Annotated in this window: 55 protein-coding genes and 5 tRNA genes (1 of these 60 cut by a window edge); 28 read left to right on the top strand and 32 right to left on the bottom strand. The window is 61.8% G+C overall.

The window, feature by feature from the left end:
• On the bottom strand, positions 1–368 hold the 5' end (the start) of the coding sequence (locus BN1121_RS07385; protein WP_043597525.1) for a CheR family methyltransferase. The gene continues 457 nt to the left of window position 1, outside the view; the window shows 368 of its 825 coding nt (coding positions 1–368); it begins with the start codon at positions 366–368; the stop codon falls past the left edge of the window.
• Between the two features lie 18 nt (positions 369–386).
• Entirely contained in the window at positions 387–1,298 is a 912-nt protein-coding gene (locus tag BN1121_RS07380) for a chemotaxis protein CheV (protein WP_005353084.1), read from the bottom strand.
• A gap of 193 nt (positions 1,299–1,491) precedes the next feature.
• Between BN1121_RS07380 and flgA the strand changes: the two genes are divergently transcribed.
• The 3 genes from flgA to BN1121_RS07365 all read left to right on the top strand — a co-directional run bounded on the left by flgA (position 1,492) and on the right by BN1121_RS07365 (position 2,941).
• On the top strand, positions 1,492–2,133 hold the full coding sequence (flgA, locus tag BN1121_RS07375) for a flagellar basal body P-ring formation chaperone FlgA (RefSeq protein WP_231553016.1): 642 nt from the start codon (positions 1,492–1,494) through the stop codon (positions 2,131–2,133).
• Positions 2,134–2,204: 71 nt separating this feature from the next.
• The gene (gene flgM / locus BN1121_RS07370; protein WP_005353079.1) at positions 2,205–2,528 is read left to right on the top strand and encodes a flagellar biosynthesis anti-sigma factor FlgM; all 324 of its coding nucleotides are present in this window, start codon (positions 2,205–2,207) and stop codon (positions 2,526–2,528) included.
• Positions 2,525–2,941: a flagella synthesis protein FlgN gene (locus BN1121_RS07365; RefSeq protein WP_005353077.1), complete on the top strand. Its 417-nt coding sequence runs from the start codon at positions 2,525–2,527 to the stop codon at positions 2,939–2,941. Before flgM ends, BN1121_RS07365 begins: the two co-directional genes overlap by 4 nt.
• On the opposite strand, the gene yfcE is transcribed toward BN1121_RS07365, so the two are convergent.
• Together yfcE and BN1121_RS07355 are read right to left on the bottom strand one after the other, a co-directional pair.
• A complete protein-coding gene (gene yfcE / locus BN1121_RS07360) occupies positions 2,942–3,487 on the bottom strand; it encodes a phosphodiesterase (RefSeq protein ID WP_005353076.1) in 546 nt (181 codons plus the stop codon).
• 10 nt (positions 3,488–3,497) lie between these two features.
• Complete coding sequence (locus BN1121_RS07355) at positions 3,498–5,108, bottom strand: peptide ABC transporter substrate-binding protein (RefSeq protein WP_407921502.1); 1,611 nt, start codon at positions 5,106–5,108, stop codon at positions 3,498–3,500.
• A gap of 132 nt (positions 5,109–5,240) precedes the next feature.
• Between BN1121_RS07355 and BN1121_RS07350 the strand changes: the two genes are divergently transcribed.
• Positions 5,241–6,131, top strand: coding sequence for a DMT family transporter (locus tag BN1121_RS07350; protein ID WP_005353072.1), 891 nt, complete (start codon positions 5,241–5,243; stop codon positions 6,129–6,131).
• 34 nt (positions 6,132–6,165) lie between these two features.
• On the opposite strand, the gene rsuA is transcribed toward BN1121_RS07350, so the two are convergent.
• Positions 6,166–6,858 carry a 16S rRNA pseudouridine(516) synthase RsuA gene (gene rsuA, locus BN1121_RS07345; RefSeq protein ID WP_005353070.1) on the bottom strand — a complete coding sequence of 231 codons (693 nt, stop codon included), beginning with the start codon at positions 6,856–6,858 and terminating at the stop codon, positions 6,166–6,168.
• A 156-nt stretch (positions 6,859–7,014) separates the two neighbouring features.
• Here rsuA and BN1121_RS07340 point away from each other — a divergent pair, with 156 nt between their 5' ends.
• Positions 7,015–8,202 (top strand): HD-GYP domain-containing protein, encoded by a 1,188-nt coding sequence (locus BN1121_RS07340; RefSeq protein ID WP_043157542.1) that lies wholly within the window; start codon positions 7,015–7,017, stop codon positions 8,200–8,202.
• A 2-nt stretch (positions 8,203–8,204) separates the two neighbouring features.
• On the opposite strand, the gene BN1121_RS07335 is transcribed toward BN1121_RS07340, so the two are convergent.
• Positions 8,205–8,390 carry a hypothetical protein gene (locus tag BN1121_RS07335; protein WP_005353066.1) on the bottom strand — a complete coding sequence of 62 codons (186 nt, stop codon included), beginning with the start codon at positions 8,388–8,390 and terminating at the stop codon, positions 8,205–8,207.
• Between the two features lie 278 nt (positions 8,391–8,668).
• Here BN1121_RS07335 and BN1121_RS07330 point away from each other — a divergent pair, with 278 nt between their 5' ends.
• From BN1121_RS07330 to BN1121_RS07320, 3 genes are all read left to right on the top strand, one after another.
• Positions 8,669–9,412 carry a DeoR/GlpR family DNA-binding transcription regulator gene (locus BN1121_RS07330; RefSeq protein ID WP_005353064.1) on the top strand — a complete coding sequence of 248 codons (744 nt, stop codon included), beginning with the start codon at positions 8,669–8,671 and terminating at the stop codon, positions 9,410–9,412.
• A 63-nt stretch (positions 9,413–9,475) separates the two neighbouring features.
• On the top strand, positions 9,476–10,378 hold the full coding sequence (locus BN1121_RS07325; protein WP_005353062.1) for an EamA family transporter: 903 nt from the start codon (positions 9,476–9,478) through the stop codon (positions 10,376–10,378).
• A gap of 41 nt (positions 10,379–10,419) precedes the next feature.
• Positions 10,420–12,234, top strand: a complete 1,815-nt coding sequence (locus BN1121_RS07320; RefSeq protein ID WP_005353051.1) for an extracellular solute-binding protein — start codon at positions 10,420–10,422, stop codon at positions 12,232–12,234.
• A 49-nt stretch (positions 12,235–12,283) separates the two neighbouring features.
• On the opposite strand, the gene BN1121_RS07315 is transcribed toward BN1121_RS07320, so the two are convergent.
• Both BN1121_RS07315 and BN1121_RS07310 read right to left on the bottom strand, forming a co-directional pair.
• Positions 12,284–12,679: a DUF2750 domain-containing protein gene (locus BN1121_RS07315; RefSeq protein ID WP_005353049.1), complete on the bottom strand. Its 396-nt coding sequence runs from the start codon at positions 12,677–12,679 to the stop codon at positions 12,284–12,286.
• 67 nt (positions 12,680–12,746) lie between these two features.
• Complete coding sequence (locus BN1121_RS07310; RefSeq protein ID WP_005353045.1) at positions 12,747–13,304, bottom strand: hypothetical protein; 558 nt, start codon at positions 13,302–13,304, stop codon at positions 12,747–12,749.
• A 179-nt stretch (positions 13,305–13,483) separates the two neighbouring features.
• On the opposite strand from BN1121_RS07310, the gene BN1121_RS07305 reads away from it, so the two are divergent.
• Positions 13,484–13,732, top strand: coding sequence for a TIGR02647 family protein (locus BN1121_RS07305; protein ID WP_005353043.1), 249 nt, complete (start codon positions 13,484–13,486; stop codon positions 13,730–13,732).
• 105 nt (positions 13,733–13,837) lie between these two features.
• Here BN1121_RS07305 and BN1121_RS07300 read toward each other — a convergent pair whose 3' ends face one another.
• The 4 genes from BN1121_RS07300 to pdhA all read right to left on the bottom strand — a co-directional run bounded on the left by BN1121_RS07300 (position 13,838) and on the right by pdhA (position 17,409).
• Positions 13,838–14,047: a cold-shock protein gene (locus tag BN1121_RS07300; protein WP_005302803.1), complete on the bottom strand. Its 210-nt coding sequence runs from the start codon at positions 14,045–14,047 to the stop codon at positions 13,838–13,840.
• Positions 14,048–14,247: 200 nt separating this feature from the next.
• Positions 14,248–15,348, bottom strand: coding sequence for a dihydrolipoamide acetyltransferase family protein (locus BN1121_RS07295; protein WP_005353038.1), 1,101 nt, complete (start codon positions 15,346–15,348; stop codon positions 14,248–14,250).
• Positions 15,345–16,328, bottom strand: a complete 984-nt coding sequence (locus tag BN1121_RS07290) for an alpha-ketoacid dehydrogenase subunit beta (protein WP_005353036.1) — start codon at positions 16,326–16,328, stop codon at positions 15,345–15,347. The genes BN1121_RS07295 and BN1121_RS07290 overlap by 4 nt, the downstream gene beginning before the upstream one ends.
• Complete coding sequence (pdhA, locus tag BN1121_RS07285) at positions 16,321–17,409, bottom strand: pyruvate dehydrogenase (acetyl-transferring) E1 component subunit alpha (RefSeq protein WP_005353034.1); 1,089 nt, start codon at positions 17,407–17,409, stop codon at positions 16,321–16,323. Before pdhA ends, BN1121_RS07290 begins: the two co-directional genes overlap by 8 nt.
• A gap of 302 nt (positions 17,410–17,711) precedes the next feature.
• Between pdhA and BN1121_RS07280 the strand changes: the two genes are divergently transcribed.
• Positions 17,712–19,625 (top strand): TonB-dependent receptor domain-containing protein, encoded by a 1,914-nt coding sequence (locus tag BN1121_RS07280; protein ID WP_043157552.1) that lies wholly within the window; start codon positions 17,712–17,714, stop codon positions 19,623–19,625.
• 106 nt (positions 19,626–19,731) lie between these two features.
• Here BN1121_RS07280 and astE read toward each other — a convergent pair whose 3' ends face one another.
• Positions 19,732–20,742 carry a succinylglutamate desuccinylase gene (gene astE / locus BN1121_RS07275; RefSeq protein WP_005353031.1) on the bottom strand — a complete coding sequence of 337 codons (1,011 nt, stop codon included), beginning with the start codon at positions 20,740–20,742 and terminating at the stop codon, positions 19,732–19,734.
• A 118-nt stretch (positions 20,743–20,860) separates the two neighbouring features.
• Positions 20,861–21,070 (bottom strand): DUF1127 domain-containing protein, encoded by a 210-nt coding sequence (locus tag BN1121_RS07270; protein WP_005353027.1) that lies wholly within the window; start codon positions 21,068–21,070, stop codon positions 20,861–20,863.
• Between the two features lie 289 nt (positions 21,071–21,359).
• On the opposite strand from BN1121_RS07270, the gene BN1121_RS07265 reads away from it, so the two are divergent.
• Positions 21,360–22,322 (top strand): DNA replication terminus site-binding protein, encoded by a 963-nt coding sequence (locus BN1121_RS07265; protein WP_005353015.1) that lies wholly within the window; start codon positions 21,360–21,362, stop codon positions 22,320–22,322.
• A 6-nt stretch (positions 22,323–22,328) separates the two neighbouring features.
• Here the strand turns inward: BN1121_RS07265 and BN1121_RS07260 are convergent, their stop codons facing one another.
• Positions 22,329–26,006, bottom strand: coding sequence for a DEAD/DEAH box helicase (locus BN1121_RS07260; RefSeq protein ID WP_043597519.1), 3,678 nt, complete (start codon positions 26,004–26,006; stop codon positions 22,329–22,331).
• Between the two features lie 103 nt (positions 26,007–26,109).
• Positions 26,110–26,637, bottom strand: a complete 528-nt coding sequence (gene tadA, locus BN1121_RS07255) for a tRNA adenosine(34) deaminase TadA (RefSeq protein ID WP_005356050.1) — start codon at positions 26,635–26,637, stop codon at positions 26,110–26,112.
• A gap of 176 nt (positions 26,638–26,813) precedes the next feature.
• On the opposite strand from tadA, the gene BN1121_RS07250 reads away from it, so the two are divergent.
• Positions 26,814–26,890 (top strand) — tRNA-Pro (locus BN1121_RS07250).
• 425 nt (positions 26,891–27,315) lie between these two features.
• Here the strand turns inward: BN1121_RS07250 and BN1121_RS07245 are convergent.
• The 4 genes from BN1121_RS07245 to BN1121_RS07230 all read right to left on the bottom strand — a co-directional run bounded on the left by BN1121_RS07245 (position 27,316) and on the right by BN1121_RS07230 (position 27,726).
• Positions 27,316–27,399 (bottom strand) — tRNA-Leu (locus BN1121_RS07245).
• A gap of 43 nt (positions 27,400–27,442) precedes the next feature.
• Positions 27,443–27,518, bottom strand: a tRNA-His gene (locus tag BN1121_RS07240).
• 16 nt (positions 27,519–27,534) lie between these two features.
• Positions 27,535–27,611: transfer RNA gene (locus BN1121_RS07235), tRNA-Arg, on the bottom strand.
• A gap of 38 nt (positions 27,612–27,649) precedes the next feature.
• Positions 27,650–27,726: transfer RNA gene (locus tag BN1121_RS07230), tRNA-Pro, on the bottom strand.
• Positions 27,727–27,938: 212 nt separating this feature from the next.
• Between BN1121_RS07230 and folD the strand changes: the two genes are divergently transcribed.
• The 9 genes from folD to BN1121_RS07185 all read left to right on the top strand — a co-directional run bounded on the left by folD (position 27,939) and on the right by BN1121_RS07185 (position 38,401).
• On the top strand, positions 27,939–28,793 hold the full coding sequence (folD, locus tag BN1121_RS07225; protein ID WP_005356048.1) for a bifunctional methylenetetrahydrofolate dehydrogenase/methenyltetrahydrofolate cyclohydrolase FolD: 855 nt from the start codon (positions 27,939–27,941) through the stop codon (positions 28,791–28,793).
• An 11-nt stretch (positions 28,794–28,804) separates the two neighbouring features.
• Positions 28,805–29,725 (top strand): LysR family transcriptional regulator, encoded by a 921-nt coding sequence (locus tag BN1121_RS07220; RefSeq protein WP_005356047.1) that lies wholly within the window; start codon positions 28,805–28,807, stop codon positions 29,723–29,725.
• 140 nt (positions 29,726–29,865) lie between these two features.
• The gene (locus BN1121_RS07215; protein WP_005356046.1) at positions 29,866–31,893 is read left to right on the top strand and encodes an alkyl/aryl-sulfatase; all 2,028 of its coding nucleotides are present in this window, start codon (positions 29,866–29,868) and stop codon (positions 31,891–31,893) included.
• A gap of 50 nt (positions 31,894–31,943) precedes the next feature.
• Positions 31,944–33,125, top strand: a complete 1,182-nt coding sequence (locus BN1121_RS07210; protein ID WP_005356045.1) for an OmpP1/FadL family transporter — start codon at positions 31,944–31,946, stop codon at positions 33,123–33,125.
• A 215-nt stretch (positions 33,126–33,340) separates the two neighbouring features.
• On the top strand, positions 33,341–33,676 hold the full coding sequence (locus BN1121_RS07205; protein ID WP_005356044.1) for a DUF3302 domain-containing protein: 336 nt from the start codon (positions 33,341–33,343) through the stop codon (positions 33,674–33,676).
• 2 nt (positions 33,677–33,678) lie between these two features.
• Entirely contained in the window at positions 33,679–34,716 is a 1,038-nt protein-coding gene (locus tag BN1121_RS07200; protein ID WP_005356043.1) for an HlyD family secretion protein, read from the top strand.
• A gap of 133 nt (positions 34,717–34,849) precedes the next feature.
• Positions 34,850–36,616: a DNA repair helicase RadD gene (radD, locus tag BN1121_RS07195; protein WP_005356038.1), complete on the top strand. Its 1,767-nt coding sequence runs from the start codon at positions 34,850–34,852 to the stop codon at positions 36,614–36,616.
• A 9-nt stretch (positions 36,617–36,625) separates the two neighbouring features.
• Positions 36,626–38,056 carry a D-alanyl-D-alanine carboxypeptidase/D-alanyl-D-alanine endopeptidase gene (gene dacB, locus BN1121_RS07190; RefSeq protein WP_043597514.1) on the top strand — a complete coding sequence of 477 codons (1,431 nt, stop codon included), beginning with the start codon at positions 36,626–36,628 and terminating at the stop codon, positions 38,054–38,056.
• A 78-nt stretch (positions 38,057–38,134) separates the two neighbouring features.
• The gene (locus tag BN1121_RS07185) at positions 38,135–38,401 is read left to right on the top strand and encodes a GrxA family glutaredoxin (RefSeq protein WP_005356030.1); all 267 of its coding nucleotides are present in this window, start codon (positions 38,135–38,137) and stop codon (positions 38,399–38,401) included.
• Positions 38,402–38,470: 69 nt separating this feature from the next.
• Here BN1121_RS07185 and BN1121_RS07180 read toward each other — a convergent pair whose 3' ends face one another.
• The 10 genes from BN1121_RS07180 to ndk all read right to left on the bottom strand — a co-directional run bounded on the left by BN1121_RS07180 (position 38,471) and on the right by ndk (position 48,141).
• Positions 38,471–38,695, bottom strand: a complete 225-nt coding sequence (locus BN1121_RS07180) for a zinc ribbon domain-containing protein (RefSeq protein WP_005356028.1) — start codon at positions 38,693–38,695, stop codon at positions 38,471–38,473.
• 50 nt (positions 38,696–38,745) lie between these two features.
• Complete coding sequence (gene der / locus BN1121_RS07175; RefSeq protein WP_005356027.1) at positions 38,746–40,245, bottom strand: ribosome biogenesis GTPase Der; 1,500 nt, start codon at positions 40,243–40,245, stop codon at positions 38,746–38,748.
• 108 nt (positions 40,246–40,353) lie between these two features.
• Complete coding sequence (bamB, locus tag BN1121_RS07170) at positions 40,354–41,538, bottom strand: outer membrane protein assembly factor BamB (protein WP_005356025.1); 1,185 nt, start codon at positions 41,536–41,538, stop codon at positions 40,354–40,356.
• A complete protein-coding gene (locus BN1121_RS07165) occupies positions 41,531–42,181 on the bottom strand; it encodes a YfgM family protein (RefSeq protein ID WP_005356022.1) in 651 nt (216 codons plus the stop codon). The genes bamB and BN1121_RS07165 overlap by 8 nt, the downstream gene beginning before the upstream one ends.
• Before the next feature lies 1 nt (position 42,182).
• On the bottom strand, positions 42,183–43,460 hold the full coding sequence (gene hisS, locus BN1121_RS07160; RefSeq protein WP_005356019.1) for a histidine--tRNA ligase: 1,278 nt from the start codon (positions 43,458–43,460) through the stop codon (positions 42,183–42,185).
• Between the two features lie 134 nt (positions 43,461–43,594).
• On the bottom strand, positions 43,595–44,710 hold the full coding sequence (gene ispG, locus BN1121_RS07155) for a flavodoxin-dependent (E)-4-hydroxy-3-methylbut-2-enyl-diphosphate synthase (RefSeq protein ID WP_005356017.1): 1,116 nt from the start codon (positions 44,708–44,710) through the stop codon (positions 43,595–43,597).
• 7 nt (positions 44,711–44,717) lie between these two features.
• Positions 44,718–45,665, bottom strand: a complete 948-nt coding sequence (locus tag BN1121_RS07150) for a RodZ domain-containing protein (protein WP_043157800.1) — start codon at positions 45,663–45,665, stop codon at positions 44,718–44,720.
• The gene (gene pilW / locus BN1121_RS07145) at positions 45,655–46,434 is read right to left on the bottom strand and encodes a type IV pilus biogenesis/stability protein PilW (protein WP_043157799.1); all 780 of its coding nucleotides are present in this window, start codon (positions 46,432–46,434) and stop codon (positions 45,655–45,657) included. The genes BN1121_RS07150 and pilW overlap by 11 nt, the downstream gene beginning before the upstream one ends.
• 28 nt (positions 46,435–46,462) lie before the next feature.
• Entirely contained in the window at positions 46,463–47,566 is a 1,104-nt protein-coding gene (gene rlmN, locus BN1121_RS07140; protein ID WP_043157798.1) for a dual-specificity RNA methyltransferase RlmN, read from the bottom strand.
• A gap of 146 nt (positions 47,567–47,712) precedes the next feature.
• On the bottom strand, positions 47,713–48,141 hold the full coding sequence (gene ndk, locus BN1121_RS07135) for a nucleoside-diphosphate kinase (protein ID WP_005356004.1): 429 nt from the start codon (positions 48,139–48,141) through the stop codon (positions 47,713–47,715).
• 467 nt (positions 48,142–48,608) lie between these two features.
• Between ndk and BN1121_RS07130 the strand changes: the two genes are divergently transcribed.
• The 5 genes from BN1121_RS07130 to BN1121_RS19730 all read left to right on the top strand — a co-directional run bounded on the left by BN1121_RS07130 (position 48,609) and on the right by BN1121_RS19730 (position 51,899).
• Positions 48,609–49,529, top strand: a complete 921-nt coding sequence (locus tag BN1121_RS07130; RefSeq protein WP_043157797.1) for a LysR family transcriptional regulator — start codon at positions 48,609–48,611, stop codon at positions 49,527–49,529.
• A gap of 65 nt (positions 49,530–49,594) precedes the next feature.
• On the top strand, positions 49,595–49,951 hold the full coding sequence (locus BN1121_RS07125) for an ArsC family reductase (protein WP_005356001.1): 357 nt from the start codon (positions 49,595–49,597) through the stop codon (positions 49,949–49,951).
• A gap of 6 nt (positions 49,952–49,957) precedes the next feature.
• A complete protein-coding gene (dapE, locus tag BN1121_RS07120; protein ID WP_005355995.1) occupies positions 49,958–51,085 on the top strand; it encodes a succinyl-diaminopimelate desuccinylase in 1,128 nt (375 codons plus the stop codon).
• Positions 51,082–51,750: a M15 family metallopeptidase gene (locus tag BN1121_RS07115; protein WP_005355992.1), complete on the top strand. Its 669-nt coding sequence runs from the start codon at positions 51,082–51,084 to the stop codon at positions 51,748–51,750. The genes dapE and BN1121_RS07115 overlap by 4 nt, the downstream gene beginning before the upstream one ends.
• A 2-nt stretch (positions 51,751–51,752) precedes the next feature.
• Positions 51,753–51,899, top strand: a complete 147-nt coding sequence (locus tag BN1121_RS19730; RefSeq protein ID WP_005355989.1) for a hypothetical protein — start codon at positions 51,753–51,755, stop codon at positions 51,897–51,899.
• A gap of 55 nt (positions 51,900–51,954) precedes the next feature.
• Here BN1121_RS19730 and BN1121_RS07110 read toward each other — a convergent pair whose 3' ends face one another.
• The gene (locus BN1121_RS07110) at positions 51,955–52,557 is read right to left on the bottom strand and encodes a peroxiredoxin C (RefSeq protein ID WP_005355986.1); all 603 of its coding nucleotides are present in this window, start codon (positions 52,555–52,557) and stop codon (positions 51,955–51,957) included.
• 147 nt (positions 52,558–52,704) lie between these two features.
• On the opposite strand from BN1121_RS07110, the gene BN1121_RS07105 reads away from it, so the two are divergent.
• On the top strand, positions 52,705–53,631 hold the full coding sequence (locus BN1121_RS07105) for a hydrogen peroxide-inducible genes activator (protein WP_005355983.1): 927 nt from the start codon (positions 52,705–52,707) through the stop codon (positions 53,629–53,631).
• A gap of 68 nt (positions 53,632–53,699) precedes the next feature.
• Here the strand turns inward: BN1121_RS07105 and BN1121_RS07100 are convergent, their stop codons facing one another.
• Positions 53,700–54,938, bottom strand: coding sequence for a uracil-xanthine permease family protein (locus BN1121_RS07100; RefSeq protein ID WP_005355977.1), 1,239 nt, complete (start codon positions 54,936–54,938; stop codon positions 53,700–53,702).
• Positions 54,939–55,220: 282 nt separating this feature from the next.
• Here BN1121_RS07100 and BN1121_RS07095 point away from each other — a divergent pair.
• The coding region (locus BN1121_RS07095) for a Hint domain-containing protein (protein ID WP_043597510.1) at positions 55,221–55,867 on the top strand (647 nt) is incomplete at its 3' end.

Raw genomic sequence — 55,867 nt, 5'->3', positions numbered from 1 at the left:
GCCGTCATGGCAATCGAGTAAGGCTCTTGACCAGACGATGACGCCGCAGACCAGATTTTGACCACACGACCACTCTTACCAAGCTCGGGAAAGAGCTTTTCAGTCAACAACTGGAAGGGGTAAGTGTCACGAAACCACAGGGTTTCGTTGGTCGTCATGGCATCCACTACGGCCATCTTCAGGTCACGCTCACGAATATTCATCGATCGCGTGATCAATTCGTCCAGACTCGCAGCCCCATGTTGACTCAGCAGGGGGGAGAGGCGGCTCTTGACCAGATACTGCTTGTTATCACCCAGCACAATACCACTCTGGCTCTCCAGAAAGGCACTGAACTGTTTATATACATCATCTGACAGTGTCTTCATTCAGTTCTTTCTTCTTGTCTAGAGTGCATTCTGAACCGCTTTGGCCAACACGTCGGGCTGGAACTTGGCGATAAAATCGTTAGCCCCGACCTTCTGCACCATAGCCTGGTTGAATACACCACTGAGGGATGTGTGCAGGATAACATGTAAATCCTTGAGTGCAGGATTGTTACGGATCTCTGCCGTGAAGGTATACCCATCCATCTCGGGCATCTCGATATCCGAGATAACCAACGCAACCTGATCCCTGATGGGACCCTGTTTGGACATGTCGATCAGCATGTCGAGTGCCTCACGGCCATCTTTGGCCAGGATACACTTCATACCGATAGCCTCCAGGGCCCGCTGAACCTGCTTGCGCGCCACAGAAGAATCATCCGCCACCAGCACGGGACGATCGGCTGGCGGATTCGCCGCGCTCGCCTCACGGATCTCTTCGCTCACATCGGTGGAAATGGGCGAGATCTCGTTGAGGATCTTTTCAACATCGAGTATCTCGACCAACTCTCCATCGACCTCGGTCACGGCAGTCATGTAGTTGATACGTCCCGCCCCCTTGGGAGGAGGCAGGATCGACTCCCAGTTCATATTAATGATGCGTTCGACGGAGTTGACCAGGAAACCTTGTACCGAGCGGTTGTACTCGGCAATGATCATGAAGCACTTGGTCAGATCAGCAATCGGCCGACCACCGGTAGCCATGCTGAGATCGATGACCGAGATGGTCTGACCCCGAATGTGGGCAACGCCGCGAATGCAGTGATGGATTTTTGGCATCACGGTAAGCGGAGGACACTGCAACACTTCGCGAACCTTGAATACGTTAATTCCGAACCGTTGACGACCATTCAGCCGAAACAGCAGCAACTCCAGTCTGTTCTGACCCACCAACTGGGTTCTCTGGTTGACCGAGTCCAGAATACTGGCCATAGGAAGCTCCCCTAACAAAGCATTGGCACCATTCATGCATGGGCATTTGAGACTGCTTGGCGTCAAAGTTCAGTTACCCGTCTTTGAGCAAGCATAGTTAATTGATCTGATGTGGGTTAACAATTTCTTTATCGGCCAGCTGTTTCAAATGATTAGCAAGCTTTTGTTCTTACTCTTGATTCCGACCTGCGCCATGGCACAAGTAGAGGAATCCACCATCAGTAGGCTGCAGAGCGCAGCCGAGGGCTTTGTGCTGGGCAACCTCGAGAGTGCCCCCACTGCCCGGGTCGACGTCAAGGCCGGCCCCATCGACAATCGCCTGCCCCTGACCGAGTGCCCGGATCATCTCTCTGTCACGCTACCGGGTAATATGACGGTGCGCCGCAACACCACCGTCTATCTGAAATGCGACGAGCAACCGGGCTGGGATCTCTATCTCCCCGTCAGGGTCTCTGTCCAGAAACCCTTTGTCACTGTCACCGAGGTGATAGGGAAAGGGGAGTTGCTGACCGCCGACAAATTGACCATTGCCTATCAGGACGAACAGATGCTGCGCGGTGACTACGCCCTCGAACCAGCAAGGCTCTCTGGCACCCGCAGCAAACGCGAGTTGCGCCCGGGGCAACCTGTACGCAACAGCCAACTCTGCGTAATCTGTAAAGGCGACCAGATCACCCTGATTGCTCAAACGGGAAATTTACAAATAAAATCAATGGTCAGTGCCTTGCAAGATGGAAGCTTCGGAGACATGATCCGTGTCACCAACCTGCATTCTGGTCGCGAAGTGAAGGCCAAGGTGAAGGACGTTGGCCAGGTGGAGATAATGCTGCATTAATTTTGCTAAAGGTTGCGCTCCGAGCGCCGATACAGTGGGTAAGCAAGACTCAGCAGACGAAGGATTAGATTATGGCTATCAACAATATCAACAACTTGGCAAACAGTCGCCTGCAAGGCAGCGGCTCTAGCCAGTCTGCACCGAGCAAGGCAGGAAGCGGCGTTGCGAGCGATAGCCGTGCAACCGCAGCACGCCAAGACTCGGTCTCTCTGACCAGCGAAGCACAGCAGTTACAACAGATGCAAAAGAGTCTCTCTTCAGGGGCCAGTGGCAATGAGAGTCGCGTCGAGAGCCTCAAGAAGGCAATCGCCGCCGGCGAATATCAGGTCGATAGCCAACGAGTCGCCAAGAAGATGACCTCCTTTGAAGGTCAACTGGACAAGCTGCTCGGATGAACGATCTGCCTTCTCTGCTGAATATTCAAAGTACCCATCTTGCAGATATGCTGACGCTGCTCAAAGAGGAACAGGGCCTCCTTGAGCAGCGTCAGGCGCTTTCTCTTCCCGACCTGCTCAAGCGCAAGCAGGAACTAGCAAACCACATCCAGGCTATCGATCAGCAGATTGCGGCACAACCCGATATCAAGACGGCGCTGGCATGTTATCAGCCTGCGATCAGTCACCTGACCGATCAGTTACAAGCCTGTCAGGAACAAAACGATATCAACGGCAAGCTGCTCGAGCTTAACATCACAGCCAACCGCCGCCTCGCCGGTCTGCTCACCCAACTCAGGGATCGCAGCAGCCTCACTTATGATGCCAAGGGTAATACTCGCGCAGGAACTCGTTCTCGCGGTATCAAAGCCTGATCATACCAGCGCCAATTCGGCGAGGATCCCGTCCGAAGCGGCATTGCGGATCTGTATCTTGCCTTCCTCATACCAGCCGAAACTGGCAGGCCACGCTCCCCGCGGAAAAGTAATCGACCCCGGGTTTAGCAACACCTTGCTCTCCCCCGACTCCAGTACAGGTACATGAGTGTGACCGCTGACATAGACTGAGCCGGCCGGCATCGGCACCTCATCGGGGCGATAGAGATGACCATGGGTCACAAACCAGCGCCGCCCGTCCACCAGCATCTGGCTGTAAGGCGCGGTGCAGGGGAAGCTCAACAACATCTGGTCCACCTCCGAATCGCAGTTACCGCGCACCGCCATCATCAGTTCGGCATACTCGTTGAGGCGAGTCGCCACCGCAGCAGGCTGATACCCCTGGGGCACCGCATTTCGAGGCCCATGATTGAGTAGGTCTCCAAGCAACACGATATGATCCGGCTTTAGCCGCTCAAGCTGAGCCATCACCCCCTCGAGAGCCGGCAAACAACCATGAATGTCCGCTAACAATGCAATCTTCATCGGCATGACCTCACTGCGTGATGAAATAGAGACTCTTGGTGGCGATCTCTCCCTTGAGGTTTTGAGTCGGCAGCCCGCGCAAGGCCGGATCCACCAGTCGCATCTGGTTGTAGTGATAGAGCGGGATCACCGGCTGATCCGCTAACAATTTGCGCTCCGCCTCTTGGTAGAGTCGGGTGCGCTCCGTCAGGTCGAGCGTATTGACGGCCTGCTCCAACAGGGCGTCATAGGCCCGATTGCAGTACCCACTCTCATTTTGCTGCTCACCGCAGCGAAAGAGACTTAGCAAGGCAGAGGGCTCGACGTAGTCACCAAAGGCCAAGGTTCGGGCTATGGTGAAATCCCCGGCAGCCTTGGCCTCTTGATAGACGTTCCATTGCATGTCACGCAGCGCCACTTCGACCCCCAGTGGCTTCCACATGGCGGCAACCGCCACCGCCAGCTTCTTGTGATGCTCCGAGGTGTTATACGCGATGGAGAGACGCAGAGGGTGATCGGGCCCGAAGCCGGCCTGTTTGAGCAACTCAGCAGCCTGTTTGAGCCGCTCGGCACGGGGTAAGGCGGCATCCGCATCGGCCATCGATGCATAGCCCGGTTGCGCCGGTAAGACAGACCAGGCTATCTGCTCTCCCTGTCCCGCCACATACTGGGTCAAGACCTCCCTGTCGATGGCCAGAGAGAGCGCCCTGCGCACTTCCACACGGGCCAATTCGGGGCGCTTCAGGTTAAAACTGTATAGATAGGTACCAAAGAGTGGCAGCCCCCAGAGCCGGTCGGGAGCCTCTTCGCGGATCCGCGAGTAGTACTCAGATTGCACCCCATGAGTCATATGGATTTTTCCCGCCTCATATCCCAGTCGCTCGGCATTGAGGGAGGGCAACGGCAGATAGGTCACCTGTTCGATACGAGTATTGGCATGATCCCAATATTCCCCATTACGGGTTAACTCGATCCGCTCGTCCGGTATCCAGGCACTCAATCGATAGGCGCCATTGCTCACCATATGGCCCGGCTCGGTCCAAGCCCTGCCAAAACGCGCGACCGCCTCCTCATTGATGGGCACAAATGGGCGTTGGCTCAACAGCCGCAACAGGTAGGGCACCGGGCGCTCCAGGGTCACTCGCAGCACCAGCTCACTCTCAGCGTCGACGCCAAGATCCTTCGGCTCGAGGGCTCCGCCATAGATGGCCGCCGCATTGTTGATCCCCGTTGCCAGCATAAGAGAGGCCGATGCAGAGGCTGTCGCGGGATCGATGAGGCGACGCCAGGCATAAACAAAATCTGAGGCCGTCAGGCGCTCGCCATTAGACCACCGCAACTCGGGACGCAGGAAGAAGCGCCACACCAAGCCATCATCACTCTGTTCCCAACGCAGTGCCTGAGCCGGGACGATTTGCCCCTCGCCGTCCTCTGCCACTAACCCCTCGAACAGATCGGTGAGGATGGCCTCACCCGGGAAGCCATTGCGTACTTGCGCCGGATCGAGCGAGTCAGGCTCCCCGCCATTTCCCCTGACCAGAGTCTGCCGCTCTGGTTGGGGCGCCGGCACCGCCACCTGCTCGGCAGCCAGCAGCTGACTGGCCACCAATAACACCAGTCCATAGAGTCGGGAATTACGCACCTTACTACCTCTCACCACATCACTTGGTCGCGTCAATCACCACGATGGCGCTTGTTCTGTCAACGACGGAGCCGTATTGTAGCGGCCTCGCGCCGAAGAGGGAGTCTTTCGGACATATTTCGGGAGTTTTTTATGGGTTACGAGTGGTGTGCCCTCGTCGCAGCTACCCTATGGGCCATTGCGGCCCTCATCTCGGTCAAACCGGCGCGTCACTTGGGCGCCTTTGCTTACAGCCGCTGGCGCATGCTGATGGTGAGCCTGATGCTGTTGATCGGCAGCCTGCTGACCGGTGGCTGGCAAAATCTGCCGCTCTCTGCCTGGCCGACGCTGGCCCTCTCGGGACTTATTGGTATCTTCATCGGCGATACCGCCCAGTTCGCCTGTATGAACCGGTTAGGCCCTCGTCGCACGGGTCTTCTCTTCTCCTGCCACGCCCTCTTCTCGGCTCTGCTTGGCGTCTGGCTCTTTAGCGAAATGCTCTCCGGCCCACGACTATGGGGGGCCGCCCTGGTGCTGTGCGGTGTCTGGCTCGCCATCACCTTCGGTCGCCGTGGTCAGGGGCACGAGTGGGAGGCGGTGCGTGGCTCCCTGTGGGTGGGGGTCGGCCTCGGTCTGCTCGCCGCCCTGTGCCAGAGTACCAGTGCCGTTATCGCCAAGCCGGTGATGAGCGACCCGACCATAGATCCGGTGACGGCCTCTCTGGCCCGCATGCTGGCCGCGCTGCTGGCCCATTGCCTGCTGCGACTGACACGCTGGCCTATGTCCAGGGCGCTCCATCCGATCAATCGTGAGATATTGGGATTGGTGAGCCTCAACGGCTTTCTTGCCATGACCCTGGGCATGACCCTGATCCTGGTTGCCCTGCGCTATGGCGATGTGGGTATGGTCTCAATTCTGTCGGCCACGACACCTGTGGTGTTGCTGCCCTTGCTCTGGTGGCATACCGGCCAGCGTCCGGCGTTGCCGGCATGGCTCGGAGCCCTGCTCACCTCAGGCGGCATCGCCCTGGTACTCGGCACCTGATAACGAAACGGCCCCGCATGCGGGGCCGTGTTCATCAGAAGGCGGCTATCTCGTCGTCCGTCAACTCCCGGTATTCGCCCGGCGCCAGTGTCTCGTCAAGGCGCAGAGCCCCAATCTGCTCACGGTGCAGACCGACCACCTTGTTGCCAACTGCCGCGAACATGCGCTTGACCTGATGGTACTTGCCCTCGTGGATGGTCAGACGCGCCTCGCACTCACCCAGGATCTCGAGCCCGGCGGGACGGGTCTTCTCTTTCTCGGAGCGAAGCAAGATCCCTTCGGCAAACTGCTCGGCCGTGTCCGAAGCAATCGGGTCGGCCAACCAGACGTGGTAGGTTTTGGCACACTCGTGGCGCGGCGAGGTGATGCGATGGGACCACTGGCCATCATCGGTGATCAGCACCAGGCCTGTGGTGTCGAGATCGAGGCGCCCCACCACATGCAGCTTGCCCATGGAGGGTTCATCCATCAGGAAGAAGACGGTCGGATGATCCGGATCGTCGTTAGAGCAGACGTAGCCTTCCGGTTTGTGCAGCATGAAGTAGCGCTGGCGCTGGCACAGGCTCAGCTCGATGCCATCGAACTCGATGAGGCTCTGCTCATCGATGTGAAAGGCGGGTTGCTTGATCACCTCACCATCGACTTTGACCTCCCCCTGGCGGATGATCTTACCGGCCTGGGATCGCGTCAAATCTGAACAATCGCAGATAAATTTATCGAGCCGCATCAGCTTCCCCGTGAGTCTTGTCGCTATATTAGAGGGCCAACATTATACGGTGCGGCCACAACAACGCCAGCGATGGATAAATGCCGTCGGCCAATTGCATCATGTTAAACTTCTTCACAGTGATCTCATTGAACGGCGCGCCCTGCGACATCATCCATGACCCGTGCGAATTCACTCATTACGCTCCCCGTCTCCACCCTGCGCCCCGGCATGTATGTGGTCGACATAGTGAGACAGGTCGGCAACAAGACGATCTCCAGCAGAGGCTTTGTTCGCAACCCCGCCCAGATCGAAGCCCTGATCAATTCAGGGGTGCTCGAGGTGACGGTCGATCTCTCACGCAGCCGCCTCGAAGATGAGAGCCTCTCCCCGGAGGAGGCAAGCACGTCCCCCCACGCCACGCGCAGCGATCGCCATCAAGAGGCCGGTACACTGCGCATACGCCGTCTCTACAAAGAGGCGCGTTCACTGCAAGTGAAGCTGCTCAGCCAGCTCAAGCAGGGAGAGCCGATCGACATAGCGCCTCTGGCACAGGTCGCGGAGGAGATGGTCGATACCATGTTTACCCATGGTGATGCCATGCTCTGCCTGGCCCGCATTCGGGCCAAGGATGCCTATCTGATGGAGCACTCCATGAATGTGGCCATTCTGTTGGCCAACTTCGGTCGCTACCTCGGGCTTGAGCGCGCCACCTTGCAGGAGCTGACGCTGGGTGGCCTGCTGCACGATGTTGGCAAGATAATGACCCCGGACGCCATCCTCAATAAACCGGGGAAACTCACCGAGGAGGAGTTCGCCGTGATGCGCCACCACGTGGTGCATAGCCGCGAGATTCTGGGGGAAACGCCGGGGATCACCCCCATCATGCTCGAGGTCGCCGGTAATCATCATGAACGCCTGGACGGCAGTGGCTATCCGTTGAAGCTAAAAGGAGATGAGCTCTCCTTGTACAGTCGAATGAGCGGCATCGTCGATGTCTATGACGCCCTCACCGCGGATCGCGTCTACAAGGCCGGGATGCAACCGACCCAAGCGTTTCGCATCCTGCTCAAGGGAGCGGGCAGCCATTTCGATGCGGAGCTGGTGCAAAAGTTTATCAAGTGTCTCGGCGTCTATCCGGTGGGAACCCTGGTACAACTCTCCAACCAGAAGCTGGCCGTTGTGATAGAGCGTAATCACCAGGAGCCTCTAAAGCCTCTGGTCAAGGTGATCTACCATGCGGCGGCCCGTCATTATCTGGAGGTAAAACTGCTGGATCTGGCGCGGCCAGGCACAACCGAATCGATCGAGGCCGTTGTCGAGCCCAGAGACTACGACATAGTGCTAGACCGCTTCATTCCCTGAACTCAATGCTCGGCACCGTGGCCGGGCTGAAGCCAGTGGTGCAGCAAAAACTCCTCATCCAGCGGGGACAGGCAAAAGCGCTGACTGGCCTCCTCGATGGCGCGGCCATCATAGCGATGCTGCTCACTGAGCCTGCGTATGGCACGGCGCAAGTCTTCCCCATGGGGCAGTAGTGTGTGCTCGCTCATGATGCTCTCCTCGCGGGTTCTACCCCAAGGGTAGTCGCCGTGCCCCCTCCTTGCCGGACGGCACGGGCAAAGCGTGAGCGCCCTCGCCTCTCCAACCCTGTCAGGCCACCTTGGGGGTTCAACATCCCTGCGAGCGACGACTTGCCCCCTCCCTCCGGGCAGTGTCGGTGAGCGGAATGGGGTGATATCATCGCCGGTAACCAAGATGCCCCCGACTGGCTTTCTCACCACGACGCTCGCCCGCGCGCCATGATGAGCAACCCACAACAAGTGACCCTATGCCTCCACGTCATCGACAGATCCTTACCCTGGTCCACCAGGCTCGCAAGATGAGCGTGGCCGAGCTGGCTCGTCATACCGGCGTCTCCGAGGTGACCATTCGGGGCGATCTCAATGCCCTTGAGACGCTGGGACTGCTCAAGCGCGTGCATGGCTCTGCCATCGCCATCGAGACCGATGCCCTCGATGCCCGCATCAGCATCAACTACCCGCTCAAGGAGCGCCTCGCCGAGCGTGCCGCCCGACTGGTGGTCGAGGGAGAGACCGTCTTCATCGAGGGGGGGAGCGCCAACGCCCTGCTGGCTCGCCACCTGGCCCACCACAAACGGGTCACCATCATCACGGTGAGCAGCTATATCGCCCATCTGCTCAAGGAGACCGATACCCAGGTGATACTGCTCGGCGGCCTTTACCAGCACGAGAGCGAGAGCGTGGTCGGCCCCCTCACCCGCATCTGCATCGAACAGGTGCACTTTACCAAGGCCTTCGTCGGGGTTGACGGCTTCCAGCAGGACAGCGGCTTCACCAGCCGCGATGCCATGCGCTGCGACGTGGTCAACGCCGTGCTGGCCAAGGGGGTCGAGAACATCGTCATCACCGACAGCAGCAAGTTCGGCCTGACCCAGCCCCACCCCCTGAGCGGCGGCCCCATCCACCGACTGGTGACCGACGACGCCCTGCCCCAGAGCCAGCACGACGCCCTCGTCGAGCGCGGAGTGCAGATCCATTTCGTGCCCGCCTGACGACAGGGGTTGACGCCGCCCCGGCCCCGGAGCGTATGCTGGCCCCCTGTTTCAGGAGGAACCATGACCAACAAGGACAAGTTACTGGCGGCTCTGATCGTCATCTGCTGGGGGCTCAACTTCGTGGCCATCCGCTGGGGACTGGACGGGGTGCCGCCCCTGCTGCTCGGTGCCCTGCGTTTTCTCGCCGTGGTCTTCCCCGCCATCCTCTTCATTCCCCGACCGGCCCTGCCCTGGCGCTGGCTGGTCGCCTACGGCGCCACCTTGAGCCTGGGCCAGTTCGCCTTCCTGTTTTGTGCCATCAATGCCGGTATGCCGGCCGGGATAGCCTCTCTGGTGCTTCAGTCCCAGGTGATCTTCACCCTGCTGTTTGCCATGGTTGCGCTCGGTGAGCGCTGGTTGCCTCACCACTGGGTAGCCCTGCCGGTGGCCGCTGGGGGGCTGGCCCTGATCGCCGGAGGTGGCGCCGGCAACCTGACGCTGATCGGCTTCTTCCTGACCCTGTGCGCCGCCGCCAGCTGGGGGCTTGGCAACGTCATCAACCGCCACATCGGCCTGCGCTACCCGGTGCACCTGCCCGGCCTGGTGGCCTGGAGCGGCCTGGTGCCTATTCTCCCCTTCCTGAGCCTCTCCTGGTGGCTGGAAGGACAGGATCGAATCATCGCCAGCCTCAGCCACTTCAGCCTCACCAGCGTGCTGTGCGTCCTCTACCTCGCCTACGTGGCCACCTGGTTTGGCTACGGCCTGTGGGCACGCCTGCTGACCCGCTACCCGGTGGCACAAGTCGCCCCGTTGACCCTGCTGGTACCCTGTGTCGGCATGTTGGCAGCGGCCCTGCTGCTGGGCGAGCACACCACGGCGCAGCAATGGCTCGGCTCTGTGCTGGTGCTGCTCGGTTTTCTCATTCACCTGCTGGGGCCGCGCCTGTGGGCATGGCGGGCACGCCCGGCGCTATCGCAAACCTAGGCGCCCTGCGCGCCACCTCATCTTTACAAAGGAGTGTAAGCATGACCGCAAACCGTCTCGTCGCCGCCCTGGCCCTGTGCTGGGCCAGCCTCGGCTGGAGCGCCACCCTGCCCCCGGATCTGGTCTGGGAGAATAACGACACCGACGCCACCTTCGCCGATCCGGCCGCCATGCCGGGCGGGGTCTTCACCACCTTCATGACCAGCTTTCCCCTGACCCTGCGCAACTATGGTCCCGACGCCAATGGGGGCTTCTCCGCCTTCCTGCGCGACGGCCGGCTGCCGCTGCTGGCCAGTCACCCCATCAGTGGCAAGCCGATGCCGATGATCGCCAACCAGTGGGCCTTTGGTGGCGATAACAAGACCATGTACTTTCGCATCAACCCCAAGGCGACCTGGTCCGACGGCGAACCAATCACAGCCGACGACTTCCTGTTTACGCTGAAGATGCTGCGTGGCAAGGAGATTAGCGATCCTTGGTACAACAACTACTACTCGACCCAGATAGCAGACGTGACCAAGTACGACGATCGCACCCTCTCCATCACCAGTGGCACCGAGAAAAGCCGTGCCGATCTGCTCGACTCACTCCCTTTCTCACCGGAGCCGAGCCACGCCATCACCCTCAGCCCGGACTGGGTGAAGAAGACCAACTGGACCGTATTGCCAGTCAGCGGCGCCTATCGCATCAGCGAGCTGAAGAAGGGAAAGTCGATCACCTTCAGCAAGGTGAAGAACTGGTGGGGACAGGACGAGCGCTACTTCCAGCATCGCTTCAACGTCGATCAGGTGCGGGTGTTGGTGCTGCGTGACATCAACATCGCCTGGCAACACTTCCTGCGCGGGGATATCGACAGCTTCGGCATGGTGATCCCGGCCTGGTGGCACGACAAGAGCAAGACCGCCGAGTTCGAGAAGGGGTACATAGAGCGCACCTGGCTCTATAACCAGACCCCCCAGCCCCCCATGGGGCTCTACCTCAACAACGACGATCCCCTGCTGACCGACGTCCACGTGCGCACCGGCATTCAGTACTCGCTCAACTTCGACAAGATGCTTAACCAGTTGCTGCGTGGCGACTACCAGCGGCTCAACAGCTATGGCAGCGGCCAAGGGCCCTTCACCAATACCGATCTCAAGGCACGGCCGTTCGATCCCAAGAAGGCGCGCGAGGAGTTTGCCAAGGCGGGTTTCGACAAGCCAGGCCCGGACGGCATACTGCGTAACGCCGCCGGCACGCCGCTGGTGCTCACCGTCACCTACACCACCGGTGAACACACTCAGCGCTTGACCCTGTTGCGGGAAGAGGCCAAGAAGGCAGGACTGGGCATCGAGCTCAATCTGATGGACGCCTCTGCCGGCTTCAAGGCGATGCGCGAGAAGAAACACCAGAGTGCCTGGATGGCCTGGTCTGGCAGCCGCTACCCGGCCTATTGGGAGTTCTTCCACAAGGTGAACGCCCACCAGAGCCAGACCAACAACATCATGAACATCGACGACGAGGCCATGACGGCCCTGGTGGAGCGCTACGACAAGGAGTTCGACTTTACCAAGAAGGCCGAGATCTCCCGCCAGATCCAGGCGCGCCTGTATGAGCTCGCCAGCTTCGTGCCCGCCTATCAGGTGCCCTATACCCGCGAGGGCGCCTGGCGCTGGGTACGCCTGCCCAAGGTGCCGGGAACCCCTCAGTCTGACAGCCTCTATTGGCCCTTCGACGGAGCCAGCTCGGGTTACAGCTACGGAGGCCTGTTCTGGATCGATCCCAAGGTCAAACAAGAAACCCGCGCCGCCATCAAGGCGGGCCACGCCTTCGCACCGGTCACCCGGGTCGACGAGACCTATCGCCTCGCCCAATGACGAGCATAAAAAAGCCCCGCGATGCGGGGCTTTTCATGTGACGCAGCGTTTACTTGGGACGCTTGGCCAGCTTCTTCTCGATGGCGTCAGCCACTTCGCCCGGCTCGACCACGATTCCTTCCTGATCGACGGTCGGGAACACGGCCACACACACCTCGTCCTCTTCCATGCCAGAGATCCAGCGATCCATCCACACCTTGAGGGTGATCGCCTGGGGCTTGCAGTCAGCCCACTCGCCGCTGGCCCACGCCTCGGCGTACTCGGGGTGCGGCCACACCGGGATGCAATCCTCATCCTCTGTGGTCAGCATCATGACGCCGTGCTCGTCGGTCAGCACGTAGAGCTCGCCGTGCTCCACCAGCTTGGTGATGAAGTGATCGTAGCGGTAGTCGGCGTTGAGACTGAGCGCCGCGTTGCGCTCGGTGTCGGTCAGGGTGTAGCTCATGGTAGCCATCCGTTTTAGGGGGAAAATCGGGGCGTAATGGTCACATGCCCCCGCGCCCTTGTCCAGATCAGCCGGCGATCTCAGGCCACACCAGCTCGATGCCAGCCTCGTCGCACAGGCGGCTGCGCAGCCAGTAGGCGCACTCGATCTCAACAAAAACCAACTGATCTTCACCGCCGCGAGCCACGGTCAGCAGCGCCTTGAGGCGGGCCTCCAACCCCTGCTGCCACCCCTTGAGCAGGCGGGGCATGGCCTCATCCACCACCTCGCGGCGCAGCTCGAACAGGTTGTCGCTAATGGGGCTGTTGATTTTCTCCGGGATGCGCCAGTAGTGCTCGAGATTCCCGAGCAGCTCCTCATCGTATTGGGCGAGCGCGACTATCCCCTCATCCCGGCTCTGTGCCTCCGGGCTTACTGGACTCCAACCAGTCTTGAGATCGGCCAGCTCGTGCATGAGACGAGTGCCGGCGGCCTGACGCAAGGCCTTCACATCGGCGCTGCCGAGCGGGGCAACCCAGAGACGACCGCCATGACTCTCCATCTGCTTGACCAGCAGCTCGTTGGCATAGTGGGGAAAACGGTGAGAGAGCTGATGCAACAGGGAAACCAGCACAATGCGGGGCATGGAAGACTCCAGAGAACGTCGAGGAAAGCATCATAGCACGAAAGCCCATGGAGCCGGCCTCGCGCGGGTCAAGAAAGCAGCAATCGCGCCGGCCATCTGCAATAGTTTGAGGCAGCCCTCATTCCACCAAGGTCCCGAATGCTAAGGTGCCCACAGGATCCCATTTAAGGAGTACCGCCATGCTTGGCATCAATCACATCTCCCCCGAACTGGTCGATGAACTCAAAGTACTCGCCTGCTATGACCCGGCCAATCTGGATCAAGGGGTCAAATTGCACAAAGAGAGCCCACAGGGGCTGCATGACGCGGCGCGCCGCCTCTATGACCGTGGTCTTATCGTCGCCCCCGATGGGGGTTATCTCACCCCCTTCGGCCGCACCCAGCTAGAGCATCTACAGCATCTGTTGACGGCCCTGAAGGGAGCCTGAGAACAAATAAAAAAGGGGTCGCATAGCGACCCCCTCTCTTTTCCCTCCGAAGAGGGACAAACAAAAAGCCGCTGCCAGGCAGCGGCTTTTTTAAATTCTGTGCAATTACAGAGCAGTTACGTTCTCAGCCTGCGGGCCCTTCTGGCCTTGGGTCACGGAGAACTGTACACGCTGGCCTTCAGCCAGGGTACGGAAACCGTTGCCTTGGATGGCGCTGAAGTGTACGAACACGTCCGGGCCGTTTTCTTGCTGGATGAAGCCGAAGCCCTTGGTTTCGTTGAAGAACTTAACGGTACCGGTGATCATGTTAGACATATCTTTTAAACCTGTATTCAAAAATAACTCGTGCCTTTCGGCGGACAAAGCTTCGAAATGGGTAACTTATGAACAACAGGAAAAGATGCAGAACATCGAACTCATTGACATAAATGACGCCTTTTTCAAGCTCGGTTGATTATACGTGGCCTTGGCGAATAAGCAAACGAATTCTGCCCCGCATGTTGCGGGGCAGTTTTTTAGCAGCTTTCTGCTTCGAGTGCATTGACCAGCGCACGCAGGAAACGCGCGGCTTCGCCGCCGGTACACGCCCGGTGATCGAAGGTGACCGAAAGGGGCAACGCACGCACCGGCCGCGCCTCTCCGTGGACGAACACCACCTTCTCGAACAGCTTGCCGGCCCCGACTATGGTCACCTGGGGCGGCGTCACGATGGGACTGGCGTAGCGCCCGGCGATGGCGCCGAAGTTGGTGAGGGTGATGGTCGCCCCCTGCAGCATCTCGCGCGGCACGGCGCGGGCCTTCACGTCCGCTATCATGCGATCGAGCCCACTGCGCAGATCCGCCGTAGCGCGGTCGGCCACGTTTTCCATCACGGGCACATAGAGCCCGTGTTTGGAGTCAACCGCGATGGCCACGTTCACCTCGTCAAAGAGACGCCGGGTCAGGGTCTCCCCATCGAACCAGGCGTTCATCGACGGCTCGGCGCGGCACGCCACCCCGATCGCCTTGATGAGGCGCACCGTCACATCCTCGTCGTTGCGCCAGGCGCGCAGGTCCACTTCGTCTGTGATGGCCACCGGCACCACACTCTGGTGAGAGAGGGTCATCGCCTTGGCCATGGCGCGGCGGGCGCCCTTGAGGATCTCGTTGTGAGCGCCTTCCATCGCCTCGAACGCCTGCTGCACGTCCGCCTCGGTGACCAGCCCACCCGGGCCGCTGCCCCTGAGACTGTCGACGTCAACCCCCAGCTGCACGGCGAGCCGGCGCACCGCCGGCATGGCCTGGGTCAGGCTGCCACCGGCCGCGACGGCCCCGACGACGAAGTGATCTTCCAGCACCTGGCTGCTGCCGTGCACCTTGCCGACCACAGTGCCATCGTCTTCTCCTCCCTCGAACTCCACCAGGGGGGCGCCGATGTGCAATATGTCCCCCTCGTTGGCGCACAGGTTGGCGATGACGCCACTCACCGGCGAGGGCACGTCCACCAGCGCCTTGGCGGTCTCGACCGAGAGCAGCACCTGATCCACCTCGACCCGCTCACCGGCTTTTACTTTCCATTCGACGATCTCGGCTTCGGCCAGCCCTTCGCCCAGATCCGGTAACTTGAAGAATTTCATGTCCAGCTCTCCATGAGATTGCGCGCGGCGTCGACGATGTCCTGCTCGTCGATGAGGTAATAGGCTTCGTTGCGGTAGTAAGGCACGGCGGCGTCCACTCCGGTCAGCCGCTTGGGCGGCGCCTTGAGGACGGTCGCGGCCTCCTCGCACACCCGGGCAACGATCTCGGCGCCCACGCCGAAACTGCCGCACGCCTCGTGCACCACCAGCAGCCGCCCGGTCTTGCGCACCGAGGCGAGGATGGTGGCCATGTCGAGCGGCTTGATGGTGGCAAGATCGATCACCTCGCACTGGATATCCTGCTCGGCCAGCACGGCAGAGGCGCGCAGGATCTCCTGCAGGCAAGCCCCCCACCCCACGACCGTGATGTCGCGGCCCGGGCGCAGGGTGTAGCAGACATCCAGCGGCAAGCCGACCCCGTCGTCGTCTACCTGAGATTTGACCGAGCGGTAGATACGGTCAGGCTCGAAGAAGAGCACGGGATCCGGGCAGCGGATGGCCGAGAGCAGCAGGCCATAGGCACGCTTGGGGCTCGACGGGATCACCACCCTCAGCCCGGGGATGTGGGCAAACAGGGCCTCGATGCTCTCGCTGTGGTGCTCCGGCGAGTGGATGCCGGCCCCGTAAGGGGAGCGATAGACGATGGGGCAGGCGAGCCGGCCACGGGTGCGATTGCGCATGCGCGCCGCCTGGCAAATGATCTGCTCCATGCCCGGGAAGATGAAGCCCTGGAACTGGAATTCGGCCACGGGCTTGAGCCCCTGAGTGGCCATGCCGACCGCCACCCCGGCGATCAGCCCCTCGGCCAGCGGGGTGTCGATCACCCGCTTGAAGCCGAACTTGTCGCGAAGGCCCACAGTGGCACGAAACACCCCGCCGTTGACCCCCACGTCCTCACCGAGCACCACCACATCCGGATCGTGCTCCATCTCGTGATGCAGGGCCATGTTGACGGCCTCGAGAAGACTCACCTCACTCATGACCCGCCTCCATCCGCATGGCCTTGGCAATAATGCGCTCGCGCTGGGGCAGCAGATCGGCCGGCAGCTCGGCGTAGTGATAGTCGAGCATGGCCTCGGGCGGCTGGGCCTGCAGCGACTCGTAACGGGCGACCGCCTGCTCCACCTCGGCACTGGCCTCGGCCAGCAGGGCCTGCTCGGCCTCTTCGTCCCACCAACCCTGGGCTGCCATGTACTGGCGCAGCCGCTTGACCGGCTCCTTGCTCCAGGCGGCCTCGACTTCTCCGGCTTCCCGGTAGCGGGTGGCGTCGTCGGCGGTGGTGTGATCCCCGAGCCGGTAGCTCACCGCCTCGATCAGTGTCGGCCCCTTGCCACGGCGGGCGCGATCCACCGCGCGTTTGACCGCGTCATAGACGGCCACCACGTCGTTGCCGTCCACCTGCAGGCTGTGCACGCCGGCACCTATGCCCTTCTGAGCCAGGGTGGGCGCCGAAGATTGCAGCTTGCGCGGCACCGAGATGGCCCACTGGTTGTTGTTGATCACCATGACCATGGGCAAGTGCCAGACCCCGGCACAGTTGAGCCCCTCGAGAAAGTCCCCCTTGGAGGTGCCACCATCGCCGATGGAGACGACCGCCACCCGCGGCTGGTTGCGCAGCTTGAAGGCCGCCGCCACGCCACAGGCGTGAGTGATCTGGGTGGCGATGGGCACACAGATGGGGAGATCTTCGGACGGGGTGCCGTCACGGCGCACGAAATAGCTGCCGCGTTCGTCACCGCCCCAGTATTGCAGGTTCTTCTCCATGGCCACCCCACGCACATAGAGGGTGGGCATGTCGCGGTAATAGGGGACATAGACATCCTCTTCCCCCATCGCCAGGCCGACACCAACGCCGACCGCCTCCGCCCCCAGGTGAGAGGGGAAGGTGCCCAGCTTGCCGGTACGCTGCAGGGCGATTGCTTTCTTGTCATAGCTGCGCACCACCACCATGTTGCGGTAGAAGGTGCGTGCCAACGCCTTGTCCAGCCAGGTGGGCAAGTCTGCCACCGGGCGCCCTTCCTCATCGAGGTAACGCAGGAAGGGGATCTCGACATGGGTCATAACTGGCTCCTTGCCGTTCAAAACGTCACCGGTGCTGGTGACACCTCAAATGTAAATACCTTGTTAACAACAAAGCAAAGAGATTCGACCAGGTAAGACCAGTAGAAAGTTCTTTGAAGTCATTAAAGAAATGAATTTTTAACAATTAGATGAAGTCAATCCCGTAGATGGTGCACGCCAAACCGCCATCCCCCCTCAGTTTCTCCCCTCAATGTCCCACTGGAATCGTTTGACGCTATTGCATGCTCATCCGGAAACGATCAAGAATGATAATCGTTATCAACAAAGAAAAGGGATATTCAGTGTCTACCAGAATTCTGCCTCTGCATCCGGTCATGCTCGCTCTCCTCTCAACCCCCGTATTTTGTGCAACCTCGGCCAATGAAGTGATCACCGTCACGACCAAGGCCCATGACCTGCGTACGGCACCCGCCTCTATCTCGGTCATCACTGCCGATCAGATCATGGCGCAACCGGTCAACGACATCGCCGATGTGTTGCGTTACGAGGTCGGCATCCAGACGCAAACCGACACGAATGGCCGTAACACCATCGGGATCAGGGGAATGGGGAGCAAGTACACCCTGCTACTGGTCGACGGCAAGCGCATCTCATCGTCCAACGCGCTGTGGCGGGGCGGCAACTTCGACAATGCGCCGGTGCCACTGGGCATGATTGAACGCGTCGAGGTGATCCGCGGTCCCATGTCGGCCCTCTACGGCTCAGACGCCATCGGTGGGGTCATCAACATCATCACCAAGCAACCGGGTAAGACCTGGGGGGGCGCTGCCGATGCCGACTTCAAGGCTATCGAAGGCAAGGATGGGGGTGACCAATACAGAACGAATCTGGGGATTTCGGGTCCATTGACGGGATCCCTGCTGGTGCGGATGAACGGCGAGATCTTCGATCGCCAGGCATGGACCCCGCCCGAGGCAAATGAGGGTATCCCCCTGCTAGAGCGCAAAGAGACGGGCAACCTGGCCACCACCCTGACCTGGCTCATCGACGACGCCCAGCGGCTCGAGCTCGACTATCTCTATAACCAGGATCAACGTCCCCTTGCCGTCTTCAGCAATAGCACGGGTAAACGCCAGGGCAGCGAACAGCAAATCGACAGGAACATGGCGGGTCTAACCCACAGGGGAAACTGGGAGTGGGGTGCCACCACCCTGATGGCAAACTACGAGTACAACCGGATCGAAGATTTCAATACCAACTTCCAGGCCCCCCAACGCCGTCAGCTGGAAGAGAACACCCTCACCCTCACGGGCTACAGCAACATGACGCTGGCCGATCACGGCCTCACCTTGGGGCTGGAATACCTGGAGCGTGAACTGGTGGATCCGGTCAGCTACCGACAGGTCGGCGGTAGCGAGCGTCACGCACAGCAGGCCCTGTTTGCCCAAGACGAGATCCCATTCGGTGACGCCTTCACCCTGACGCTGGGGGCCCGCTACGACCATCACGAGATCTTTGGCGATCACCTCACGCCCCGCGGCTATCTGGTCTACGAGCTCAGCGATTCCCTGACCGTTAAAGGAGGGGTCAGCCAATCGTTCAAGGCCCCCTCCCCCCATCAATACTCACGGGGCTACGTCATGGAGAGCTGCCGCGGCCGCTGCAGTGTCTACGGCAACGAGACCCTTGAACCCGAGACCAGCACCAGCTATGAGCTGGGCCTATTGTTCGAAGAGGGAGCCTGGGAGACCGGCGCCACCCTCTATCACAACGACATCAAGGACATGATTGAAGCCTACCAACTCGACCCAAGCAACCGCTGGTCGGATAAGAGCTGGCGCAACGTCAACAAGGCGACGACCCAGGGGCTTGAGCTCACCGGCGAACTCGCGCTGCTGGAGACCCTCTCCCTGTCGGCTAACTACACCTATTCCAATGCCGAGCGGGAAAATGGCTCCCCCTTGTTCAATCGCCCCGACCACAAGGCCAATGCCAAGTTGACCTGGCAAGCCATGCCTCGACTCAGTGCCTTCGTGGCCACCCGCTACACCGGCACGCAGTTTGAAACGGCGTCGCTCAAGCTGCCCCATTATCAGACCGTCGATCTCGGTACCGGCTTCAAGCTCACCGACCAGATCGATCTGCGCCTGGGGATCACCAACCTGACCGATGTCCGCCTGCAAGAGAAGACCCAGGAGTTCTCATCGGTAGAGCCGGGCCGTAGCTACTACCTCAGCGGCTCCGCCCGCTTCTGACACCCCCTTCCTCTGAGTACGTCGGCTGCCGCGTCAACTCAGGCGGCCATCAACAGCAGAGCCAGTCACAAGCGACTGGCTCTGTTTCATGCATGGCGTATGTCCCTCAGGGCCACAGCCGGGTTGGCACCACCAGCAGCATGGTACGTTGCCCCACCGCCACCTTGGCGTTGGGGAAAACCACCGCCTCGCGCTCGGCCTCGACCTGATAGCGCAACTCCCCATCCTCGGCGAGCAGGAATCCCCGCGGGAACTCGGTGAAGTTCTCCACATCGTCGGCGAACAGAAAACGAAACGCCTCGCTGCGTTTATTGATCACCCGGGCGATGCGAAAGAACAGGAAGTCGTCGGCATGCCACGGCTCGAGCACCACCGCATCGCGGGTCACCAGCGCCTCCAGAGCCATTCTCGCCTCGATGAAACGGGTCATGTCGTTCTCGCCAAACGGACGCACCTTGCCCAGCTCCACGGTGAAACCGTGGGCACCAAACTCCCGGGTACTGAAGTAACTGAAGGTCGTGGTCGCCCCCTCCGAGAGCAGAAAGGTACGCACCCCGCAGGCACCGAGGAAACGCACCTGCTCCTGGCTGTACTCGCGCCCCTCCCCGAGGAAGGGGTAGACGGCAAACTTCTCGTGACGCGAGCCGCGAATGGCGGTGTGCAGGTCATAGTGACAACGATCGTCCCCGCTACCGGCGAAGAAACGGGCCACATATTGCTCGAGTCGCTTGGCACGCATCCGCTCTCGGTTACAAAGACCCGCGCCACGGCTGTGGGCGCCCGAGAAGAGGCGGTTCATGTTCTCCTCGATCTCGCGCACGCCGAGGTTCATGGCGGCCAGATTGCCGAAGATGAAGAGGGTGCGGTGGCGAGCTTGCAGCTCACCCGAGAGGAGGCGTCTTAGCAGATCGTTGCAGATCTCGATGGGGGCCGTCTCATTGCCGTGAATGCCGCTGGAGAGGACCAGAGCCTTGGCGCCGGGATTGGCGGGCTCGAGACAGAGGATGCCGGTGTCCCACACCTCGGCGCGATCGCCATTGGGCAGGGAGAAAGAGAAGGGCTCAAGCTGCCACTCATTGGCGCGGCTCAGGGCCAGAAAGTCGTGATCGGGGATCATGCTTACCTCACTGTACGCAACTTGGCCGATTATAGGGCCAGGCGCTGAGGCATCACAACTTATTCAAGAATATCAAACAGTAATGAAACAGAGCGACGAGGCATCCGTGCCCCGACCATCAACCACGCCAGAACGGCTTGGAGGTCTCCTGATAACGATCCGACTCGCACAGCCCGATGTCACGCAGCAGGTATTCCGGCATTTCGGCCAGCTGGCGGCGACTGCGGCTGCGCTCCAGCCAGGTCAGCAGGGTGTGTTTGATGCGGGCTACCACGGACTGCTCGCCCTTGTGCTCGTAACCGGCTTCGATATAGGTGATGTCAGCCATGATGATTCTCCTCGGTTTTGTTGCGGCAAAGTCTAGGAGAGGGCCTCATCTGTCTCAATTGACGAATTTTAATACAATCCATTAGTAAAACTAATGTGCCATCCCTGACTCGAAATGGCGGCAATTAATTGATATAAAAGGATTTTAATAAATCGCCGTCACCCATAAAATCCCATCAGGATTTTATGCTGGCGGCGCCATGGTTAACTATGCATCGAGCTACCGGAACCATGCATCTGTACCGTCACCCCGGCTCTCGGCTCTTTCCTCATTTCTACGGGTTATGTTAATGAAAAGAAAAGAAAACGATCTTTTTTTAACCGATGGATCCGACGAGTTACCCGCCACCTTCACCGCCGTGGCCCGTCTTCGAGCCCTGATGCACGAGCTGGAGGCGGCGCTGGCCGATCTGGCCGTGGAGCTTAAGCAGGCGCCCCTGAAACTGGCCAGAGTGCACCCGTTACCCGGGGTCGCGGCAGGGTGTGAAGAGGACCCCATCGAGCGCATCGAGGTAGACACCCAGGAAGGAGAAGCGGCGTGTGTCGCCGCCATCGCCGCCTTCGGCGAACACACCCTGCGCCCGGGCTGCTCGACCAAGTCCACCTTCCGCCTGCCGGGTCTGCTGCACTACCCGGCCGAGAGCGCGGTCGTGCTGACCCCGCTGATCGCGCGGATCAACCGCCTCAAGGTGTTGTTTCAAGAGGAAGTGCAGCAGGCGGGAGAGCGGGACGACAAGTTTCAGCTGGTCCATCAGGCCCTGCCTGGCACCATCACCCTGCAGGTCTATCGCCAGCTCCCGCTCTATTGCGGCGAGCTGCTCGCCATCGGCTTTACCTGGGCCGACAAGCAGGCGATCCGCAAGCTGAGTCGCCAGGAGGTGATCGCCATGCTCGAACGCAGCAAGGGGTATGTACCGGCGCTGATCGGCAAGGAGGAGTGGATTGGGAGGGTCGAGCGGGAGATTGTGGATGTGAGGCGGCTGCCCCCCGGCGCCGAGCTGAGAATTCGCCGCCCGGTCAAGACCCACCCCATGGCCAACCTGCGCTGGGGCGACAGGGAGAGCGCCAAACAGCAGGTGAAGGCGAGCCTGCCGCTCATCGTCTGCAGTGACGCCCCCCTCAAGGCCAAGCCGCTGGGACACTACCCGAACAAGCCGCGCCAGCCCCGCAACGACAGGCGCGGGGCAGAGCGGCTACTGATAGAACGACTGCACCTCTATGTGCGTGACGAGCCACGCCAGGGAGATGAATAGGCCGGCTTACCCCAGCAGCAGATTACGCAGGCTCTCGAGATCGAGCGGACTGGCCTGGGACTGGCCGCTCAGCAGGCTGTCGGCCAGGGCCCGCTTCTCGCTGTGCAGGGCCACTATCTTCTCTTCGACCGTCTGCTCGCACACCAACCGATAGACGGTCACCGGCTGGGTCTGCCCCATGCGGTGGGCCCGATCGCTCGCCTGATCCTCCACCGCCGGGTTCCACCAGGGATCGAGGTGCAGCACGGTATCGGCCTGGGTGAGGTTAAGCCCGGTGCCTCCCGCCTTGAGACTGATGAGAAACAGCGGCACCGACTCGCTTCTGAAACGCTCGATGGCGTGCTGACGCTCCTTCATGGAGCAGGCACCATCGAGGTAGCAATACTCCCAACCCCGCGCCTCGAGCCGACGGCGCAGCAGGGTGAGCAGATCCACAAACTGGCTGAACACCAGCACCCTGTGCCCCCCGTCGATCGCCTCCTCGAGCAGCGCCATCGCCTCGTCGAGCTTGCTGTTGGCCTCCTGCCACTCGGGCAGCAGCAGGCTCGGCGAACAGCAGAGGCGGCGCAGCCGGGTCAGTCCGCTGAGCACATGCATCAGGGTGCGCCCGTCGCTGCTCTGGATCTGCTGCACCACCTCGCGCCGGGTCGCCTCGTAGAGCTCACGCTCGGCCTGGGAGAGGGTGATGTGATGAACAATCTCGGTCTTCTCGGGCAGCTCGGCGAGCACCTCCTGCTTGAGGCGGCGCAACACGAAGGGGTGAATGACCGAGCGCAGTAGCGCCATGTGCTGGGGATCCCGGCTGGCACGGCCAAAGCGACGCTTGAAGTCACGCTGGCTGCCGAGCAGACCCGGATTGATGAAGGCAAACAGGCTCCACAGCTCACCCAGGTGGTTCTCCACCGGGGTACCGGAGAGGGCGAGTCTGAACGCCCCCTCCAACCGGGTCAGGATCTTGGCGCGCTGGGTGCCGGCATTCTTGATCTGCTGCGCCTCATCGATCACCAGGGAGGCCCAACTCACTCGCTCCAGGGCCTCTCCGAGGCTCGGCAACAGGCCATAGTTGATCAGTACCACCTGACCGGCGCGCGCCCCCTGCACCAGATGGGCACCACCCCAGGATTGATCCAGGGTGACTATCTCCAGCTCGGGGGCGAAGCGGGCGGCCTCCTCCTGCCAGTTGGTGAGCACCGACTTGGGCACCACCACCAGAGCCGGCCCCTCGGTGGCGCGCAGGCGCAGCAGGGTGAGCGCCTGCAGTGTCTTACCCAGCCCCATGTCATCGGCAAGGCAGGCACCAAAGCCATGGCTGGCGAGGGAGGCCATCCACTGTACCCCTTCCCGCTGATAGTCCCGCAGCGGGGTGAGCAAGGTAGCCGGGCACTCGGCCGGTTTGGACCATTCGCTTTGCAACTGCTCCCACGCCTCGTCCCCTTGAGTCGAGACCGCCGAGAGCAGACGCATCAGGGGATAGGCGAGTCGGCGACTGACCTTGAGGTCTTCATCGAGCATGGCGCCAAGCAGGGTGAGCCGCTCCGAGAGCTTGTCGCTGATGATGACGCTGGTCTGCTCGTCGAGCATGATGCTCTTCTGACCAGGGCGGAACTGGCGCAGCAAGAGCCGCAGATCGAGCACCTGGTGCTCGTCGAGGGCCACGCTCCCCTCTAGGGCAAACCACTCCTGGCGCTGCTCGATACGCAGGCTCAGGGTGGTGTCGTCCAAAGAGCGCAGGCGCTGGCTCTCCTCGTGCCAGAAGATGGGCACGCCATTGGCCACCCACTCGGGCAGGCGGGCGAGAAACTCGATGGCCGCCTCCTCTTCGAGCTGCCAGTTCAGACGCGGCATGTCGAGAGAGAGCCGCAGGCAGAGCTCACGCCAGGCAGCGCGCTCGGCGGCCAGATCCCGCTGCCAGTAGTCGTTGCCACGCACGTCACTGCGCACCACCGCATCCCCGTGGGCCAGCGGCAGTGCCGGGGTCTGCTCGCCCTGAGTGACGAAGGCCAGGTGCAGCACCCCCTTGCGCCAGTCGAGCTGCAGACCCGCCTGGCCGGGCCAGGGGATGAGCCTGGCATTACCGCCGAGGGTTGCGTCCTCACAGCACCAGTGCAGCCCCTCGAGGCGCCCGAGCGCCTCGGCCACCTGAGGCAGTTGCGCCGGCGGCCAGCTGCGCTCGGCGGGCAACCATTCGCGCAGAGACTCGGGCTGGCGCACCACCTGCCACAGATCCCCGGCCAGCGGCACTATGCTGGCACCGCTGCCCACCTCGGGGAAGAGTCGGGCCTGGCCGCCGGCAGTCAGATAGATGAGGGGCTGGGTCAGGGCCAGCTGCAGGCGCTGCCCCTGGGCGTTGTAGAGGTGAGGGTGGGCCGCCAGCTGCGTCCAGAACTCGTGGGACCAGTGACGGTCCTCCTTGCCATACTGGCGCAGCAGGGCCCAGTCCTCCTCCCCCAGCAGGGTTGGATACTGGGAGGAGACCAGCGCCAGATCAACCCGGCGACCGGCGGTCCACTCCCCCTTGACCCCCAGCTTCTGTACTCGGCACTCCAGGGTTGGCCCCTCCAGCAGCAGATTCCACACCAGCCGCTCCTTGACCTTGCTGGCACCGGCACTGCGTCCGAGCCCCTGCAACCAGTTGAGCCAACCGGCCGGCTTGAGCGGCTCGTCCTCATCCTGCCAGGTGTCGATCCCGGCCAGAGGGGCCGCGCTGACCGCACGCCCGGTGAGCAGGCGCAGCAGATCCTGGCACAATCCCATCAGGCGATGACGCGGCGGGGTGGCCAACAGCTCGTCGAGAGACCACTTGCGCAAGGCCTGCAGGGCCGAGCCACTCTCCCCATGACGACTCATGGCGCAGAGATCGATCCACAGATGCCCCCAGAAGACTTCGTCGGGAGGCAATTGCAGCATCTCGAACAGCCCTACCGTGTGGCGCTCTCCGTCCCACTGGCGCAGGGCATCTTGCAAGGCGGCCTGGTGACCACACTGGCGCAGCACGCTCTTGCGCTCGCTGGCGGCCAGGGCCGGATCGTGCTGTTGCAGGACACCGAGCCAGATCAGGGTCGATAAGAGCGGCTCACGAGGGCGTTGTGCGCCCAGTTGCACCCAGGCGCCCTGATCGAGCTCCTCCTGCTGCCAGCCCAGTGCAAGACTCGGCCAATGGGGCAGGATCTGGCCATCGGCCAGCCACCAGGACTCCTCCTCCAGCCAAAGCGACAACCGCGCCTGGGCCCCCTTGGCCAGGCGGCGACCATCCAGCTCGATGGGGCGGGCCTCCAGCAGTGCCTGCGCCGACCAATAGTCGATCATCAGCTGCTGCCAGGCAGGAGAGACCGTCTCGAGCAGGGTCATGGACTCGCTCTCGTCGAGCATCTCAAACAGGGCGTGAGGCAACTTGGCTGGCGGGTTGGCCTTGGCGTCGAGCAGTGCCGCGACCCACCCCAGTGCCTCAGGCCAGGTCGGGGCAGCCGCCGCCCCCTCGCGAATGGCCTGCAGCAGGGTCAGGGTACCGAGGGCAGAGATGGCCCAAACGCCCTCGCCCCGCTCGCGCACCAGATCGTCAAACACCAGCGCCTCCAGCGCCTGGGTACAGGCAGGAAAGAGGGCAACCAGACGGGTGGTAGAGAGGGGACGGCGAACCAGCAGGGTCGTCAGGATATCGTATTGCAAGGGGGAGAGGCGTGACACGAAACGGGATCCAGACTGCGTAAAAGGTCTGATTTTAGCGCCAAAGCCGCCGCGACTCGACCCTCTTGTCTGATAAAGAGCACAAAAAAAGCGAGGCCAGGGCTCACGCCTCCTGTTGGTCAGAGGCCGCCGCGGCCTTGGCCTGGGCCCGCGCCGCCTTCTGTTCGCTGCGCCGACGCTGGAAGAAGGCCGAGATCTGATGAGCACACTCCTGCGCCAGCACACCGCGGCTAACCGTCAGCCTGTGGTTATGGCGCGGGTCGGCCAGCAGGTTGAACACAGAGGTGTCGGCCCCGGTCTTGAGATCGCTTGCCCCATAGACCACCCTGGCAACCCGGCTGTGGATGAGGGCGCCGGCACACATGCAGCAAGGCTCCAGGGTGACAAACAACTCGGCCCCCACCAGACGGTAGTTGCCGACCCGCTCGCCGGCCGCCCGCAGGGCCATCACCTCCGCATGGGCGCAGGCATCGTGAGTGGTGATGGACTGATTCCAGCCCTCGCCAATCACCTCCTCCCCAAGCACCACCACGGCCCCGACGGGGACCTCGCCGATCGCCTCGGCACGAGTGGCCAACATCATAGCGTGACGCATCCACTGCTCGTCACGGCTCACTTCTTTCTCATTCATCGCGTGGGTAGGGCTCTGTGATGGGGTCGCGGGATTATGGCAAAAGCGGCTGAACAACCCAAGTTTTGAACGCGCTGACCAATAAAGAAGCAAACGGCATGACCTTGATAAAAAAGGACTTGCGCTCGAGAAGGGAGTCCTTTAGAGTTCGTCCCCGTCAGCAAGGCTGACCTCGTCGGCGTGTAGCGCAGCCAGGTAGCGCACTGTCATGGGGTGTCAGGGGTCGGAGGTTCAAATCCTCTCACGCCGACCATCATTCCCCCGAAAGGCCCTCTCGCAAGAGAGGGCCTTTTGTTTTATCCCACCTCGCCAGGTCAGGTGCTTTTTCATCCAGCACCGCTTGACTCTGCATTGTCGTCTCGCTATTGTGCGCGCTCTCACGCCGGAGCTGGCTCCCAGGGACGTGAATCGGTGGCAGGAATCCACCCCGCCGGCTTGCTTATCCACGATGACAAGGCAAGCTAAATGACCAACCCCCCTTTGCCCACCCTACCTCCTGATGAAGAGAGCGATCTCCAGGTGGTACGACTCGATGTTGTCGATCTGGCCGAGTCCGATGATGAATGACCCGCAACCCGGCACCAGGCCGGGTTGTTTTTTTGAACGTTCGACTGCCTTGAATGACAGAAATAAAAAAAACCGGTTCACAGCAGTGAACCGGTTCTTTCATTTTCAACATGGTGCGGAAGGAGGGACTTGAACCCACACGCCAAAGGCGCCAGAACCTAAATCTGGTGCGTCTACCAATTTCGCCACTTCCGCAGAGAAGGGCTGCCAAGCGCGAACGCGCCTTGCATAAATAGGATGGGGTGGCTGATGGGACTCGAACCCACGACAACCGGAATCACAATCCGGGACTCTACCAACTGAGCTACAACCACCACAGAGACGAATAAATGGCACGCCCTACAGGATTCGAACCTGTGACCCACGGCTTAGAAGGCCGTTGCTCTATCCAACTGAGCTAAGGGCGCACTGTTTTCATCGTTTCAGGCATTCCACCTGTATAAAGTGGTCGGTGATAGAGGATTCGAACCTCTGACCCTCTGGTCCCAAACCAGATGCGCTACCGGACTGCGCTAATCACCGATGCCGCTTGCCAGCATATCGACAGATGTCGTACCAAGCAACGGGCCGGCATCATACCCAAGCGTGAAAGCCAGCGTCAATGACTTTTTCCATCAATAAATTCAAGTGACTACTTCTTACACGCCGGGCGCTTGCCGGCTCAAAGCATCTGTCGGCGGGTCACAAAAAATGCGACAATGCGCCGCCCTTCTAATGACGGTGAGTTGAGGATTATGTCAGCCAAGATGATTGATGGAAAACTGGTGGCGCAAACGATTCGCAGCCAGGTGGCGGCCCGGGTCAAGGAGCGGGTGTTGCAGGGCAAACGGGCCCCGGGTCTGGCCGTCATCCTGGTGGGGAGCGATCCGGCCTCCCAGGTCTATGTCGGCAGCAAGCGACGCGCCTGTGAGGAAGTGGGCTTTGTCTCCCGCTCCTACGATCTCAGTGCCAATGCCACACAAGAGGAGCTGCTCGGTCTTATCGACCGCCTCAACAGCGACGGCGAGGTAGACGGTATCCTGGTGCAGTTGCCGCTGCCCGCCCACATGGACACCACCCTGGTGATCGAACGCATTCATCCCGACAAGGATGTGGACGGCTTCCATCCCTATAATGTGGGTCGCCTGGCTCAGCGCATTCCGGCCCTGCGCCCCTGCACCCCCAAGGGGATCATGACCCTTATCGAAACCACCGGCATCAGGACCCATGGTCTGCACGCCGTGGTGGTGGGCGCCTCCAACATCGTCGGTCGCCCCATGACCCTCGAGCTGCTGCTGGCCGGCTGCACCACCACCACCTGTCACCGTTTCACCCAGGATCTCGAGGCCCATGTGCGCCGTGCCGATCTGCTGGTGGTGGCCGTCGGCAAGCCCAACTTCATCCCGGGCGAGTGGGTCAAGCCGGGCGCCGTGGTGATCGACGTGGGGATCAACCGCCTGGCGGATGGTTCCCTGGTCGGTGATGTGGAGTTTGAAACCGCCCGCAGCCACGCCAGTTTCATCACCCCAGTGCCAGGTGGCGTCGGTCCCATGACGGTGGCCTCTCTCATCGAGAACACCCTCGAGGCCTGTGAGCAGTACCACGACTGAGGAGTGACCGGATGTCAGGCACCCATTTCGATCTCAACCTGTTTCGGGTCTTCAATGCGGTCATGACATCCGGCGGGGTCTCGGCGGCGGCAGAGCAGCTGGAGATGACCCCTGCCGCCATCAGCCAGGCCATTACCCGGCTCAGCAACCAGATAGGCGAGCCCCTGTTCGTACGGCAAGGGCGCGGGATTGTCCCTACCGCCCGCGCCCTCAGCCTGCATCGGGAAACGGCCGACTCCCTGCACACCATGGAGCGGGCCATCCGCCAGAGTGAGCAGTTCATTGCGGCCACCAGCCAGCGCTACTTTCGCATTGCCAGCCACCCTGACCTCGACATGATGCTGCTCCCCTCCCTGCTCAGGCAGTTGGCCGAGCAGGCCCCGCGTTGCCGCCTCGAGTCGGTCACCAGCATGCTCGATGAACCCTCCCGCCTGCAGGCGCTGCGCCTGCACAAGATCGATCTGGTCCTCACCAGTACACCTCATGAGGAGAAGGGTTTTTGCAACGAGCGGCTGCTCGCGTCCCCCACCCGAGTGGTCTGCCGTCGCGATCACCCCAGAATTGGCGATCACCTCGACATGGAGAGCTTCTTTGCCGAGGAGCATGTGGTGTGGGATGTGCGGCGCCGGGATGACTGGGTCGTCCGCTCTCTGGCCCACGGGGAACTGCCCCCGCGCAACATCGCCTACGAGAGCAACGCCCTCCTCTCGGCCCTGGTCATGGTCAGTCAGACCGACTGGCTCACCATCACCAGCAGCTGGCATCTGGCCCTGGTCAGCGATGCCCTCGCGCTCAAGGGATTTCCCATTCCCTGGCCGAGCGACGACTGCCCCCTCTACATGTGCTGGCACCAGTCCCAGGATCAGGATCCCGGGCTGAACTGGTTGCAGGCACAGATCCGCCGCCAGTGTCAGGCGATGCACCTCTCCTGATGGGGGAATACCGAAGTTAAGCTTGGGGGTCGTGGCCTCTAATTTAATCCACGCTTAATGGTCGTTTATCGGCCACCCGAATGATCCCCGCGCACCCTCTCCCTAGACTGGGCATCAACAACCCCGTCTGGAGATACCCCATGAAGATGTCACCCCTGGCCCTCACCCTGCTGACCCTCTCGCTTGGCCACGCCGTGGCTGCCCCTGCCACATCGGGCTCTGCCACCCCTCATACCGCTCAGTTTTTGGCATCGGTCGGCAAGACCCTGCCCAACGACAAGATCGACGACATCGCGTTTGCGGCCAAGGGGCTTATCGCCCAGGAGAAGGACCTGCTCATCAAGAATGCCGACGGCAAGGTGGTCTGGGAGCTCGGCTCCTATGACTTCCTGACCAAGGCCGGCCCCATCGCCTCCGTCCACCCCAGCCTGCAGCGTCAGGCCACCCTCAATCTCCTCCATGGCCTCTATGAAGTCACCGACGGCATCTACCAGGTGCGTGGCTATGATCTCGCCAACATCACCTTCGTGCGCGGCAAGAGTGGCTGGATTGTCTTCGACCCTCTGACCGTCCCCGAGACCTCTCGGGCGGCACTCAAGCTGGTCAACGAGCACCTGGGCGAGCGCCCTGTGGTGGCCGTCATCTACAGCCACCCCCATGCGGATCACTTTGGCGGGGTCAAGGGGATCGTCAGCCAGCAAGAGGTGGATGCCGGCAAGGTCCAGGTGATCGCACCGGAAGGCTTTACCGAACACGCCATCAGCGAAAACGTGCTGGCGGGCAACGCCATGTCGCGCCGCGCCACCTATCAGTACGGCAACGTGTTGCCCAAGAGCGCCACCGGCCAGGTGGATGCGGCCATCGGCAAGAGCGTGGCCCTGGGCGAGCTGACCCTGATCAAACCGACCAAGGAGATAGGTGCCGGCATCGAGGAGATCACCGTCGATGGCATCACCCTGGTGATGCAGAGCACGCCGGGCACAGAGGCACCGGTGGAGATGAACACCTGGCTACCCCAGTTCAAGACCTACTGGGCGGCCGAGAACACCGTGGGTGGCCTGCACAACATCTATACCCTGCGCGGCGCCCCGGTGCGCGATGCCAAGGGGTGGAGCAGCTACATCAACCAGTCGCTGCATATGTTCGGCAACCAGGCCGAGGTGCTGATGGCTTCTCACACCTGGCCGCGCTGGGGCAATGCCCAGATCGTCAGCTTCCTCGAGAAACAGCGTGACATGTACGGCTTCATCCACAACGAGGCCCTGCGTCTGGCCAACCACGGAGTGACCATCGACGAGATCCAGGATGAGTTCAAGGTGCCCGATGCCCTCTCCAAGGAGTGGTACAACCGCGGCTATCACGGCAGCTATCATCGCAACGCCAAGGCGGTGGTTAACCGCTACCTCGGTTACTCGGACATGAACCCGGCCAAGCTGCTCCCCCTGCCCCCCAAAGAGGCGGCCGTGCGCTATGTGGCGGCCATGGGTGGCATCGACAAGGTGGTGGCCGAAGGCAAGCGCGCCTTCGATAAAGGGGAGTACCGCTGGTGTGCCGAGGTGGTCAACCACGCGGTCTTTGCCGAGCCGACCAACGCCAAGGCCCGTCAGCAGCAGGCCAACTGCCTCGAGCAGCTGGGCTATCAGAGCGAATCGGCCGGCGAGCGTAACAGCTTCCTGATGGGGGCCTTCGAGCTGCGTAACGGCGTGCCGCAAGGGATCGCCACCAAGGGGGCCAGTGCCGACATGATTGCCGCCATGCCCGTCTCCGACTTCCTCGACTATGTGGCGGTGCGCATGGATGGCAACCGGGTGGCCAAAGAGGGCTATACCCTGAGCGCCAATCTGGTGCTCTCCGACACCAGGGAGGAGTACCAGCTCCGGGTGCAGAACGGTAACTTCAGCCACATCAAGGGCTACCGCGATGACAAGGCAGACGTCAACCTCACCCTCACGCGGGCCGATCTGACCGAGTTCATGCTGCAAAAGGCCAGCCTCAAGAGCCTGCATGAGCAGGGTCGCCTCACCCTGGTGGGCGACGAGCAGAAGCTGCGCAAGCTCGGCGGCTACCTCGATGACTTCGAGTTCTGGTTCAACATCGTCACCCCCAACGATCACAAGGGCCACAGCCACGGTCTGAGCGAGACCGGCGTCTCTCCCATCAACCGCTGATCCCCTCGAGCCCGCCCACCCGGGCGGGCTCTTTCGACTGTGAGTCAATCATGATGACAAGACACCCCTTACTGCTGCTCTGCCTGAGTGCCACACCGGCCTTGGCCGGCGGCCTCTCCCTTTACGAGACCGGCCCCCAGAACATGGGGCTGGCCAACGCCGGCGCGGCGGCCCGCGCCCAGGACGCCTCGACCCTGGCCAGCAACCCGGCCGGTATGAGTCGCCTCGAGGGCACCCAGATCCAGGTCAACGGTGGCTGGGTTCAGGGCCAGCTGGACGCCGCCGACGGCGGCAATGCGGTACAGACGGCTCCCCTCGGCAGCCTCTATCTGACCCATGAGTTCGATGAACGCTGGCATGGGGGCGTTGGCCTCTTTGGCAGCCATGGCCTTGGGCTCGAGTACTCGCCCAACTGGCAGGGGCGCTACCAAAGCCAGGAAGGTACCCTCACCGGTATCATGGCCACCGCTGCCCTCTCCTACCGCATCGATGAGCAGTGGTCGGTCGGCGCCAGCCTGCTCGCCTCTCATGGCACCGTCGAGGCGGCCAAGGCCGTCCGTCTGCCCGGTGGCGACGGCCAACTGACTTATGAAGAGGGTGACTGGGCCTATGGCTATATGCTTGGGGTTCTCTATGAGCCGAGCCAGGCCACCCGGCTCGGTCTGAGCTATACCTCTGAGCTTGAGTGGAGCCTGCAAGGGAAGGCCAGCCTCACCCCTTCCAGCCCATGGCAACCGGATAGGGGCCTCAATCAACTGGGGGTCAGTCTGGCCATGCCCCAGACCCTGACCTTGAGCCTCTATCAGCAGGTAAACGATCGCTGGGCCCTGCTGGCCAGCACCAACTGGCAGCAGTGGTCCCGCTTCGGGGAAGTGGATGTGGCCCTGCTCAGCGGCCGGGTGCAACAGACCCGGGATCTGAACTACCAGGACACCTGGCACCTGAGCCTGGGCACCCAGTTCCAGGCCACTGAGGCGCTGCAACTGAGCACCGGGATCGCCTACGACAGTTCCCCCGTCGAGGATGCCGATCGCAGTGCGGCACTGCCCCTCTCGGCGGCCTGGCGCCTGGGGTTGGGTGCCGATTACCGGCTCACCCCGACGACTCGCCTCAGCGCCGGCTACACCCTGGCCTGGCTGGGGGACATCCCCCTGAACGGGGGGGACTGGCACACCCGCTACGACAACAGCCGGCTCCATTTCGTCAATATCGGCATCAACCACCAGTTCTGACCAGGCCAAGGCGGTGTTCACCCGACGCGGCGGCGCCCCGCGGCATCGAGATCCCGATGGTGCCCCCCCTTAACGACCTGAGTTCACCCGCCTGTCACAGTGCCCCGGCAAGGTGGCGGCGTCGATTAAGCGCTTGTGTCAAATTTTCTTTCTGTAATGATGAAGTTAGCGCCTGACAGGAGATCAGGACTGGCTTGAAATGGAGACAATCAGAGATGGCACTGGACTACTTTGCCCTCGGGCTACTTTTCTTCGTGGCGATCGTGATGTTCTACGGCATCATCGTCATCCACGACATTCCCTACGAGATCGCCAAGCATCGCAATCATCCCCATCAGGATGCGATTCACGTGGCCGGCTGGGTGAGCCTGTTCACCCTGCATGTGCTGTGGCCCTTCCTCTGGATCTGGGCGACCCTCTACCGCGAAGACAGGGGCTGGGGCTTTGGCCAGCGCCTGCAGAAGGATGAAGAGACACTGGCCGCCCTGCAGGAGGAGATCGCCACCCTGCGCAGTCGCCTCGATGACATGACTCAGGCCAAGGGAGAATAATCATGGATCTGCTGCTCATTCTCACCTACACCGCCATCTGCGTCGCCGTCTTCAAGATCTTCCGCATCCCGCTCAACAAGTGGACAGTGCCGACCGCCGTCCTGGGGGGCGTGGCCATCATCGGCACCCTCATCATGTTGATGAACTACAACCACCCCTACTCTGAGATGGCCCGTAACTACTACGTCTCCACCCCCATAGTGCCCCTGGTCAAGGGACGGGTGACCGAGGTGGCGGTCAAACCGGATCAGCGGGTGCAAAAGGGTGACGTACTGTTTCGCATCGACGACGAGCCCTTCCGCCAGAAGGTTTCCAGCCTGGAGGCCCGCGTCAGCGCCAACCAGGAGCACGTCAAGTCCATCGAGGCGCGCCTGCGTTCGGCCAAGCTCGACCGGGACCGCGCCAGCGAACTGATGCGCCGCGGCATCGGCAAGCAGCGGGATCTGGATGTGAGCCAGGCCAACGTCGACGATCTGGCGGCCCAGCTCGATCAGCAGCAGGCCACCCTGGTCGATGTGCAGTCCCAGCTGCGCGAGGCCAACTACCAGCTCGAGCAGACCGTGGTCTATGCCCCGAGTAACGGTCATGTGGTCCAGCTCGCCCTGCGTCCGGGCATGATCGCCGCCCCCTTCATGTTCCGCCCCGTGATGACCTTCATCCACGAGGAGGAGAACGCCTACGTCGGCTGGTTCTGGCAAAACAGCATGCAGCGACTGGCGGTGGGCGATGAGGCCGAGGTGGTCATCGACGGCATCCCCGGCATGATCTTCAAGGGTGAGGTCGAGGCGGTCATTCCCGCCATCGCCGCCGGTAATGTGCAGGCCAACGCAGCCCTGCTGGATCAGAGCTCGGCGGTGCGTCCCGGTCGCCTGCCGGTTCGCATCAAGATCACCGATCCGCGCTGGCAGGAGTATCAGGTGATCGCCGGTGCCAGCGGCCAGGCCGCCATCTATACCCAGCACTTCCATCACGTCTCCGTGATGCGCAAGGTGCTGCTGCGCATGGCCAGCTGGATGAACTACATCTTCCCCTTCCATTGACGCTCGCGGCGGCAGGCTCTCGTCTGCCGCCTCTTTCCCCACTGTCTCGCGTCGATAACCCCTTCGCCGCTGCTTCCCCTGCTACCCGCTTGGCCTATAATGGCCCCCCTGTTTTCCAGCCCGAGCGGTGCGCATGTTTACCCTACGCCCCTATCAGCAAGACGCGGTCGATGCCGTGATCCGTCACTTTCGCCGTCACCAGGACCCCGCCGTGGTGGTGCTGCCGACCGGCGCCGGCAAGAGCCTGGTGATCGCCGAGCTGGCCCGCAAGGCGCGTGGCCGGGTGCTGGTGCTGGCCCACGTCAAGGAGCTGGTGGAGCAGAACCACGCCAAGTACGAGGCCTGGGGTTTGCAGGCCGACATCTTCGCCGCCGGGCTCTCGCGCAAGGAGTCGAGCGCCCAGGTGGTGTTTGGCTCGGTGCAGTCGGTGGCGCGCAACCTGGAGTCCTTCGACGGGGCGTTTTCGCTGCTCATCATCGACGAGTGCCATCGGGTGTCGCTGGACGATGACAGCCAGTACCACCAGGTGATCGCTCACCTGCGCACGGCCAACCCGGACCTCAAGATCCTCGGCCTCACCGCCACCCCCTATCGCATGGGGCTGGGGTGGATCTACCGGCGCCACTACCACGGCATGGTCAAGAGCCGTGGCGATCGCCTGTTTGGGGATTGCGTGTTCGAGCTCCCCTTGCGCTTTATGATCAAGCACGGCTACCTGACCCCGCCGCGTCTCATCGATGCCCCCATAGTCCACTACGACTTCAGCAAGCTGGCCGCTCGCCCGGGTGGCCTGTTCGACGACGCCGAGGTAAACCGCGAGCTCAAACGCCAGGCCCGGGTCACGCCCCATATCCTCGAGCAGATCAGGGAGTACGCGGCCGATCGCCAGGGGGTGATGATCTTCGCCGCCACCGTGGAGCACGCCCGCGAAATCGCCACCCGACTGGGCGAGGCCGGCGAGGCGGTGGCCCTGGTCACCGGCGACACCCCGGGGCCGGAGCGCGACGCGCTGATCAGTGCCTTCAAAGCGCGCGAGCTCAAATACCTCGTCAACGTCTCAGTGCTCACCACCGGCTTTGACGCCCCTCACGTGGATCTCATCGCCCTGCTGCGCCCCACCGATTCGGTCTCCCTCTATCAGCAGATCGTCGGTCGTGGCCTGCGCCTGGCCCCCGGCAAGACGGATTGTCTGGTGGTCGATTACGCCGGCAACAACATCAACCTGTTCGACCCCGAGGTGGGTGAGCCGCGTCCCAAGGGGGACAATGTGCCGGTGCAGGTGCTCTGCCCCGCCTGCGGCTTTGCCAATACCTTCTGGGGCAAGGTCGACGAGGAGGGCAAGGTCATCGAACACTATGGCCGGCGCTGCCAGGGCTTCCTGGAAGATGACGAAGGGACCCGCGAGGAGTGCGATTACCGTTTCCGCGCCAAGATTTGTCCCGGTTGCGGTGCGGAAAACGACATAGCCGCGCGCCGTTGCCACGCCTGCGATCAGGTGTTGGTCGACCCGGACGACCAGCTCAAGGCGGCCCTCAACCTCAAGGGGTGTATGGTGATCCGCTGCAGCGGCCTGTCGCTCGCCAAGGGGGTGGGCAAACAGGGGGAGCGGCTCGAGGTGACCTACCACGACGAGGACGGCACCACCCTCACCGACTACTACTCTTTCGCCACGCCGGCCGCGCGGCGCTTGTTTCAGCAGGTCTTTGTGCGTCATCATTGGCGCGCTCCCGGCCTGGAGCCCCAGTTCGCCACCCTGGATGCGGTGCTGGCCGCCGAGCCGCAATTTCGGCATCCCGACTTCGTGATTGCGCGTCAGTCGGGACGATTTTGGCAAATCAAAGAGAAAATTTTCGACTACCAGGGGCGCTACCGTACTGCCGACAGCGCCCGGGACGAGTAAGGATCCTGCATGCAGCGCTTTCTGATCGGGCTTTGCGCCCTCACCTCCGTCGCGGTTCAGGCCGCCCCGCTGACCCCCCCCAAGGGGGGCCACGCCGCCATCGCCGTGATGGGCGCCGGCGGCCTCGAGTATCAGCACAACCTCGACGATTTGATGACCCCGGCCTCCACCATGAAGGTGATCACCGCCCTGGCGGCGCGCCTGGAGCTGGGCGCCGACTTTCGCTTCGTCACCGAGATCCAGGCCAAACCGGGTGCCAAGAGCGGCGATACCCTCAATGGGGATCTCTGGATCAACTTCGTCGGTGACCCGACCCTAGGGCGCATGGACCTGCTGACCCTGTTCAAGGATCTCGGCATCACCCGCATCACCGGCAACGTCTTCGTCAACACCGGCGCCTATAACGGCTACGAGCGTGGCAACGGCTGGTCGTGGGGGGATCAGTCCCTCTGTTTCACCGCCCCGGTCGGCGCCGTCATCATCGACAAGAACTGCGCCTACGGCACCGTCACCGCCACCCAGATCGGCCGCCCCGCCAGCGCGAACAGCCCGGCCGGCGTGCCCATCAGCATCAGCGCCGAGAACGTGGACGTGATGACCTACGGCGACATGGCTCGCCAGTCCTGCTCCCTCGAGGTGGACATGGCCCGCGGCAACCACTATGACCTGCGCGGCTGTATCGCCCCGAGCAAGGATCCCCAGGGGCTGCGCTTTGCCATCTACGATCTGGAAGCCTGGGGCTGGGACAACATCCGCTGGGCCATGGACCGCGCCGGGATCAAGCACGACGGCGCCCTGCGCCTGACCCACCAGGCACCGGTTGGCGCCGAGACCCTGGCGAGCCACAGCTCCAAGGCCCTGCCTGAGTTGCTGTCACACATGCTCAAGCGATCCGACAACCTCTATGCCGACACCTTCCTCAAGACCGTCGGCCGTCACTACTACAACATGCCGGGCAGCTTCAGAAGCGGCACCAAGGCGGTGCGCGCCATCCTCGGCAAGGCCGGGATCCGGCTCGACAACGCCAGCCTGGCCGACGGCTCCGGCCTCTCTGCTCACAATCTGGTGAGCGCCCGCCAGATGCTGGAGGTGCTCGCCTACATTCAGCGCAACGATGCCACCCTGGACTTCATCCGCCTGCTCCCCTCCTCCCAGGTGGACGGCACCCTGGCCTGGCGCGGCTCGGTCACCGCCCCCTTCATGAAGAACCGGGTGCACGCCAAGACCGGTACCGTCACCGGCGCCTCCAACCTGGCCGGTTTCATCGATACCGCCAACGGGCAGCGCAAGGCCTTCGTGGTGTTCCAGAACTCCCTGTCGCTCGATCCTGCTACCCACGAGCGCTATCGCGCCAGCAAGGCGCGCTGGCCCTGGACCACCTTCGAGAAGGGGATCCTGGAGAGCATCTACCAGAACCAGTCGATTCAGATCGCCGAATAAGCGGATCGGATCTTTACGCTTCCCCACCGGGCCCACCACCGCTATGCTGGGCGGGCCCGATGAAATTGGAGAATCAACATGTTTGCAGTCATCTTCGGCCGTCCCGGCTGCCCCTATTGCGTTCGCGCCGAGCAGATCGCCGAGACCCTCAAGGCCCAGCGCGACGACTTCAACTTCCGCTATGTGGACATCCACGCCGAGGGGATCACCAAGGAAGACCTGGCCAAGAGCGCCGGCAAGCCGGTCAACACCGTGCCCCAGATCTTCCTCGACGAGGTGCACATCGGTGGCTGCACCGACTTTGAGGCCTATGCCAAGGCCAACCTGGGGCTCTACCAGGAGTAAGCACCCTTACGAAGCAAAAGCCCCGGTCATCTGACCGGGGCTTTTGCTATCTGGTGTCGTCCTGGCCGCTTACGCCAGGGTGGCGTCAAACCTGACCCGCGACTTGGAGATGAGGCTGTTGCAGTGGTTGCAGAAGTAGTCCACCGCGCCACACGCCTTGAGCCGCTCCAGGGGCTCACCACAGTCGGGGCAGAGGGGCTGGATCCGCACCAGACGTTGGCAGTGACCGCAGGTCACCTCCCGCCCCCGGGTGTCGATCCCCTCCCCGCAGCCGGGGCATTGTACCGTGCTCATCTTCTCTTCTCCTCAATGTAAACGGCCACCCCGAGGGGCGGCCGCTTGGATTACTTCTTGCTGCCTTTGAGCTTCATCAGGCGCTTGCGCTGACGCTCCTGGCTCAGGGTCAGCACGTTCTTCTTGTTCTCGAACGGGTTGGCCCCTTCCTGGAATTCGACCCGGATCGGCGTCCCCATGATCTTCAGCGACTTGCGGAAGTAGTTCATCAGGTAGCGCTTGTAGGAATCCGGCAGATCGTCGACCTGGTTGCCGTGGATGATGATACGCGGCGGGTTGTAACCACCGGCGTGGGCATATTTCAGCTTCACACGACGGCCACGCACCATGGGCGGCTGGTGGTCCTGCTGGGCCATCTGCATGATACGGGTCAGCATGGCGGTGCTGGTGCGGCGGGTCGCCGACACATAGGCCTCATCAATGGACTCGAACAGGTGGCCCACACCGCTGCCGTGCAGGGCGGAGATGAAGTGGACACGGGCGAAGTCGATAAAGCCCAGACGGCGGTCCAGCTCGCTCTTCACGTCGTCTTTGACCTTCTGATCCAGGCCGTCCCACTTGTTCACCACCAGCACCACGGAGCGGCCGGAGTTGAGCACGAAACCGAGGATGCTGAGATCCTGATCGGTGATGGTCTCGCGGGCGTCGATCACCAGCAGGCAGACGTTGGCATCCTCGATGGCCTTGAGGGTCTTGATGACGGAGAACTTCTCGACCGTCTCGTGCACCTTGCCGCGCCGACGCACACCGGCGGTGTCGATCACCACATACTTCTTGTCGTCGCGCTCGAGCGGGATGTAGATGGAGTCGCGGGTGGTCCCCGGCATGTCATAGACGATGACCCGATCTTCACCCAGCATGCGGTTGGTGAGGGTGGACTTGCCCACGTTGGGACGACCGACGATGGCGAACTTGACCGGCAGGTCGGCGTAGCGATCCTGCTTCTCCTCTTCATCGGAGGGGTTGAACTCCCCTTCAGCCAGCATGCGCACCAGCGCCTCTTCGTCGAACTCCTCTTCCTCGAGCTCCTCGTCACCCTCGCCCTCGGCCACCAGGGCCTCCAGGTGGGGAGCCAGGGCCAGCTCGAGCAGGCTCAGCACGCCGCGCCCGTGCGCCGCCGCGATCTGGTAGACGTCGCCCAGCGCCAGGGCATAGAACTCGGCACTGGCGGAGTCACCGTCGATACCGTCGGTCTTGTTGGCCACCAGAAACACCTTCTTGTGGCACTTGCGCAGGTGCTCACCGATGGCGATGTCGGCGGCGGTCAGACCGGCGCGGGCATCCACCATGAAGAGCACCACATCGGCTTCGTCGATGGCCTGCAGGGACTGCTCGGCCATCTTGAGCTCGATCCCCTCTTCGGAGCCGTCGATACCGCCGGTATCGACCACGATGAATTCCAGCTCGCCCAGCTTGGCCTGGCCATATTTGCGATCCCGGGTCAGGCCGGGAAAGTCGGCCACCAGGGCGTCACGGGTGCGGGTCAGGCGGTTGAACAGGGTGGATTTCCCCACATTGGGGCGCCCCACCAGGGCAACAACAGGAGTCATAAAAGCCTCATTATTCGGGTCTTATCCAGGGGCCTTACGCGGCTTCGATAAGACGACAAAGGCTCCGGGTCCGAAGACCAGGAGCCGTCAACATACCTTCGGGGTCGGTCAAGGACGCTTGATGGCGTACAATTTGCCGCTACGGCTCTGGATATAGAGTGTATCCCCGTCCACCAGGGGCGCCGCATAGAGGCCGCTGCTGTCGAGCTCCTGCATTGCCTTGATGGTGCCATCGAAACGATCGATCCAGTAGAGGTAACCCTCTACGTCCCCGACTACCACATAGTCACCCAGTACCACGGGGGCGGTCACGGTGCGGTTTTCGAGCTTGGTATTGGACCAGAGCTCCAGACCGTTACGCTTGTCCACCGCGAACAGATGGCTGCGGCTGTCGGTGATAAAGATGTCGTCGCCACTCACCGCCATGTCGCGGTAGGCGGAGTACTTGCGCTTCCACACCTCGTCGCCGGAGAGCAGTTTGCGGGCAACCAGCTGACCGTTGTAGGCGATGGCGTAGAGTTCGTCACCGGCCACCAGGGGGGTCGCGTCCACGTCGACCATACGATCGAGTTCGGTGGCGCCGCGCGGATCGGCCACCTTGGACTGGCGAACCGGCTGACCGTTGCTCAGCAGGGCGATGCCGACGCGACCATCGGCGCGGCCGTAGAGCACGGCGCCGTTGGTAATGATCGGCATAGCGGCGCTACGCAGGGTCAGGGGCGGCTGCTCTTCGGAGAGGGACCAGAGCTGCTTGCCATCTTCGGAGTCCAGGGCGATCAGCTGACCCGAGGTGGTCAGCACCACCACACGGCCATCGGCCACGGCAGGGCTCGCCACCACTTCACCGGGCACCTTGACCTGCCACAGCACCTCGCCCTTCTCTTCGGACAGGGCGTAGACCACCCCGTTCTCGGAGCCGAGGAAGATCTTGCCATAGGCCAGGGTCAGGCCACCGGAGAGGCGGGCGCTGCGCTTGTCGGCATTGATCTCGAGATCGGCCAGATCGATGCTCCACACCTCATCGCCATTGCCCCGCTCGAGGGCAGTCACGTCGCCATCACGAGAGGCCGCATAGATGCGATCGCCATTGATGGCGGGACGCAGCTGGGAGTAGAAGTCACCGATACCACCACCGACAGAGCTGCTCCAGTCGGTCTCGCCCTGAAAAGCGGACTCGATAGTCGGCAGCGGTGCCATCGGGTTGACATCCTCGTCACTGTTAAACAGGGAGCAGCCCTGCAGGGCCAGGGAGACAGCTGCCCCCAATACCACTTTCTTGAACAGATTACGCATCCTGCTTCTCATCCACGGCTGGGGCCGGCAGGGCCAGATCGTCCATCTTCAGGCGCAGCTCGGGGCTGGACTGAAGGCCACCCGCATCGGCAGCGGCCTGATAGGCGTTGCGCGCCTCTTCCCGCTTGCCCTGGGCCAGCAGGATGTCACCGCGCACCTCGGCCACCTGAGCCGTGAAGCCGGCGTCCTGCACCTTGGCCAGACGGGCCAGGGCCTCATCGGCCTTGCCCTGCTCGGCCAACACGCGGGCCAGACGCACGGAGGCGATGGCCTGTACCGCGGTGGAGCCCTGATCGGCAACCGGGGTCAGTTGGGTGACGGCCAGGTCCAGCTTGCCCGCCTTGACGGCGGCGGCAGCCAGCTCGAGGGAGGCGAGCTCCCCGTAAGCTTCGCCCTGGTTGGCCTTGATGAAGGCCTCGACGTCGCCATAAGCCTGCTCGCCCCCTTGGGCCAGCGCGGCGGAGACCTTGCCGTATTCGGCGGAAGCCTGCTGCATGTTGGACAGCTGGTGATCGTTATAGAAGCGCCAGCCAAACAGGCCAGCCAGACCCAGCACGGTACCGGCGACGATCGAGGTGCCGTTCTCTTTCCACCACGCCTTGATGGCTTCAACCTGTTGTTCTTCGGTGGTATAGACTTCCACGTTACTCTCCTTTGTCGGCCAGCAGAGCGATGGCCTCGTCAACCTTGACGGTCACCTGCTCGGCCTGGCCACGCAGATACTTGATGGTCACTTCGCCATTCTGAACCTCGCTCTCGCCGAGGATCAGGGCAATGGATGCGCCGCTCTTGTCGGCACGCTTGAGCTGTTTCTTGAAGTTGCCGCCACCGCAGTGGTTCATCAGGCGCAAGGACGGCAGGGCGTCGCGCAGGCGTTCGGCCAGCATGAAACCGGCGACCTCGGTCCCCTCGCCCACCATGGCGAGGTAGACGTCGACGGCGGGACGCACGTCCTTATTGAGCTCGAGGGTCTCGAGCAGCAGCACCAGACGTTCCATCCCCATGGCGAAGCCCACGGCCGGGGTGGCCTGGCCACCGAGCTGCTCGACCAGGCCGTCGTAACGGCCACCGCCGCAGACGGTGCCCTGGGCACCCAGGCTGGTGGTCACCCACTCGAACACGGTCAGGTTGTAGTAGTCGAGGCCACGCACCAGACGCTCGTTCACCTCATAGGCGATGCCGGCCGCCTCGAGCAGGCTCTTGAGCCCCTCGAAGTGAGCGCGGCTCTCTTCTCCGAGGTACTCCATCAGGCGCGGGGCATCGGCCAGCAGGGCCTGTACCCGCTCGTCCTTGGAGTCGAGCACCCGCAGGGGGTTGCTGTACATGCGACGACGGCTGTCCTCGTCGAGCTGATCTTGATGCTGCTCGAGGAAGGCGATCAGGGCGTCGCGGTAGGCGGCGCGCTCACTGCTCTGACCCAGGGTGTTGAGCTGCAGGGTCACGTGATCGGCGATGCCGAACAGGCGCCACAGGCGATGGGTGAGCAGGATAAGTTCGGCATCGATGTCCGGGCCGTTGAGGCCGAACACCTCCACACCAAACTGGTGGAACTGGCGATAGCGGCCCTTCTGGGGACGCTCGTAGCGGAACATGGGGCCGGTATACCAGACGCGACGTTCCTGGTTATAGATGAGGCCGTGCTCGATGCAGGCGCGCACGCAACCCGCGGTGCCTTCCGGACGCAGGGTCAGGCTCTCGTCGTTGCGGTCGTTGAAGGTGTACATCTCCTTCTCGACCACGTCGGTCACCTCGCCGATGGCCCGCTTGAACAGGGGGGTCTGCTCGACGATGGGCATGCGCATCTCGCTGTAGCCATAGCCGGACATCACCTGACGCAGGGTTTCTTCTACCTTCTGCCAGGCCGGGCTCTGCTCCGGCAGGCAATCATTCATGCCGCGAATCGCTTGGATCTGTTTTGCCACGTTGATACTCAAGAAAAAGACGTGAAAATTGGCCGCATTATAGGGACTTTCCCCCCCGAGGTAAAACCGGGAGGAGGGGGATAAGAAGCGACCATTCGAAACGGCACGGGCCACTCAGGGTGGCCCGCCGTGGATTAACGCTCGTCCACCTGGATCTGGTTGCTGGGATCCAGCATGGCGGCACGGGCGCGGATCCGTTGCTCAAGAACCGGCACCAACGCCTTGTTGTCGAGACGATCGACCCGCTGCCCCCCCTCGTAGAAGGCGCTCTTGTTGGCCGCACCGGCCAACCCGAGATCGGAGATCAGCGCCTCGCCGGGACCGTTCACCACACATCCTATGATGGAGACATCCATGGGGGTGATGATGTCCTCGAGACGCTGCTCGAGTTCGTTGACCGTGCCGATAACGTCGAACTCCTGACGGGAGCAAGAGGGACAGGCGATGAAGTTGATGCCGCGCGAGCGGATGCGCAGGGATTTGAGGATATCAAAGCCCACCTTCACCTCTTCCACCGGATCGGCGGCCAGCGAGATGCGCAGGGTGTCGCCGATGCCGTCGGCCAGCAGCATGCCAAGGCCGATGGAGGACTTGACCGCGCCGGCGCGAAAGCCACCCGCCTCGGTGATCCCCAGATGCAGCGGCTGCTCTATCTGCTTGGCCAACAGGCGATAGGCACCGACCGCGAGGAAGACATCGGAGGCCTTGACGCTCACCTTGAAGTTCTGGAAGTCCAGCTTGTCGAGGTAGTCCACATGACGCAGAGCCGATTCGACCAGCGCCTCGGGCGTTGGCTCGCCGTACTTCTCTTGCAGATCGCGCTCGAGAGAGCCGCCGTTGACGCCGATGCGGATCGGGATGTTGAGATCCCGGGCGCAGTCGACCACTGCACGCACTCGCTGCTCGTTACCTATGTTGCCCGGGTTGATACGCAGGCAGTCGGCACCGTACTCGGCCACCTTGAGGGCGATACGATAGTCGAAGTGGATATCGGCCACCACGGGAATGCGGGTCTGCTCTTTAATGAAGCGAAAGGCTTCGGCCGCCTCCATGGTGGGCACCGAGACCCGCACTATGTCGGCACCGACCCGCTCGATACGGCGGATCTGCTCGACCGTGGCGGCCACATCCGTGGTCTTGGTGTTGGTCATGGTCTGCACCGTGATGGGAGCGTCACCCCCGACCGGCACATTACCAACCATGATCTGCCGTGACTTGCGGCGGACGATAGGAGATGCGTGGGAAGACATGGACAGCTTACTCCTGCGGCAGGGTCATGCGGGCAGTGCGGCCGTTGTTGTAACGGCTCATATCGATCTCTTGGCCCTTGTACTGCACGCGAATGGCCATGGGGGCACCGATGTGCAGACGCAGGGGCTCTTTTCCTTCCAGCAGCAGCTCGTCATTGGCACGCTTGAGACCGCTAAACAGGGTCTTGCCACTGGCATCCTTCACATCGAGCCAGCAGTCGGCGGTGAAGCTCATCTTCAGTTGGGCAGCAGGAGCATCGGCAGGCGCGGCGGCCTCGCCGGCAGGCTCCTGAGTTTCTGCCTGGGTATCCGTGGCAGCCGCCGGCGCAGCCTCGCTCTTGGTCTCGACGGCCTCCGTCGCTACCGCGGCACTGGCAGCCTCGGTCGTGGTGCTGTCTTCCTCGGGGCTGGGCACCACAGAGGGCTGCACCAGCACGGGCTCACCGACTGCTGGCTCGGTAGCGTCGGCAGGGGCACTCTCAACCGCGGGCGGCGCGATCTCGCTGGCCGCGAGCTGCTCCTGGCTGGCCGCACGGCGGTTGGACTCTTGCCACCACCAAGCCACCAGCAGGCCGGCCAGGGCCAGTACCACCAGCCAGGTAACGATCTTCAGACGGCTGTTGCTCGCCTCGCGGCGGGTGCGCTTGGAGAAGCTCTGCATGTTGACGCTCTGGACCGGCTCCAGCCCGAGGTGGGCATAGGCCTCCAGAATCTTGCTCTCCTCAATCCCGACCAACTTGGCATAGGTGCGCAAGTAGCCGCGGATAAAGGTGGGCGAGGTGTGTTTGTCGTAGGTATCAGACTCGATGGCCGCAACCAGAGTAAGGCGAAGATGAAGGCGGGATGCGACCTGCTCACGGCTCCAGCCCATGGCTTCACGGGCTGTGCGCAGCAACTGGCCTGGGCCAACTACCGGGGAGGAGTCTTGGGAATCGAATTGCTGTTCAGTAGTCATTGGCTAAGTAACGCTTGGCTTGTTGCGAATTGGGAAACTGGTCAACCAGTTGCGAACCATACTGATGCAACTGGGCAGGCCTGTCGAGAGACTGGGCGAGGCGCAGACGCAACCATAAACTGACCGGGCTCTCCACCGCCACCTCCCCGTAACGGGTCAGATAGGCTTGGGCATCATCGGGCTTGTTCTGGTTGAGGGCGATATCGGCCAGATCCAGCAGCAGGCTTGGTTTGCGCGGATTATACCCCAAGGCCAGACGATAATACTCACTCGCTTTCTCATTTTTACCGCTTTGTGTCGCACAGATGGCCGCATTTTCATAACTATCGGCAATCTTGGCGTATCCGGGCTCGGCCACCGCACGATTAAACATGAGATCGGCCTCATCGTAGCGCTGACGGGCACAGAGGAAGGCGCCATAGTTGTTCATGGCATCGGCATCACGGGGATCGAGCTCGAGCACCTTGCGGTAGCTGCGCTCGGCGGCGGCGTAATCTTTGACGGACTGATAGAAGTAGGCATAACCCAGATAGATCTCCGGGTTGCTATCGTCGTACTGAAGGGCACGGTCGAGATTGAACTTGGCCTGTTCGGGGCTACCCTTGCGCAGGTATTGCAGACCGAGGTCGAGGCGAGTCTTGGCGGCGGCCTTGTAATCAGGGCCCATCACCTCATGCTGGGTTCCGCTTTGCCCAACATAAGAGGTCTCGGTGACACAGGCGGGCAGCGCCATCAGCACTGCCCCCATCAACAGGATTCGACTATCCATGATCTATCCCAACGCAAGAGCTTGAAGATTAGACCATTTTGACGGAAATACCCTCTTCTTGCATCCGCTTTTTCATGGTGCGCTTGGTGCGGTCGATGACATCACCGACCAGCTGACCACAGGCGGCATCGATATCGTCACCCCGGGTCTTGCGCACGATCACGGTGAAACCGTACTCCATGAGCACCTTGGAGAAGCGATCGATCCGGCTGTTGCTCGGCTTGCCGTAGGGGTTGCCCGGGAAGGGGTTGAACGGGATCAGGTTGATCTTGCTCGGCGTGTCCTTGAGCACCTGGGCCAGCTCGTGGGCATGCTGCATGTCGTCATTGATATGATCGAGCAGCACATACTCCACGGTGACGCGGCCCTGGTTGGCGTTGGATTTTTCCAGATAACGACGCACGCCGGCGAGGAAGTCCTCGATGTTGTACTTGTCGTTGATCGGCATGATCTCGGAGCGCAGCTTGTCGTTGGGCGCGTGCAGGGAGATGGCCAACGCCACGTCGATCTGTTCGCCGAGCAGATCCAGTGCCGGCACCACCCCTGAGGTGGAGAGGGTCACCCGACGCTTGGAGAGACCGAAACCATAGTCATCGAGCATCAGCTTCATGGCCGGCACCACGTTGGCCAGGTTCAGCAGGGGCTCACCCATGCCCATCATCACCACGTTGGTGATGGGACGCTTGCCACCCACCACCTTGGCCGCCCGCCACACCTGACCGATGATCTCGGAGACCCGCAGGTTACGGTTGAAGCCTTGCTGGGCGGTGGAGCAGAACTTGCACTCGAGGGCACAGCCCACCTGGGAGGAGACGCACAGGGTGGCGCGATCTTCTTCCGGAATGTAGACGGTCTCTACCTCCTGATCCCCCACCTGCAGGGCCCACTTGATGGTGCCGTCAGCGGAGCGCTGCTCGCGGCTGATCTCGGGCGCACGGATCTCGGCGATCGCCTTGAGACGCTCGCGCAGGACCTTGTTGACGTTGGTCATCTGATCGAAATCGTCACAACCGAAGTGATAGATCCACTTCATCACCTGATCGGCACGGAACGGCTTTTCGCCCATTTCGACGAAGAAGGCGCGCAGTGCATCGCGATCCAGATCCAACAGGTTGGTTTTCATTTCGCTCATCAGAACCTCAGACAAATTGACAGACCCCATAAAAAGGGCGCGGCATTGTACAAATAATGGTGGTGCCTTTCCACCCACAGAACAACCGGGAATTCAGAAAAAGCAAGGGGGGGAGCCCAGGCTCCCCCCCTCGTGACCAGAGCGGATTAACCGCGCGGGCAGATTTCGTTGTCGCCGAAGAAGTAGGCGATTTCGCGAGCGGCAGAAGCCGGGGCGTCGGAGCCGTGCACGGCATTGCGATCGATGCTGTCGGCGAAGCAGGCGCGCAGGGTGCCGGCCAGGGCCTCTTTCGGGTTGGTGGCGCCCATGATCTCACGGTTGCGGCGGATGGCGTCTTCACCTTCGAGCACCTGCACCATGACAGGGCCAGAGGTCATGAAGTTGACCAGACCTTCGAAGAAGGGCTTACCTTCGTGCTCGCCATAGAAGCCCATGGCCTGCTCACGAGTCATGTGCAGCATCTTGGAGGCCACGATACGCAGGCCGGCGGTTTCAAAACGATTGTAGATGGCACCGATCAGGTTCTTGCTGACGGCATCCGGCTTGACGATGGAGAAGGTACGTTCGATAGCCATTATGTTCTTTCCTTAACTGCAGAGGGTTCTTGTTGTAATCCGTTTGCGGGCGCGATTATACGTAAAGAAAAAACGGAAAAACACACAAAATTTCAACCTTTCCTTAAAAAGGAACCCCAATAGATCAACATCACGACCTGTGATGCCACTCCTTGATACCAGAAAACAGCCTGCTGCACACGAATAGTGCGCAGGTATCGTGAAAGAGATCGAAAAGGGCGCGGTTAACGGCGCGGCTCCGGGCAATAAAAAACCCCGCCATAGGGCGGGGTAAAGCAAGCAACACTCCGGTTTCCCGGAGAAAGAGTTCAGGCTGTCGACTCATCACTCCCCGGCACCACGCATGGAGAGTGACCACCGCAGGTGCCTTCATGGTAAAGACCGCAAAGGCACCGTGCTGACATTCGACGGTAAAAAAGACTAAAGTGGTGTCCCCACTTAAGGAAATGATTTATTAGCATTACATTATGCACAGAACGAATTTGCGAGGCTTGGACCTCAACTTGCTGGTGATCCTCAAGGTGTTGCTCGATGAGTGCAATACCACCCGGGCTGCCGAGCAACTGGCCATGAGTCAGTCCGCCGTGAGCCGTGCGCTGGCGCGGCTGCGCATCATGTACGACGACCCCTTGCTGGTACGGACTCCGCAAGGGATGGAGCCCACCGCCAAGGCCCTGCTGCTGCGCCAACCCCTGCGCGAGATATTGCAATCGGTCGAGCACACCCTGCTCCCTCCGGCTCCCCCCGAGCCCAATGATTTCACCGGTACCCTGCGGATCGGCGCCCACACCTACATGGAGTATGTGATCCTGCCCGGCCTCATCGAGCGGCTGCACCAAGAGGCGCCCCGACTCACCCTGCACATCATGCCCCTCGGCGCCGACTACGAGAGCCTGCTCGACGAGGGCACGGTGAGCATGGTCATTACCAAGCAGGATCGGGTGCCGGAGCGTTTCGAGCAGCGCCATCTGCTTGAGGACAGGCTGATCTGTGTCGCCAGCCGTGACCACCCCTATGCGGGTCGGAGCATCGACTACGAGGCCTTCGCCCGGGCCGATCACCTGCTGGTCGCCCCACGCGGCTCGGAAGGGGGCGTCCTCGACGAGATCTTGCTCAAGGAGGGGCTAACGCGCCACACCCAGCTCATCGTGCAGAGCTTTCTCTCCGCCCCCTTTATCCTCTCGGGCTCGGGCTTGCTGCTCACCTCGCCGGCTCGGGTGCTCGCCCCCCTGATGGCGCCGCTCGGATTGACCGAGATTGAGACCGCCTTCTCGCTGCCGCGTTTTACCATCAGCCAGATCCGCCACCGTAGAGACGAAGGTGACGCCCTGCTCGACTGGTTCTCAGGCAGACTAAGACGCTGGTGCGCCGAACTGCTTACCGTATGACGGTTGCCTGCCCGCCCCGCCGATGCCAGAATCGGTCGCCTCGAGGACAGTCAGTGGAGAACGCAATGCAAGCGGTGATGTACGGGATCAAGAACTGCGACACCATCAAGAAGGCCCGCAAGTGGCTGGAGGCGGCCGGCATCGACTACCGCTTCCACGACGTGCGTGCCGACGGCCTCGACGAGGCGGCGCTGGATGGCTGGCTCGACGCCCTCGGCTGGGAGGCCCTGCTCAACACCCGTGGCACCACCTTCCGCGCCCTGCCCGATGAGCAGAAGGCCGACCTTGACCGGGCGCGTGCCCGAGCCCTGATGCTGGCCCAGCCGGCCATGATCAAACGCCCCGTGCTGCAACTGGGCGACACCTTCCACCTCGGCTTCAAGGCCGAGCAGTACCAGACCCTGTTTCATACCCAAGGATGACCCCCGATGTCTGATGTCATCGAACTGGCCAAGGAGCTGATCCGCCGCCCCTCCGTCACCCCCCTCGACGAGGGGTGCCAGACCCTGATGGGCGAGCGCCTCGCCGCCCTCGGTTTCGTGCTCGAACCCATGGTGTTTGAAGACACCACCAACCTGTGGGCGCGCCGCGGCAGTAACGGCCCCCTGTTCTGCTTTGCCGGGCACACCGACGTGGTGCCGGCCGGCCCGCTCGAGAAGTGGCGCACCCCGCCGTTTGAGCCGACCCTCGAGGAGGGCATGCTCTACGGCCGTGGTGCCGCCGACATGAAGGGCTCCCTCGCAGCCATGGTGGTGGCGGTAGAGCGCTTCGTGGCCCAGCATCCGGATCATAATGGCTCCATTGCCTTCCTCATCACCTCCGACGAGGAGGGGCCCTTCATCAACGGCACGGTGCGCGTGGTCGAAACCCTGGAGGCACGCGGCGAGAAGATCACCTGGTGCATCGTCGGTGAGCCCTCCTCCACCGCCCAGGTGGGTGACGTGGTGAAAAACGGCCGCCGTGGTTCGCTCACCGGCGATCTGCTGGTCAAGGGGGTGCAGGGGCACGTGGCCTACCCCCATCTGGCGGATAACCCGATCCACCGCGCGGCGCCGGCCCTGGCCGAGCTGGCCGCCATCGAGTGGGATCAGGGCAACGACTTCTTCCCCCCCACCAGCTTCCAGATCGCCAACATCGGCGGCGGCACCGGTGCCTCCAACGTCATTCCGGGCGAGCTCAACGTGCAGTTCAACTTCCGCTTCAGCACCGAGTCCACCTCGGAGGGGCTCAAGGCGCGGGTGGAGTCATTGCTGGCACGCCACGGGCTCGACTATGAGCTGAGCTGGACCCTCTCCGGCGAGCCCTTCCTGACCGACACCGGCGCCCTGCTCGACGCCGCCGTGGCCGCCATCGACGCGGTCAACGGCCAGCGTCCCGCGCTGCTCACCACGGGCGGCACCTCGGACGGGCGCTTCATCGCCCCGACCGGTGCCCAGGTGATCGAACTCGGGCCGGTCAACGCCACCATTCACAAGGTCAACGAGTGCATCAAGGCGAGCGATCTCGATCTGCTGGCCGACATGTACCAGGGCGTGCTGGAGCGCCTGCTGGCATGACACCGGAGCAGTTGATCGGTATCGATGACCAGCATCTGATCGTCTTGGGCAGCGGGCCTCACCGCCTGGCCCAGGCGACGGCCCAGGCCTTTGCCGCCATGCAGCAGGCCGCCAGGAGAGCCGGCCACAACCTGCAGCCGGCCTCAAGTTGGCGCGGCTTCGATCGTCAGCTCGCCATCTGGAACGGCAAGTGGCGCGGGGAGCGGCCCCTGCTTGGCGCAGAGGGGGAGCGACTCGACGTGGCCACCCTCAGCGACGAGCAGAGAGTCGAGGCCATCCTGCGCTGGAGCGCCCTGCCCGGCACCAGCCGCCACCACTGGGGCACGGATCTCGACGTTTACGACCCGGACCGGCTGCCCGAGGGCACCCCCTTGTTACTCGAGCCGTGGGAGTATGAGGCGGGAGGCTGGTTTGCCGATCTCTCCCTCTGGTTACAGGCGCACATGGGGGAGTTCGGCTTCTTCCTCCCCTATCGAGGACGGCAAGGCACTGTGGCCTACGAGCCCTGGCATCTGAGCCATGGTCCCCTCTCGCGGGGACAGCGAATCGATCGCCATGTGTTGGCCAAACGGCTGGCCATGAGCGACATTGAAGGCAAGGCGCTGATCCTGGCCCGACTCGATGAGATCATCGAGCGCCACAGCGCCATCAGCGGGGAGGAGTAGCGATGAACCTGTGGCTGTGGATTGGCATCCCCCTGCTCTTTGTACTTGGGGTCTTTCTCAATGCAATCAAAGATATGCGTCGCCTTGAAAAAGAGCTGCCCAAATACAAGGACAAGATCCGCGAAGTCAAGGACGAGGAAGAGGACTGACCCTCGCCCATAAAAAAACCGGAGCCCATGGCTCCGGTTTTTCGTCTCGCAAGCCTTACAGGCTGGAGGCGTTTTCCTTCAGGTACTTGGCCACACCTTCGGTGGAAGCCTGCATACCCTTCTTGCCCTTTTCCCACTGAGCCGGGCACACTTCGCCGTGCTCTTCGTGGAACTGCAGGGCATCGACCATGCGCAGCATCTCGTCGATGTTACGGCCCAGCGGCAGATCGTTGACGACCTGATGACGAACCACACCGTTCTTGTCGATCAGGAAGGAACCGCGGAAGGCAACACCGGCTTCCGGGTGCTCAACGTCGTAGGCCTTGCAGATGTCGTGCTTGACGTCGGCAACCAACGGGTACTTCACCTGACCGATGCCACCGTCTTCGATCTTGGTGTTACGCCAGGCGTTGTGAGTGAACTGGGAGTCGATAGAGACGCCGATCACTTCTACACCACGGGCCTTGAACTCGGCATAGCGGTGGTCGAAGGCGATGAGCTCGGAGGGGCAAACAAAGGTGAAGTCCAGGGGATAGAAGAACAGAACTGCCGGCTTGCCTTTGATATGGGAAGAGAGATTGAAGCTGTCGACGATCTCGCCACTACCCAGAACGGCGGCGGCGGTAAAATCGGGAGCGGGACGGCCTACCAGTACCATATTCGTATCCTCATCGATTAGAGTTGCGATCCATGCGTCGGGCCATGTTTCGTTTGAAGCGGCCTGACGTTGACCGGGACAATAATATAGTCCCGGTGTTAAATTAGTGAAATGGAATTATTTAGATAGCATTAATCGGTTTACTCTATGCAACGTTGGCCAAGCCTGAAACAGCTGCAGTACCTCGTCGCCCTCGACGAGCACAAGAACTTCAACCGTGCCGCCAAGGCATGCCATGTGAGCCAGTCCACCCTCAGTACCGGTATTCAGAACCTCGAAGAGATGATGAACCTGCAACTGGTCGAGCGGGATCACAAGAGCTTTATCATGACCCCCATCGGCAGCGAGATCGTCGAGCGGGCACGCCGGCTGCTCTCCGATGCCCGCGACATGATGGAGCTGGGGCAGCATCAGGGCGGGGTAATGCAGGGGACGATCCGCCTGGGCTGCATTCCCACCATTGCCCCCTTCCTCCTGAGCAGGCTGGTCAAGGCGTGCGGTCAGAGCTATCCCGAGCTGGAGCTGCTGCTGCGCGAAGACACCACCGCCAACCTGCTCAAGCTGCTCGAGCAAGGAGAGCTGGATCTGCTGATCCTGGCCCTGCCCATCGACGTCGGCGGTTTTCACTGCAAGTCGGTCGGCAGCGATCCCTTCAAGATGGTGATGCGCAAAGAGATGGCCGACCGGCTGCACATGCCGCTGGACTATCGCGAGCTGCCCAACCAGAGCATCTTCCTGCTCGAGCGGGAACACTGCCTGACCGACCATGCGGTCAGTGCCTGCCGCCTGCGCGACAAGGAGAAGATCAACCCGTTCGCGGCCACCAGCCTGCACACCCTGGTCGAGATGGTGGGGGCGGGCCTTGGCACCACCTTCCTGCCGCAGATGGCCATAGACGCCGGTATCCTCAACAACAGCGATCTCATCGCCATCCAACCGCCGGGGGAGCAAGCCTCCCGTGAGATTGGCCTGGTCTGGCGCCCCAGCACCACTCGGGTGCAGACCTTCTACAAGTTGGCCGAGCTGCTGGGCCCCCTCATCGCACCGGTGGCGCAAGCGGCAGTCACGGTCTGACGCCACGCCCGAGCCCCGCAATAAAAAAAGCCACCTTGCGGTGGCTTTTTCATGCACTGACGACAGGCTTAGTCGCGAGCAGAGGCCATCTCTCCCTGCTCGGAGTGCATCGGCAGGATGAGGTTGAGCAAGATGGCGGCGATAGAGGCAAGGCCCACGCCCGCCAGGGCGAAGTCGCCGATCTTCATCTCCAGAGAGCCGATGCCGACGGTCAGGGTGATGGCGACGATGGCGATGTTGCGCGCCAGACCCAGATCCACCTTGGACTCGACCAGGGTCTTGAGACCGATGGCGGCGATGGATCCGAACAGCAGCAGCATGATGCCACCCATCACCGGCATGGGGATGGAAGTGAGCAGGGCGTTGAACTTGCCGAAGAAGGCCAGAATGATGGCGAACACGGCGGCCCAGGTCATGGTCACCGGGTTGAAGTTGCGGGTGATCATCACGGCGCCGGTCACTTCGGCATAGGTGGTAACGGGGGGACCACCGATGAGTCCGGCAAAGCAGACGCCGAAGCCATCACCGGCCAGGGTACGGTGCAGACCCGGGGTCTTGGTGTAGTCCTTACCGGTCACACCGCCGATGGCCAGCACGCCACCGATGTGCTCGATGCAGGGAGCGATCGCCACCGGCAGCATGAACAGCGCGGCCGCCCAGTTGACCTCGGGGGTGACGAAGTGGGGCATGGCCAGCCAGGGGGCGTTCACCATGCCGTCGAAGTTGACCTCCCCCATCAGCACGGCGGCCACATAACCGGCCACCACACCGCTCAAGATCGGGATCAGCTTAACCCAGCCTTTGCAAAAGACGGCGGCGATCAGAGTCACGGCCAGCGAGATGCCGGCCAGAGTCAGGGCGGTAGAGAGGGGCATCACCTGCTCACTACCGGCGCGGCCCATGGCCATGTTGCACGCCACCTGGGCGACCGACAGGCCGATCACCATGATGACGGGGCCTATCACCACGGGAGGCAGCAGGCGGTTCACCAGCCCCATGCCACGCACGCGAATGATGCCAGCCAGGATGAAGTACATGAAACCGGCGGCAAACAGGCCAAACATGGTAGAGGGCAGTCCCCAGGTCTGGGTGGCATAGATGATGGGGGCGATAAAGGCGAAGCTGGAGCCAAGGAAAATGGGAACCTGGCGGCGGGTGCAGATCTGGAACAAGAGGGTGCCGACACCGGCGCCGAGCAGCGCCATCGAGGGGTTAAGCCCGGTCAGCAGGGGCACCAGCACCATGGCACCAAAGGCCACGAACAGGATCTGGAGCCCGGCGACACTTTGCTTTATGTGGGAAAACATGTGCATCCTTGGATTTTTAGTCGAAGATGTTAAAAACATCATTTTTCTATTCGACTCAGGAATTTTTTGTGCGCCACATCGACATCACTGCCTAAATGGCCATCACTTCCTGCTTGTGGGGGGCATGAAACCGCTATTTTGGAGGGGGTTCGTTGCTGCAAGCATCGAGAACGCGATTTTACGCACTTTAATCTCACTTGCCAATCGTTTTGCTGCCACCCAGTGATCTTTCCCTCCTCTCCTATACTCCAAGTTACGACTCTGCAGAGGTGAGGATATGTCATGAAAACCCGTCACACCCGGTCTCGGCGCCATTTGTTACTCAGTGGTGCAATCGCCTTGGCCCTCTACGCGATGCCGGTCACCTATGACTTCGAGCAGGGACACTGGCAACCCAATGCGGCCTTTGCCAAGTGCTGTTTTACCGGCGACACCCAGGTGCGAATGAGCGATGGCTCGCTCAGGGCCATCGCTACCCTGCACGCCGGCGAGCGCGTGATGGCAATGAGTGGGGGAACGAATCGGATCCTGGCGGTAGAGCCTGTCATATTGGGCAATCGCCTGCTTTATGGCCTTAACGGCCTCACCCCTTTCTTCACTGCCGAGCACCCCTTTCTGACTCGGCATGGTTGGGCGGCGATTAACCCGACCATGACCCGCGCTGAGAACCGAACCTTGAAGGTTCGCCCCTTGCTCTGCGGCATGATACTGAGGAGCTGGTTCCAGTGTGAGGGCACAGAAGGAGGGCTCGCCCTTGCTCCTGCGCTTGGCGAAACTTCGCTGACCACCCTGTATCAGATAAAGGCTGACCCCTTTACCCCACTGTTTAACCTCAGGTTGGACGGCGACCATACCTATTTCGCCTGGGACTTCGTGGTGCACAACAAGGATGGTGAGGGCGGCGGTGGAGGCAGTGATAGTGGCGGGGG

It is taken from the genome of Aeromonas diversa CDC 2478-85, assembly GCF_000819805.1.
GTDB classification, from domain to species: Bacteria; Pseudomonadota; Gammaproteobacteria; order Enterobacterales; family Aeromonadaceae; genus Aeromonas; species Aeromonas diversa.
Note: the sequence above shows the minus strand (reverse complement) of the source record. Positions and strands in the feature narration are given on the sequence as shown.

Excerpts from the sequence above, each read along its gene's own strand:
- pilW (WP_043157799.1), bottom strand. The coding sequence starts at position 46,434 with ATGGATAGTCGAATCCTGTTGATGGGGGCAGTGCTGATGGCGCTGCCC.
- BN1121_RS07335 (WP_005353066.1), bottom strand. The coding sequence starts at position 8,390 with ATGAGCGAGCACACACTACTGCCCCATGGGGAAGACTTGCGCCGTGCC.
- BN1121_RS07150 (WP_043157800.1), bottom strand. The coding sequence starts at position 45,665 with ATGACTACTGAACAGCAATTCGATTCCCAAGACTCCTCCCCGGTAGTT.
- flgA (WP_231553016.1), top strand. The coding sequence starts at position 1,492 with ATGGCACAAGTAGAGGAATCCACCATCAGTAGGCTGCAGAGCGCAGCC.
- BN1121_RS07380 (WP_005353084.1), bottom strand. The coding sequence starts at position 1,298 with ATGGCCAGTATTCTGGACTCGGTCAACCAGAGAACCCAGTTGGTGGGT.
- BN1121_RS07215 (WP_005356046.1), top strand. The coding sequence starts at position 29,866 with ATGAAGATGTCACCCCTGGCCCTCACCCTGCTGACCCTCTCGCTTGGC.
- BN1121_RS07210 (WP_005356045.1), top strand. The coding sequence starts at position 31,944 with ATGATGACAAGACACCCCTTACTGCTGCTCTGCCTGAGTGCCACACCG.
- ispG (WP_005356017.1), bottom strand. The coding sequence starts at position 44,710 with ATGTCTTCCCACGCATCTCCTATCGTCCGCCGCAAGTCACGGCAGATC.
- BN1121_RS07350 (WP_005353072.1), top strand. The coding sequence starts at position 5,241 with ATGGGTTACGAGTGGTGTGCCCTCGTCGCAGCTACCCTATGGGCCATT.
- BN1121_RS07295 (WP_005353038.1), bottom strand. The coding sequence starts at position 15,348 with ATGAAATTCTTCAAGTTACCGGATCTGGGCGAAGGGCTGGCCGAAGCC.
- BN1121_RS07185 (WP_005356030.1), top strand. The coding sequence starts at position 38,135 with ATGTTTGCAGTCATCTTCGGCCGTCCCGGCTGCCCCTATTGCGTTCGC.
- BN1121_RS07365 (WP_005353077.1), top strand. The coding sequence starts at position 2,525 with ATGAACGATCTGCCTTCTCTGCTGAATATTCAAAGTACCCATCTTGCA.
- radD (WP_005356038.1), top strand. The coding sequence starts at position 34,850 with ATGTTTACCCTACGCCCCTATCAGCAAGACGCGGTCGATGCCGTGATC.
- BN1121_RS19730 (WP_005355989.1), top strand. The coding sequence starts at position 51,753 with ATGAACCTGTGGCTGTGGATTGGCATCCCCCTGCTCTTTGTACTTGGG.
- BN1121_RS07200 (WP_005356043.1), top strand. The coding sequence starts at position 33,679 with ATGGATCTGCTGCTCATTCTCACCTACACCGCCATCTGCGTCGCCGTC.
- BN1121_RS07320 (WP_005353051.1), top strand. The coding sequence starts at position 10,420 with ATGACCGCAAACCGTCTCGTCGCCGCCCTGGCCCTGTGCTGGGCCAGC.
- BN1121_RS07330 (WP_005353064.1), top strand. The coding sequence starts at position 8,669 with ATGCCTCCACGTCATCGACAGATCCTTACCCTGGTCCACCAGGCTCGC.
- BN1121_RS07310 (WP_005353045.1), bottom strand. The coding sequence starts at position 13,304 with ATGCCCCGCATTGTGCTGGTTTCCCTGTTGCATCAGCTCTCTCACCGT.
- BN1121_RS07205 (WP_005356044.1), top strand. The coding sequence starts at position 33,341 with ATGGCACTGGACTACTTTGCCCTCGGGCTACTTTTCTTCGTGGCGATC.
- tadA (WP_005356050.1), bottom strand. The coding sequence starts at position 26,637 with ATGAATGAGAAAGAAGTGAGCCGTGACGAGCAGTGGATGCGTCACGCT.
- der (WP_005356027.1), bottom strand. The coding sequence starts at position 40,245 with ATGACTCCTGTTGTTGCCCTGGTGGGGCGCCCCAATGTGGGGAAATCC.
- rlmN (WP_043157798.1), bottom strand. The coding sequence starts at position 47,566 with ATGAGCGAAATGAAAACCAACCTGTTGGATCTGGATCGCGATGCACTG.
- bamB (WP_005356025.1), bottom strand. The coding sequence starts at position 41,538 with ATGCGTAATCTGTTCAAGAAAGTGGTATTGGGGGCAGCTGTCTCCCTG.
- BN1121_RS07125 (WP_005356001.1), top strand. The coding sequence starts at position 49,595 with ATGCAAGCGGTGATGTACGGGATCAAGAACTGCGACACCATCAAGAAG.
- BN1121_RS07105 (WP_005355983.1), top strand. The coding sequence starts at position 52,705 with ATGCAACGTTGGCCAAGCCTGAAACAGCTGCAGTACCTCGTCGCCCTC.
- BN1121_RS07270 (WP_005353027.1), bottom strand. The coding sequence starts at position 21,070 with ATGGCTGACATCACCTATATCGAAGCCGGTTACGAGCACAAGGGCGAG.
- BN1121_RS07300 (WP_005302803.1), bottom strand. The coding sequence starts at position 14,047 with ATGTCTAACATGATCACCGGTACCGTTAAGTTCTTCAACGAAACCAAG.
- dacB (WP_043597514.1), top strand. The coding sequence starts at position 36,626 with ATGCAGCGCTTTCTGATCGGGCTTTGCGCCCTCACCTCCGTCGCGGTT.
- BN1121_RS07220 (WP_005356047.1), top strand. The coding sequence starts at position 28,805 with ATGTCAGGCACCCATTTCGATCTCAACCTGTTTCGGGTCTTCAATGCG.
- BN1121_RS07110 (WP_005355986.1), bottom strand. The coding sequence starts at position 52,557 with ATGGTACTGGTAGGCCGTCCCGCTCCCGATTTTACCGCCGCCGCCGTT.
- BN1121_RS07325 (WP_005353062.1), top strand. The coding sequence starts at position 9,476 with ATGACCAACAAGGACAAGTTACTGGCGGCTCTGATCGTCATCTGCTGG.
- folD (WP_005356048.1), top strand. The coding sequence starts at position 27,939 with ATGTCAGCCAAGATGATTGATGGAAAACTGGTGGCGCAAACGATTCGC.
- BN1121_RS07315 (WP_005353049.1), bottom strand. The coding sequence starts at position 12,679 with ATGAGCTACACCCTGACCGACACCGAGCGCAACGCGGCGCTCAGTCTC.
- BN1121_RS07265 (WP_005353015.1), top strand. The coding sequence starts at position 21,360 with ATGAAAAGAAAAGAAAACGATCTTTTTTTAACCGATGGATCCGACGAG.
- dapE (WP_005355995.1), top strand. The coding sequence starts at position 49,958 with ATGTCTGATGTCATCGAACTGGCCAAGGAGCTGATCCGCCGCCCCTCC.
- flgM (WP_005353079.1), top strand. The coding sequence starts at position 2,205 with ATGGCTATCAACAATATCAACAACTTGGCAAACAGTCGCCTGCAAGGC.
- rsuA (WP_005353070.1), bottom strand. The coding sequence starts at position 6,858 with ATGCGGCTCGATAAATTTATCTGCGATTGTTCAGATTTGACGCGATCC.
- BN1121_RS07305 (WP_005353043.1), top strand. The coding sequence starts at position 13,484 with ATGCTTGGCATCAATCACATCTCCCCCGAACTGGTCGATGAACTCAAA.
- ndk (WP_005356004.1), bottom strand. The coding sequence starts at position 48,141 with ATGGCTATCGAACGTACCTTCTCCATCGTCAAGCCGGATGCCGTCAGC.
- BN1121_RS07180 (WP_005356028.1), bottom strand. The coding sequence starts at position 38,695 with ATGAGCACGGTACAATGCCCCGGCTGCGGGGAGGGGATCGACACCCGG.
- pdhA (WP_005353034.1), bottom strand. The coding sequence starts at position 17,409 with ATGACCCATGTCGAGATCCCCTTCCTGCGTTACCTCGATGAGGAAGGG.
- BN1121_RS07340 (WP_043157542.1), top strand. The coding sequence starts at position 7,015 with ATGACCCGTGCGAATTCACTCATTACGCTCCCCGTCTCCACCCTGCGC.
- BN1121_RS07115 (WP_005355992.1), top strand. The coding sequence starts at position 51,082 with ATGACACCGGAGCAGTTGATCGGTATCGATGACCAGCATCTGATCGTC.
- BN1121_RS07290 (WP_005353036.1), bottom strand. The coding sequence starts at position 16,328 with ATGAGTGAGGTGAGTCTTCTCGAGGCCGTCAACATGGCCCTGCATCAC.
- BN1121_RS07100 (WP_005355977.1), bottom strand. The coding sequence starts at position 54,938 with ATGTTTTCCCACATAAAGCAAAGTGTCGCCGGGCTCCAGATCCTGTTC.
- astE (WP_005353031.1), bottom strand. The coding sequence starts at position 20,742 with ATGATCCCCGATCACGACTTTCTGGCCCTGAGCCGCGCCAATGAGTGG.
- BN1121_RS07130 (WP_043157797.1), top strand. The coding sequence starts at position 48,609 with ATGCACAGAACGAATTTGCGAGGCTTGGACCTCAACTTGCTGGTGATC.
- yfcE (WP_005353076.1), bottom strand. The coding sequence starts at position 3,487 with ATGAAGATTGCATTGTTAGCGGACATTCATGGTTGTTTGCCGGCTCTC.